This is a genomic window from Marinicella meishanensis (genome assembly GCF_019931145.1).
Lineage (GTDB): Bacteria > Pseudomonadota > Gammaproteobacteria > Xanthomonadales > Marinicellaceae > Marinicella > Marinicella meishanensis.
The window spans coordinates 460,586-515,341 of sequence record NZ_JAIOUV010000003.1 but is presented as its reverse complement, the minus strand read 5'-3'; the positions used below and the strand labels follow the sequence as shown (position 1 = coordinate 515,341).

The 54,756-nt window shown below is 52.5% G+C and carries 50 protein-coding genes and 1 other RNA gene (1 of these 51 running past the window's edge); 23 read left to right on the top strand and 28 right to left on the bottom strand.

Annotated elements, in window-relative coordinates; translation table 11 throughout:
* From K7G70_RS07170 to K7G70_RS07150, 5 genes are all read left to right on the top strand, one after another.
* The coding region (locus K7G70_RS07170; protein WP_431310018.1) for an HvfA family oxazolone/thioamide-modified RiPP metallophore at positions 1-212 on the top strand (212 nt) is incomplete at its 5' end.
* Positions 213-225: 13 nt separating this feature from the next.
* Positions 226-1,080 (top strand): HvfB family MNIO-type RiPP peptide maturase, encoded by an 855-nt coding sequence (locus tag K7G70_RS07165; protein WP_223787928.1) that lies wholly within the window; start codon positions 226-228, stop codon positions 1,078-1,080.
* Positions 1,058-1,813, top strand: coding sequence for an HvfC family RiPP maturation protein (locus K7G70_RS07160; protein WP_223787927.1), 756 nt, complete (start codon positions 1,058-1,060; stop codon positions 1,811-1,813). The genes K7G70_RS07165 and K7G70_RS07160 overlap by 23 nt, the downstream gene beginning before the upstream one ends.
* A 30-nt stretch (positions 1,814-1,843) precedes the next feature.
* Positions 1,844-2,509: an HvfX family Cu-binding RiPP maturation protein gene (locus tag K7G70_RS07155; protein ID WP_223787926.1), complete on the top strand. Its 666-nt coding sequence runs from the start codon at positions 1,844-1,846 to the stop codon at positions 2,507-2,509.
* A 153-nt stretch (positions 2,510-2,662) separates the two neighbouring features.
* Complete coding sequence (locus tag K7G70_RS07150) at positions 2,663-4,831, top strand: endonuclease I family protein (protein ID WP_223787925.1); 2,169 nt, start codon at positions 2,663-2,665, stop codon at positions 4,829-4,831.
* A gap of 67 nt (positions 4,832-4,898) precedes the next feature.
* Here K7G70_RS07150 and dgt read toward each other — a convergent pair whose 3' ends face one another.
* From dgt to K7G70_RS07125, 5 genes are all read right to left on the bottom strand, one after another.
* The gene (dgt, locus tag K7G70_RS07145; RefSeq protein WP_223787924.1) at positions 4,899-6,380 is read right to left on the bottom strand and encodes a dGTPase; all 1,482 of its coding nucleotides are present in this window, start codon (positions 6,378-6,380) and stop codon (positions 4,899-4,901) included.
* 9 nt (positions 6,381-6,389) lie between these two features.
* Positions 6,390-6,722: a TfoX/Sxy family DNA transformation protein gene (locus K7G70_RS07140; RefSeq protein WP_223787923.1), complete on the bottom strand. Its 333-nt coding sequence runs from the start codon at positions 6,720-6,722 to the stop codon at positions 6,390-6,392.
* Positions 6,723-6,733: 11 nt separating this feature from the next.
* Positions 6,734-7,165, bottom strand: a complete 432-nt coding sequence (locus tag K7G70_RS07135) for an HD domain-containing protein (RefSeq protein ID WP_223787922.1) — start codon at positions 7,163-7,165, stop codon at positions 6,734-6,736.
* A 142-nt stretch (positions 7,166-7,307) separates the two neighbouring features.
* On the bottom strand, positions 7,308-9,395 hold the full coding sequence (gene fusA / locus K7G70_RS07130; protein WP_255589910.1) for an elongation factor G: 2,088 nt from the start codon (positions 9,393-9,395) through the stop codon (positions 7,308-7,310).
* Positions 9,396-9,778: 383 nt separating this feature from the next.
* Entirely contained in the window at positions 9,779-10,420 is a 642-nt protein-coding gene (locus tag K7G70_RS07125; protein WP_223787921.1) for a urate hydroxylase PuuD, read from the bottom strand.
* Between the two features lie 529 nt (positions 10,421-10,949).
* On the opposite strand from K7G70_RS07125, the gene K7G70_RS07120 reads away from it, so the two are divergent.
* Positions 10,950-12,224: a S1 family peptidase gene (locus tag K7G70_RS07120; RefSeq protein WP_223787920.1), complete on the top strand. Its 1,275-nt coding sequence runs from the start codon at positions 10,950-10,952 to the stop codon at positions 12,222-12,224.
* Between the two features lie 110 nt (positions 12,225-12,334).
* On the opposite strand, the gene K7G70_RS07115 is transcribed toward K7G70_RS07120, so the two are convergent.
* The gene (locus tag K7G70_RS07115; RefSeq protein ID WP_223787919.1) at positions 12,335-12,610 is read right to left on the bottom strand and encodes a hypothetical protein; all 276 of its coding nucleotides are present in this window, start codon (positions 12,608-12,610) and stop codon (positions 12,335-12,337) included.
* A gap of 189 nt (positions 12,611-12,799) precedes the next feature.
* On the opposite strand from K7G70_RS07115, the gene K7G70_RS07110 reads away from it, so the two are divergent.
* Both K7G70_RS07110 and K7G70_RS07105 read left to right on the top strand, forming a co-directional pair.
* Positions 12,800-14,095: an acetyl-CoA C-acyltransferase gene (locus K7G70_RS07110; protein ID WP_223787918.1), complete on the top strand. Its 1,296-nt coding sequence runs from the start codon at positions 12,800-12,802 to the stop codon at positions 14,093-14,095.
* Positions 14,096-14,100: 5 nt separating this feature from the next.
* Positions 14,101-16,203 (top strand): 3-hydroxyacyl-CoA dehydrogenase NAD-binding domain-containing protein, encoded by a 2,103-nt coding sequence (locus K7G70_RS07105; RefSeq protein WP_223787917.1) that lies wholly within the window; start codon positions 14,101-14,103, stop codon positions 16,201-16,203.
* A 30-nt stretch (positions 16,204-16,233) separates the two neighbouring features.
* On the opposite strand, the gene K7G70_RS07100 is transcribed toward K7G70_RS07105, so the two are convergent.
* The 4 genes from K7G70_RS07100 to K7G70_RS07085 all read right to left on the bottom strand — a co-directional run bounded on the left by K7G70_RS07100 (position 16,234) and on the right by K7G70_RS07085 (position 18,938).
* Positions 16,234-17,214, bottom strand: a complete 981-nt coding sequence (locus K7G70_RS07100) for a GGDEF domain-containing protein (protein WP_223787916.1) — start codon at positions 17,212-17,214, stop codon at positions 16,234-16,236.
* A gap of 209 nt (positions 17,215-17,423) precedes the next feature.
* Positions 17,424-17,816 (bottom strand): 30S ribosomal protein S9, encoded by a 393-nt coding sequence (gene rpsI, locus K7G70_RS07095; RefSeq protein WP_223787915.1) that lies wholly within the window; start codon positions 17,814-17,816, stop codon positions 17,424-17,426.
* Between the two features lie 21 nt (positions 17,817-17,837).
* Entirely contained in the window at positions 17,838-18,266 is a 429-nt protein-coding gene (gene rplM, locus K7G70_RS07090) for a 50S ribosomal protein L13 (protein ID WP_223787914.1), read from the bottom strand.
* A 126-nt stretch (positions 18,267-18,392) separates the two neighbouring features.
* A complete protein-coding gene (locus K7G70_RS07085) occupies positions 18,393-18,938 on the bottom strand; it encodes a UPF0149 family protein (protein WP_223787913.1) in 546 nt (181 codons plus the stop codon).
* A 187-nt stretch (positions 18,939-19,125) separates the two neighbouring features.
* On the opposite strand from K7G70_RS07085, the gene K7G70_RS07080 reads away from it, so the two are divergent.
* The 5 genes from K7G70_RS07080 to rpiA all read left to right on the top strand — a co-directional run bounded on the left by K7G70_RS07080 (position 19,126) and on the right by rpiA (position 21,072).
* Positions 19,126-19,320, top strand: coding sequence for a TIGR02449 family protein (locus K7G70_RS07080; RefSeq protein WP_255589908.1), 195 nt, complete (start codon positions 19,126-19,128; stop codon positions 19,318-19,320).
* Positions 19,317-19,610 carry a cell division protein ZapA gene (locus K7G70_RS07075; RefSeq protein WP_223787911.1) on the top strand — a complete coding sequence of 98 codons (294 nt, stop codon included), beginning with the start codon at positions 19,317-19,319 and terminating at the stop codon, positions 19,608-19,610. The genes K7G70_RS07080 and K7G70_RS07075 overlap by 4 nt, the downstream gene beginning before the upstream one ends.
* A 14-nt stretch (positions 19,611-19,624) precedes the next feature.
* A non-coding RNA gene (ssrS, locus tag K7G70_RS07070) (6S RNA) lies at positions 19,625-19,811 on the top strand.
* A 69-nt stretch (positions 19,812-19,880) separates the two neighbouring features.
* A complete protein-coding gene (locus K7G70_RS07065) occupies positions 19,881-20,423 on the top strand; it encodes a 5-formyltetrahydrofolate cyclo-ligase (RefSeq protein WP_223787910.1) in 543 nt (180 codons plus the stop codon).
* Positions 20,413-21,072, top strand: coding sequence for a ribose-5-phosphate isomerase RpiA (gene rpiA, locus K7G70_RS07060; protein ID WP_223787909.1), 660 nt, complete (start codon positions 20,413-20,415; stop codon positions 21,070-21,072). Before K7G70_RS07065 ends, rpiA begins: the two co-directional genes overlap by 11 nt.
* Positions 21,073-21,888: 816 nt before the next feature.
* Here the strand turns inward: rpiA and K7G70_RS07055 are convergent.
* From K7G70_RS07055 to ndk, 11 genes are all read right to left on the bottom strand, one after another.
* A complete protein-coding gene (locus K7G70_RS07055; protein ID WP_223787908.1) occupies positions 21,889-22,278 on the bottom strand; it encodes a hypothetical protein in 390 nt (129 codons plus the stop codon).
* Positions 22,279-22,300: 22 nt separating this feature from the next.
* Positions 22,301-23,476: an FAD-dependent monooxygenase gene (locus tag K7G70_RS07050; protein ID WP_223787907.1), complete on the bottom strand. Its 1,176-nt coding sequence runs from the start codon at positions 23,474-23,476 to the stop codon at positions 22,301-22,303.
* A complete protein-coding gene (locus K7G70_RS07045; RefSeq protein ID WP_223787906.1) occupies positions 23,473-24,675 on the bottom strand; it encodes an FAD-dependent monooxygenase in 1,203 nt (400 codons plus the stop codon). The genes K7G70_RS07050 and K7G70_RS07045 overlap by 4 nt, the downstream gene beginning before the upstream one ends.
* Complete coding sequence (purF, locus tag K7G70_RS07040; protein WP_223787905.1) at positions 24,668-26,152, bottom strand: amidophosphoribosyltransferase; 1,485 nt, start codon at positions 26,150-26,152, stop codon at positions 24,668-24,670. Before purF ends, K7G70_RS07045 begins: the two co-directional genes overlap by 8 nt.
* On the bottom strand, positions 26,152-26,811 hold the full coding sequence (locus tag K7G70_RS07035) for a CvpA family protein (protein ID WP_223787904.1): 660 nt from the start codon (positions 26,809-26,811) through the stop codon (positions 26,152-26,154). Before K7G70_RS07035 ends, purF begins: the two co-directional genes overlap by 1 nt.
* Positions 26,811-27,875, bottom strand: a complete 1,065-nt coding sequence (locus K7G70_RS07030) for an SPOR domain-containing protein (RefSeq protein ID WP_223787903.1) — start codon at positions 27,873-27,875, stop codon at positions 26,811-26,813. Before K7G70_RS07030 ends, K7G70_RS07035 begins: the two co-directional genes overlap by 1 nt.
* Before the next feature lie 15 nt (positions 27,876-27,890).
* Positions 27,891-29,165, bottom strand: coding sequence for a histidine--tRNA ligase (hisS, locus tag K7G70_RS07025; RefSeq protein ID WP_223787902.1), 1,275 nt, complete (start codon positions 29,163-29,165; stop codon positions 27,891-27,893).
* 85 nt (positions 29,166-29,250) lie between these two features.
* Positions 29,251-30,201: a helix-turn-helix domain-containing protein gene (locus K7G70_RS07020; protein ID WP_223787901.1), complete on the bottom strand. Its 951-nt coding sequence runs from the start codon at positions 30,199-30,201 to the stop codon at positions 29,251-29,253.
* 6 nt (positions 30,202-30,207) lie between these two features.
* Positions 30,208-30,951 (bottom strand): type IV pilus biogenesis/stability protein PilW, encoded by a 744-nt coding sequence (pilW, locus tag K7G70_RS07015; RefSeq protein WP_223787900.1) that lies wholly within the window; start codon positions 30,949-30,951, stop codon positions 30,208-30,210.
* Positions 30,948-32,057 carry a dual-specificity RNA methyltransferase RlmN gene (gene rlmN, locus K7G70_RS07010; RefSeq protein WP_488801376.1) on the bottom strand — a complete coding sequence of 370 codons (1,110 nt, stop codon included), beginning with the start codon at positions 32,055-32,057 and terminating at the stop codon, positions 30,948-30,950. The genes pilW and rlmN overlap by 4 nt, the downstream gene beginning before the upstream one ends.
* On the bottom strand, positions 32,054-32,473 hold the full coding sequence (gene ndk / locus K7G70_RS07005) for a nucleoside-diphosphate kinase (protein WP_223787898.1): 420 nt from the start codon (positions 32,471-32,473) through the stop codon (positions 32,054-32,056). Before ndk ends, rlmN begins: the two co-directional genes overlap by 4 nt.
* A 357-nt stretch (positions 32,474-32,830) precedes the next feature.
* On the opposite strand from ndk, the gene K7G70_RS07000 reads away from it, so the two are divergent.
* The 5 genes from K7G70_RS07000 to K7G70_RS06980 all read left to right on the top strand — a co-directional run bounded on the left by K7G70_RS07000 (position 32,831) and on the right by K7G70_RS06980 (position 41,486).
* Positions 32,831-33,454, top strand: a complete 624-nt coding sequence (locus tag K7G70_RS07000) for a TetR/AcrR family transcriptional regulator (RefSeq protein WP_223787897.1) — start codon at positions 32,831-32,833, stop codon at positions 33,452-33,454.
* Between the two features lie 6 nt (positions 33,455-33,460).
* Complete coding sequence (locus tag K7G70_RS06995; RefSeq protein ID WP_223787896.1) at positions 33,461-35,794, top strand: acyl-CoA dehydrogenase domain-containing protein; 2,334 nt, start codon at positions 33,461-33,463, stop codon at positions 35,792-35,794.
* Positions 35,784-38,150: a 3-hydroxyacyl-CoA dehydrogenase/enoyl-CoA hydratase family protein gene (locus tag K7G70_RS06990; protein WP_223787895.1), complete on the top strand. Its 2,367-nt coding sequence runs from the start codon at positions 35,784-35,786 to the stop codon at positions 38,148-38,150. The genes K7G70_RS06995 and K7G70_RS06990 overlap by 11 nt, the downstream gene beginning before the upstream one ends.
* Before the next feature lie 14 nt (positions 38,151-38,164).
* Positions 38,165-39,352, top strand: coding sequence for an acetyl-CoA C-acyltransferase (locus tag K7G70_RS06985; protein ID WP_223787894.1), 1,188 nt, complete (start codon positions 38,165-38,167; stop codon positions 39,350-39,352).
* A 277-nt stretch (positions 39,353-39,629) separates the two neighbouring features.
* Positions 39,630-41,486 carry a C1 family peptidase gene (locus K7G70_RS06980; protein WP_223787893.1) on the top strand — a complete coding sequence of 619 codons (1,857 nt, stop codon included), beginning with the start codon at positions 39,630-39,632 and terminating at the stop codon, positions 41,484-41,486.
* A gap of 349 nt (positions 41,487-41,835) precedes the next feature.
* Here K7G70_RS06980 and K7G70_RS06975 read toward each other — a convergent pair whose 3' ends face one another.
* Positions 41,836-43,065 carry an ammonium transporter gene (locus tag K7G70_RS06975; RefSeq protein WP_223787892.1) on the bottom strand — a complete coding sequence of 410 codons (1,230 nt, stop codon included), beginning with the start codon at positions 43,063-43,065 and terminating at the stop codon, positions 41,836-41,838.
* Positions 43,066-43,271: 206 nt separating this feature from the next.
* Between K7G70_RS06975 and K7G70_RS06970 the strand changes: the two genes are divergently transcribed.
* Positions 43,272-43,985: an SDR family NAD(P)-dependent oxidoreductase gene (locus K7G70_RS06970; protein ID WP_223787891.1), complete on the top strand. Its 714-nt coding sequence runs from the start codon at positions 43,272-43,274 to the stop codon at positions 43,983-43,985.
* A gap of 233 nt (positions 43,986-44,218) precedes the next feature.
* On the opposite strand, the gene dapB is transcribed toward K7G70_RS06970, so the two are convergent.
* Positions 44,219-44,992: a 4-hydroxy-tetrahydrodipicolinate reductase gene (gene dapB / locus K7G70_RS06965; protein WP_223787890.1), complete on the bottom strand. Its 774-nt coding sequence runs from the start codon at positions 44,990-44,992 to the stop codon at positions 44,219-44,221.
* Positions 44,993-45,228: 236 nt separating this feature from the next.
* Between dapB and K7G70_RS06960 the strand changes: the two genes are divergently transcribed.
* Positions 45,229-45,561, top strand: a complete 333-nt coding sequence (locus K7G70_RS06960; protein WP_223787889.1) for a hypothetical protein — start codon at positions 45,229-45,231, stop codon at positions 45,559-45,561.
* An 8-nt stretch (positions 45,562-45,569) separates the two neighbouring features.
* Here K7G70_RS06960 and dnaJ read toward each other — a convergent pair whose 3' ends face one another.
* The 3 genes from dnaJ to grpE form a co-directional block, all read right to left on the bottom strand.
* Complete coding sequence (dnaJ, locus tag K7G70_RS06955; RefSeq protein ID WP_223787888.1) at positions 45,570-46,712, bottom strand: molecular chaperone DnaJ; 1,143 nt, start codon at positions 46,710-46,712, stop codon at positions 45,570-45,572.
* Between the two features lie 116 nt (positions 46,713-46,828).
* Positions 46,829-48,748 (bottom strand): molecular chaperone DnaK, encoded by a 1,920-nt coding sequence (dnaK, locus tag K7G70_RS06950; RefSeq protein ID WP_223787887.1) that lies wholly within the window; start codon positions 48,746-48,748, stop codon positions 46,829-46,831.
* A 68-nt stretch (positions 48,749-48,816) separates the two neighbouring features.
* On the bottom strand, positions 48,817-49,431 hold the full coding sequence (gene grpE / locus K7G70_RS06945) for a nucleotide exchange factor GrpE (RefSeq protein ID WP_223787886.1): 615 nt from the start codon (positions 49,429-49,431) through the stop codon (positions 48,817-48,819).
* A 122-nt stretch (positions 49,432-49,553) separates the two neighbouring features.
* Here grpE and recN point away from each other — a divergent pair, with 122 nt between their 5' ends.
* Together recN and K7G70_RS06935 are read left to right on the top strand one after the other, a co-directional pair.
* On the top strand, positions 49,554-51,215 hold the full coding sequence (recN, locus tag K7G70_RS06940; RefSeq protein ID WP_223787885.1) for a DNA repair protein RecN: 1,662 nt from the start codon (positions 49,554-49,556) through the stop codon (positions 51,213-51,215).
* A 40-nt stretch (positions 51,216-51,255) separates the two neighbouring features.
* The gene (locus tag K7G70_RS06935) at positions 51,256-52,437 is read left to right on the top strand and encodes a hypothetical protein (protein WP_223787884.1); all 1,182 of its coding nucleotides are present in this window, start codon (positions 51,256-51,258) and stop codon (positions 52,435-52,437) included.
* Here K7G70_RS06935 and K7G70_RS06930 read toward each other — a convergent pair.
* A complete protein-coding gene (locus K7G70_RS06930; protein WP_223787883.1) occupies positions 52,419-53,396 on the bottom strand; it encodes a LamG-like jellyroll fold domain-containing protein in 978 nt (325 codons plus the stop codon). The genes K7G70_RS06935 and K7G70_RS06930 overlap by 19 nt on opposite strands.
* A gap of 577 nt (positions 53,397-53,973) precedes the next feature.
* Between K7G70_RS06930 and K7G70_RS06925 the strand changes: the two genes are divergently transcribed.
* Positions 53,974-54,627: a class I SAM-dependent methyltransferase gene (locus tag K7G70_RS06925; RefSeq protein WP_223787882.1), complete on the top strand. Its 654-nt coding sequence runs from the start codon at positions 53,974-53,976 to the stop codon at positions 54,625-54,627.
* 78 nt (positions 54,628-54,705) lie between these two features.
* Here the strand turns inward: K7G70_RS06925 and K7G70_RS06920 are convergent, their stop codons facing one another.
* A protein-coding gene (locus K7G70_RS06920; RefSeq protein ID WP_223787881.1) for a hypothetical protein crosses the window boundary here: on the bottom strand, positions 54,706-54,756 show its 3' portion. 372 nt of this gene lie beyond the right edge of the window; only the last 51 of its 423 coding nucleotides appear in the window; its start codon lies beyond the right edge, outside the window; the stop codon is at positions 54,706-54,708.

The window sequence follows — 54,756 nt, the reverse complement described above, 5'->3', positions numbered from 1 at the left end:
AGTGCGGCGGCGACAAAAAAGCCGAAGGCAAATGCGGTGAAGGCAAGTGCGGCGGCGACAAAAAAGCCGAAGGCAAATGCGGTGAAGGCAAGTGCGGCGGCGACAAAAAAGCCGAAGGCAAATGCGGTGAAGGCAAATGCGGCGGTGACAAAAAGTCGGACGACAAAAAAGCCGAAGGTAAATGCGGCGAAGGAAAGTGCGGCGGCCAATGAAGGATGACCTGAAATGAAAAAACTCAACATTTCAGGTGCCGGAATCGGTTTGAGACGGGGACTGGTGTCCCCGTTTCAGTCTCATGGCGACCTCAACCCGGTGCAATTCATGGAAGTGGCTCCAGAAAACTGGATGACCGTGGGTGGCAAATCACACCATGATTTCATGGCGTTTGCTGAACGTTACCCGATGATTCTTCATGGTTTGTCGCTGTCGATCGGCGGCCCGGATGATTTGAACGTCGCGTTTGTCAAAGCGCTGAAGAAGTTCAAAGCGTCAATCAACTCGCCAATTTACTCTGAACACCTGTCGTACTGCACCGATGGCGGACAGCTGTATGACCTGATGCCCATTCCATTCACCGAAGAAGCCGCTGATTATGTGGCCGATCGGGTGCTGCAAGTGCAAGACATCCTGGGTGAACGCATGGCCCTGGAAAACGTCTCTTATTACCTGCGCCAACCCAATTCAGAATTGAGTGAAATCGAATTCATCAATCATGTGTTGAACAAAGCCGATTGTTACCTGCACCTGGATGTCAACAACATCCACGTCAACAGCGTCAATCATCACTACAACCCATATGAATTCCTCGATCAACTGCCCACCGAACGCATCGCTTACATCCACATTGCGGGGCATTACAACGAAGCCGAAGACCTGATTGTCGACACCCACGGCGCGGCCGTGATAGAACCCGTGTGGCGCATCCTTGAACACACCTACCAACACCATGGGGTTTACCCCACCCTGTTGGAACGGGACTTCAACTACCCGCCGGTGGCAGAACTGCTGGCCGAAGTGTCGCGCATCGATGCCTTGCAACAGCAATACCGTGATAGCCATGAGCAACAAGCCATCATTTAAGCAGGACCAGGTGGATTTTGCCGCCCACATCAGGGATCCGGAACACCACCCCATACCGGCCGATATCGAAGATCGGCGCATGGACATATACCGCAACTTGTTCATCAACAGCATCAGCGGTTTGCTCAGCGGTTCATTCCCGGTGATGCACAGTTTGTATGCCGATGCACAGTGGCAACAACTGGTGCGGCAATTTTTCAAAACTGAACACAACAAAACCCCCCATTTCCCAGAAATACCCCGGGAATTTGTCGACTTCCTCAAAACCCACTACAGTGACCCCCAACGCCCCTTTTTGTATGAGTTGGCACACTATGAGTGGCTGGAGCTGCATTTGGAAAAACACAGTCAAGAAGTCAGCAAAAATCCGCACAGCACAGCCGAGGCATTGCTGGATCGCCGACCGGTGGTATCCCCTTTGGCCAAAGTGCAAAGTTACCAATATCCGGTGCACCAAATCAAACGGGATTATCAACCCACCCAAGCCCTGAAACAGCCCTTATTCATGTTGATCTGGCGCGACACCCACTACCGGGTGCAGTTTGCCAGCCTCAACCCATTTTCGGCCTTGTTGCTGGAAACGATGATCAACAACCAGGAACTGACGGGTCGTGAATTATTGACCCAACTGGCACAAACCCACCAACACCCAGATCCCGAACAATTCGTGGCTTTTGGGCACCAGGCCATGGGCAAATGGCTTGAACAAGATGTCATCATAGACACCCAATAACCCCATTCAAAAACAACACAGGAGAACGCCATGTCATTACACGCTGCGCAAAATTTGTGGGTCAGCCTCACCAGCCGCTTGAACTCAGTCGGCCAATGGGTGCCACCCTTTTTGATTCGATTGATCTTATTTTGGGAATTTTATGAAGCCGGTACACAAAAAATCAATGGTGAAAATTGGTTTGCTGGCATCCAAAGCAACTTCCCCTTCCCTTTCAACCACATCCCCGCAGATGTTTCGTGGTTCATGGCCGCCTGGGGTGAATACCTGTTCGCCATCCTGTTGTTGTTGGGTTTGTTCACCCGCTTTGCCGCCGTTTCGTTGCTGGTGATCACTGCGGTGGCCACCGCTGCTGTGCACTGGCCTGCCAGTTATGACTCGCTGAGCCAGCTGTGGGAAGGCTATGCCATTTCCAACCAAGGCGCTGGTAACTACAAACTGCCCTTGTTGTTCATCATCTTGTTGTTGCCGCTGATTTTTTCCGGCGGCGGCAAATTCAGCCTGGATCACTTGCTGACCCGCTTAACCGGCGGTGACACCGGCCACCCCATCACCGCAGACTTTGTCTCCAAAGGCCTCGGCCTGGTGGTGCTGGGCTTGCCCTTGTTCTTCGTGTCGGATTATTTGGGCATCGGTTTGATGGTGCTGGGTGTGGTGCTGATGATTGCCGATCGTTTCATCACCCCGACTGATTAACCCTTAGCCCGAAAACACCCAAAAAGGCCGCCTCTGGGCGGCTTTTTTTTATGCTTCTGCTGACAACTTTGCCCGGGCTGTTAAATCGGTCACACAAAAGTCATCAAATCCAGGTACAATGCGGCGTTCGACTGAAAAAGATGAAGAGGAACGATGAAAAAATTACTGAGTTTGGTGCTGTTGGTTGGCACCGTTGGATCGGCCCAAGCCGACTTGGAAGACCTGTTGGTGTCGCAATTATCGGTACGACCTGCAACCGCAGAATTCATTGAAATTCACAACACCGGTGGGACCACCTTGGACCTGACCGATGTGTACCTGACCGATGCCACCTTTGCCAATGGCAGCGTGTATTACTACCAATTGGTTGACGGCGCCGGTGGCGGTGGCGGTTTTGCCGACTTCTATGCCCGCTTTCCTGCCGGTGCCAGCATCGCCCCGGGTGAAAAGCAATCCATCGGCTTGAATGGCTCGGATGACTTTTTTGCCGAATACGGCCTGGTGCCCACCTATGAGTTGTTTGAAGACGGCCCGGTGGCTGATGCCGTGCCCGACATGTTGGAAGCCACACCGGGCTCGATCAATGGCCAAGGTGGCTTGTCAGATGGTGGCGAAGTGGTGGTTTTGCTGCATTGGGATGGGGTGAGCGACCTGGTTGATGACCTGGACTACGTGTTGTGGGGCGACAAAGTGGAAGCCATCGACAAAACTGGTGTCACCAGTGGTGTCAGCACCTACGCCAACGACACCCCCATTGCTTCCCAGGATGTGGTCGACACCGGCGCCCATGCCGACGGTAATGCCTGGATTCGCATTGACGACAGCGAGGGCACCGAAACCCAGGCTGGCGGCAATGGCATCGCTGGCGATGATGAAACTTCAGAAAACACCGGCACCACATTCTCCGAAGGGCTGGCAGACCCAGCCGGTGACGTGTTTGTGCCGATCGATTATTTCTTGATCAACGAAATCGATGCCGTGTCCAGTGGTGCCGACTTCATTGAACTGCTGGGCGATCCCAACACCGGCACCGATGACTACACCCTGGTGTTGTATGACGGCGTGACCGACGTGTCCACCGCGGTGATCAGTCTTGATGGCATGAGCACCGACGCCAATGGTTATTTGGTCATCAACCAAACCCTGGAGGACGGCGCCGATGCGGTGGCTTTGTACAACGCCGCGGCCAGCAACTTCATGGTCGGTGATCCGATCACCACCACCGACCTCATGGACGCCATTGTTTATGATTCGGGCCAAGCCGATGACGCCGAATTGTTGGCTTTGTTGAACCCTGGCCAACCCCAAGTGAACGAGGACGCCAATGGCGATGCACTGAATGAGTCCTTGATCCGCTGTACCAACGGCTCGGGTGGCTTTTTGAACACCAGTTCATTCAAAGCCTTCACCCCATCACCGGGGGCGGAGAATGCCGATTGCGTGACCTTCGATGGTTACTATGACACCGCCGATCCGACCAATGCCCAAACCTTGCGTGATTCCTTGCATGAAATCATCGATGACCACTGTGTGTTCAATTACTCCGGGCCGGACGCCGGCACCTGCGGCGAACCTGGTGTTTCTGAAGACACTTGGAGCATTTTGTCCTTGGCCGATGAAGACCCGCAGCAGCCCGGCCAAGTGTGGATGGTTTACAAAAACAACAACTACCCATTCATGGGCGGCGGTCAACAGGCCTATAACCGCGAGCACACTTGGCCACAGTCCTACGGCTTCAGTTCTGGCACCCTGGGCAGCAACAACGCGGCGCGCACCGACGCCCACCACCTGATGATGTCTGATGTGGGTTACAACTCCGATCGCGGTAACCTGTATTTTGACGACTGCAACGCCGGCTGTAACGAACGAACCACTGATGTGCATAACAACCCCAACCCAGGTGGCGGCACCATTGGTGGTGGTTCAGGCACCTACCCAGGCAACTCCAATTGGTTCGATGCCAATTCATTTGAAGTGTGGAACTTTCGCAAAGGCGACATCGCCCGCGCCATGTTCTACATGGATGTGCGCTATGCCGGAGACACCGCCGGTGAGGTGGACTTGCAATTGGTGGAACGGGCCGATGTGGGCTTGATCCAATCTGGCAACCCCTACATGGGCATTCTGGAGGTGTTGTTGGCATGGCACGAAAGCGATCCGGTTGATGACATCGAACGGAACCGCAACAACATCATTTTCAACATCCAGAAAAACCGCAACCCCTTCATCGATCACCCCGAATGGGTTGAGTGCATCTTTGTCGATGGCGGCACCTGCCCAGTGGTGGACAATGACTTGATCTTTGCTGATGACTTTGAATAAAGCCAGATAATCAGCAACGCAAAAAGGCCGGTTCTTTGACCGGCCTTTTTTATGGGCAAATAATCGCTCAGTCAGCCACTGTTAAGAGCTTGTATTCATCAAAGGCACTGTGGTCGGTCATGGCACTGACGTGGTCCTGAATCATGCGACAGCGGTGGTACATTTCCCACAAGGCCGGTTCATCGGCATGCGCTTCGCTGCTTTGGTGGTAGGCTTTGATGATCTTGTTGTCGATGCGGTTCAACAACAAAGCCTCGTAGGACAGGCCTTTGATCTGACCACCCACCAGTTGTTGCATTTGCGCTTTGGGTAATTGCAGCAGGCGTTGATAGATGTCGAGCAAACCGGTGATGATGCGGTGACCTTGCAATTCCAGGTCTTGCACTTCCTGGTGGTTGAACACATGACGCAAGCCCACTTGTTTGAATGTTTGGGTGATTTGGTGCGCCACACTGCCATCTTCCATCAAGGCTTGGTTGAAGCGCCCATGGTAAATGTCTGACAAATGTTCTATGAAGCGCTCGCTGGCGTGATCAATCAAATGATGAATCAAGTTGACCCTGAGCTTCACGAAATAGGCGTGGTTGTGGTTGATGGTGTTGGCCTGACTGGCCTGCTCTGCCAGCGCCAGGATGTCAGCCATGGCATTGCGGCCACCAGTGAAGGACAAAATGTTGCGGGCCGCCAAATCCCCGCCCAACTCTTTGAATGTCTCGGACAACAAGCGGGTCAGTTCTGCCAAATTCAAAATACCCTTTTCCACCGCGTCTTCCAGATCAGCCAAACAATAGGCGATGTCATCGGCCGCTTCCATCACATAAGTAAAAGGATGGCGACAACCGGCTTGCAAGTCCAACGCCTGTTGCATGTCTTTGACAAAGGCCTCTTCCGATAAATAATAACCCGGCTTTTTTTGTAAATAACTCAAGGGCTCATCCGCACCGGGCTTGCTGGTGTAAGCCGCGCGGGTGTATTTCAAAATACTGGCCGATTGGGCATAGGTCAGGTTCATCTGTTGCAAGGAAAAGGTCAAACGAATGGCTTGTGCATTGCCCTCAAAATGGGCCAAATCAGCGCGCATCTGTGCCGCCAAAGCCCGATTCTCAGCCGCTGTGAACACCGCATTCTCAGCCAAATGGCTGGCGAACCAATCGGCCATGGCCACTTCACCAAAATGCCCAAACGGTGGGTTGCCGATGTCGTGCATCAAGCACGCCATTTCCACCAAAGATTCCACCGCCGACTGCAGCCCACCCAAGCCCAGTTCTGGCGCCCGTCCGCCCAACTTCTTGAACAGGGTTTTGACGATGTAACGACCGTTTTGCTGCACTTCCAACGAATGGGTCAAACGCGAGCGCACCGCGGCGTTGCGCTCCAGGGGAAACACCTGGGTTTTCTGCTGCAAACGCCGCACCGAGGCCGAATTGATGATGCGCCCCCGATCGCTCTCCAGCGCATACTCGATGCGCTTGGGGTCATCGATTGGTTTCGATTGACGGTCGTGGGGTCGGGCAACGTTGAATTTGGTCTTGAAATTGATCGGGGTCATGGGGATATTTTAATCCAGTGCATGGGGATTGTTTTTGTTGTTTGCCGACTTTTTGGCTTGTTGCAGGCGCTGCGCCAACGCCAAGTGATCGGCTTTGACTGAGGCCGGGATCTGTAACCAGTCACGATCCCGAATGGCGTCCCCCAGCGCATACAAATAGGCTGCATTGAAATCACCATAGGCGTCCCCATCCTGATACATCTTGCGGTACGCAGCTTGGGCGCCCATGGCCCGCAAAGCATCCGGCGTATCAATGCCCACATCCAGCATGCGCTGGGCCATTTTCGGACCCACATTGCGCAATTGCTTGGCCAACCGTTTGCCTTCACTTTGATTGGTCATGTCTAGTCACATCATTCTGCTGCAGCCTGCAGTAACAACTGCTTCACTTTGACATATTCTTTGAGGCGTTCAAAGTCTTTGTCTTGAGGGTCTGCGATGCGACTGAGGTCCATGTTATCGGTCACATCCGCCAACTTAACCACACGGGCAATGGGGTTGGCTGCGGCCCTGGCGGCGGCTGCCAAGCGACTTTCACCCGGGCGTTTGGTTAAGGCATCTATGGCCGCAATGACTTGCTGATCAAACCCTTCGGCTTGCAGATCTTCCAAAGTGACCGCTGTGTCTTCGACCACATCATGCAGCACTGCTGCCATCTTTGCTAACGGCGAATCCACGGCAAACATCAGCCGCAAAGGATGGAATAAATAGGGGTGTCCGGCTTTATCCACATCGCCGGCATGGGATTTGGCCGCAATTTCAACGGCTTTTTCAATGGTACTCATGGTGTTTCCTTGGGGATAAGTCAGTGGTCATGAAACAACCACCGATGGTTCCATTTGATTTTATCCGTTTTAGGCCCAGAACACAAAAAAGGGCCGCCCAGCATGTCAGCTGAGCAGCCCTTGATTGAGTTTGAAAAGTTGCTTACTTGGCTTCTTTTCTGGCTTTGGCCGCGGCAATCACTTCTTCAGAGATGTTGGCCGGACAAGCGTTGTAGTGCGAGAACTCCATGGAGAACTGACCACGGCCTGAAGTCATGGTGCGCAATGAACCAATGTAACCAAACATTTCAGACAGCGGTACATCGGCTTTGATGCGCACAGCAGTGGCGGTTGGGTCTTGCGACTTGATCATGCCACGACGGCGGTTCAAGTCACCAATCACATCACCCACGTGATCGTCTGGCGTGAACACGTCAACTTTCATGATGGGCTCCATGATTTGTGGCGAACATTTCTTCACCGATTGACGGTAAGCGCCTTTGGCCGCCGCTTCAAACGCCATGGTCGAAGAGTCCACCGCGTGGTATTGACCGTCTTGCAAGGTGAATTTCAGGTCTTGCAAGGGGTAACCAGCCAAAGGACCTTCTTCCATCATGGATTGGAACCCTTTTTCAATCGCTGACCAATACTCTTTGGGCACGTTACCACCGGTCACGGTGGATTCAAACTCGTAACCTGAACCAACTTCGCCTGGCTCAATGGTGTAATCAATCTTACCAAATTGACCCGAACCACCCGATTGTTTCTTGTGGGTGTAAGAATCGGTAACCGGCGCGGTGATGGACTCGCGGTAGGCCACTTGAGGCGCACCCACGATCAATTCAACACCAAAAGTACGCAGCAAAATGTCCACTTTGATGTCCAAATGCAGCTCACCCATGCCTTTCAAAATGGTTTCACCTGAATCCTCATCGGTCTCAACCTGGAATGAAGGGTCTTCGGCCACCATTTTGCCCAAGGCATTACCCAGTTTTTCAGAACCGCCTTTGTCTTTCGGGGCCACCGCAATCGAAATCACGGGATCCGGGAAGATCATGGGTTCCAAAGTACAAGGGTGCTTGGGATCACACAAGGTATGACCGGTTTGTACGTTTTTCATACCGACTACAGCCAGAATGTCACCGGCTTGGGCAGAATCCAACTCGTTGCGGTCATCGGCGTGCATTTCCACCATACGGCCGATGCGTTCGGTCTTTCCGGTGGCTGAATTCAATACCGTGTCACCTTTGGCGATTTTACCGGAATAAATGCGGATAAAAGTCAAGGCACCGAAACGGTCGTCCATGATTTTGAAGGCCAAAGCACGGAACGGCTCATCGACAGAAACGGTGGCCACTTCACCGGTGGGCTCTCCAGTCTCTTCATCGGTCAAGTCTTGTGGATCCACTTCCACAGGGCTGGGCAGGTAATCCACCACCGCATCCAGGATCAGTTGCATGCCTTTGTTTTTGAAGGCCGAGCCACAGTATGTGGGGAAGAAAGCCAGGTCACGGGTGCCTTTGCGGATGCACTTCTTGATGTCTTCCATGGAAACTTCTTCACCTTCCATGTAAGCCATCATCAAGTCATCGTCTTGCTCAACAGCGGTCTCGATCAATTGTTCGTGGTATTTTTCCACTTTTTCTACCATGTCGGCTGGCACATCAGTGATTTCGTAGTTTTCTGGTTGGCCACTTTCGTCCCAGATCCAGGCTTTCTTGGTCAACACGTCAACCACACCAACAAAATCATCTTCGATACCGATGGGCAGAGTCATGACCAATGGGCTGGCGCCCAGCACGTCCTCGACTTGCTTCACGACTCGGTAAAAATCTGCACCCAAGCGGTCCAGCTTGTTGACGAAAATCAAACGGGCCACTTCAGACTCATTGGCATAGCGCCAGTTGGTTTCAGATTGTGGCTCCACACCACCTGAACCACAGAACACACCCACACCACCATCCAACACTTTCAGGGAACGATAAACTTCAACGGTGAAGTCAACGTGGCCTGGGGTGTCGATGATGTTGAAACGGTGGTCTTTCCAGAAACATGTGGTGGCAGCCGATTGAATGGTGATGCCACGCTCGGCTTCTTGATCCATGAAGTCCATGGTGGATTCACCGTCGTGAACCTCACCCAACTTGTGGATTTTACCGGTTAACTTAAGAATCCGCTCAGTGGTGGTGGTTTTACCCGCGTCCACGTGAGCAAAGATGCCAATATTTCTGTATTTTGATAAATCTGTCATGATGATCTTCTGGCTGTTTTATCACTGGGGATAAAGTTAAAAAACTGGTCTGTAATACGTTAAAGAGACCTTTGGCTAAGTTGCTGAAAAAATTCAAAAAACACCTTCAAATCTTTTCAACTCTTTAGACAAAAGTCTCTCGATAACTTCATGAAACCATAAAGTGCGCGCATCATACTATAAAAGTGCGCTCAGGTTAAGGAAATTCTGCGTTAATCCTTGAATTTCTGGCCCTGCTTTCGGACCCAACAGAGCCAGCAGCCTGGCCGCTAGATGTGGGGTGAGCCAGATATGGGGTCGCACAGGGGCTTTTCAAGACAATCCAGCCTGCCTGAACCGAGGTTCATTCACAGGCTGGATCAGCTCTGGTTTATTGGTAAAGATCAGAGGTAAGCGACCAGTCCCACCATCACGGCAGTCAACGCCAGCGACAAATGAATCACGCCGACCACACTGGCCATGGGGCCCATTTTGCCGAACAAGGCATTCAGTTCCAGCAGCACCGCCAAACCCAGGGCCGCCATCAAGCCGGTGCCGATACCTGTACTGATCGGGGCCATGCCGGCGGCCACCGCTGCACCGTGCTTGGAAGCAAACATACAGAACAACATCGGGGCTGAGAACAAGGTGTTGGTGCGAGAAGCCAAAGCCGCTTTGGCCGCAGCACGGGGCACATCTCCCGACTGCATACCCAACACCACTTTCTGGTTGGGCCAGATGACCAACCAGACATTGAGCATCATGAAGGTGCCCAGCAAGGCGCCCAAAGTGATCCAGCCATTGAGGGTGGCACCCAGCACACCGAGCAACAACACCCCGGTGAGGAAGGTCATCATCGCCCCCCAACGGAACCACCACAAGGCCCGGGGGGCCAGTTTGGCTTTGACATCGGGCAAGGCATCTTGTGAAGCCTCCTTGAAATACTCACCCTGCACAAAATTAAAGTAATACAGCAACCCAATCCAGGTGATGCCAAACAAGCCGTGAAACCAACGGGCCAAAATGTCTACCCAAACGTTATCCATAGATCCTCCTCATTTAATCGTTGATGGATTAGTGCCTGTTAACACCAACTGAATGACCACTGTTCAGGCAGCAAAGGTCACAATCAAGGCGCGAATCGCGTGGATTGGTCGTTCCAATCGAGCGATGAGCTACGCAGGGTGTGGCCTTTGCAGTCTGAAGCCATGGGGCTGGGTCGTATTTTCCACCCCTCAGCGTTATGCACTCGTTCATGTGGAGTGACCACACATCACGACTGATGCCTTGATGGCTGAAAAATGCGATCCAGCAGTTGCCTTTCAGTTGGTGTTAACAGGCCCCAATTCATTGTAGAGGATGGTGTTTTGGCCCGTCAATCGATCGTTGCGGCGATTACCACCCACACCAGCACACCCATCCTGTTGATCCTGCGATCAGAAATTCTCGATGATCACCCCGTTGTTTTCATACATGGGCGTCAGAATCTGCCCATTCAGTGGCACCCAGGCCCTGTATACAATGTTCCTCACAGTACATTTTTACTGTTTTATTTTACAGAAAGGGAGAAAAACCATGAAACACTTAAATACCAATTCAACACTGAAAAGCTGGGGCCAACAACTGGTCTTGGGCACCCGCCGCAGTTTGCTGATCAGCTTGCCGCTGCTGTCTTTTGCGGCTTGGGCCGGCGAAGACCATGCCCATGAGCAGGCCCGCCCTGCCTTGCAAGCGGCGGCGGCCTTGGCCGCTGACACCACCCTGCTGGCGGCTGAACGCGGGGTCAAAGTTGAAGCCATCAGCGAGGCCCTGGCCTTCCAGAAGTCGTTCAGCACCTGGCTTGAACAAACCATTGAAAGACACCCCAACCAAGTGGCCCGCATGTGGGTGTCACCAGCCCCCAAACAAGCCGCCCACATTCAGTTTGTGGGTCGGGCCCCGGCCATCCGCGCGCCCAAACATGTGCATGTATCAGATGGCGCTGAGTTCAGCTTTCAAGAACAAGATGAACGCGCGGTGCAATTGTCGCGCCTGCTGCGCGCCCAAGGCCAAAGCAACTTCATGACCTATTTTGATCACCAAACCGGCTTGATCAAACTGGAAATGAAAACCGCCGATCGCGCCAAAGCCCTGACGCTGGATGACTTGGAACTTTTGCTGTCTACAGCACCCAAGCAATTGGACCAAGACGATCAAAGCGCGGCCCATGGCCTGCGGATCAGCGACCTCGATTACGAAGTGGTGATCGGCGCCGGCGAGATCTATGACTTCGACATCGCCCGTGGTGGTGAATGGGCCACCGATGATGGGGTTCAAGAATGCACCACCGGCTGGGCTGTGTCTGGACCCAATGGCAACGGCATCATCACCGCCGCCCATTGCACTGGTTTGAATGGCATCGACCACCACTACACCACTTCCGATCCAAGCATGACCTTCCGCTCTCAAGAGCGTGGCAATGGTGACGTGGAATACCACACCACCAGCCACACCGAAGTGGCTGAATATTTTGCCCGGGAGGATGAGGATCGAGAAGTCAACAGCATCAAATGGACGTTTCTGATGTTCCCCGGTCAGTCGGTGTGTGAATACGGTCGCTCGGACAACGTGCGCTCCTGCAACCACGACGTCATCGCCAACAACGTCACCGCCACCTTCACCGACGGGGTGACGGTGAACAACTTGGTGCGGGTCACCGGCGATGACTCCATCGGCGGCGACAGTGGCGGCCCTTGGTCCTGGGCCAATGAAGCGTGGGGTGTACACAGCGGATCCAATGGCAGCACCTCATTGTTCACCCCAGTGCAACGGGCACAGAGTGAATTGAATGTGACCATTCTGACGCAGTGATTTTCACCGCACTTGGGCCTCAAGATTGCCCAAAAAAAAGGCCTGCACTGATGCAGGCCTTTTGGGTTGTTTGAGTGGTTCAAACCGGGCTGACTGATCAGCTGCCGCGTTTAATCCGTTTTTCCAATCGTTTTTCTTTCAATGATTTGACAGGTTGTTTTTTCACCTGTTTTTTTGCATCGTGACTTTTCGACATGTTTGCCTCCTAAAGACGTGTTGATACAATGAAAACCTGTGGAATTACCAGCCCACGTGATTGATTGTTGTTCCTGTGAAGCGGTCACATTCGGCAGGTTTTCATCAATGAATATATCGCAGTTTTGCCAAAAAACAAGTGTTTTTATCACCGCCAAGCAACTATTTATTTGCCCCAATTGTCTGACCATAAATAACCCCAGGGAAAACCCGATTCAGCATCCTTGCGATCCCAAAGAAACCCTTCGATCATGTCCAAACTGAAAGCAGCCATTGAATTCATTCAGATTGCCTATAGATCCCTTGATAACGAGACTTTCACTTGACAATACGCATGCGTATGGTGAAAATAATTGCTTCCTCTTTTATCTAGACAACTTATGTTATTCAAAGACTCCAAAGTGGCCGTGATTGATGGGCTGAGAACGCCTTTCATGAAAGCACCCACCGGCAAAGCGCAGGACCTGAAAGCCTACGATTTGGCCCGCGAAGCCATCAACAACCTCAAACACCGCCACCCTTATTTGCAAGATGACTGCGATTTGGTGACCCTGGGCAGCGTGATTCAAAATGCCTCGACCTCCAACATCGCCAGAGAAGCGATGATCGGTGCCGGCTTGAACCTCAACACCCCAGCCAACTCCGTGACCATGGCGTGTATTTCCGCCAACCTGGCGATCACCAACACCGCCAATGCGATTCAATTGGGCGCGGTCAAAGTGGCCATCGCGGGTGGCGTGGAGTCTTCATCCGATGCGCCGGTGCGCATCACCCACAAACTCAAGAAAACCTTGCTGCAAGCCCAAAAAGCCAAAGGCATGAAGGGCATGTGGCAGGTGTTCAAGGATTTCAAATTCAATTCATTGGCCCCAGAAGCCCCTGCCATTGCTGAGTTTTCCACCGGCTTGACCATGGGTGCCGATGCCGACCAATTGGCGGCCAAATTTGGGGTGACCCGCGAACAACAAGATGAATTCGCACTGCGTTCTCACAACAACGCGGCGGCGGCCTGGGAAGCCGGCGCCTTCGCCGATGAAGTGTGCCCATTGTCCATCCCACCGAAGTTTGACGTGGTGACCCAAGACGACACCTTTTACGCCAATTCATCGATGGAAAAACTGAGCCAATTGAAGCCGGCCTTTGTGCGACCGCACGGCACCATCACCGCCGGCAACGCCTCGCCAATCACCGATGGGGCGGCGGTCAGCTTGTTGATGGATCTGAATGAAGCCAAAAAGCGCAAGCTCAAACCCCAAGTGGTGATCGAAGGCTATGTGTATTCAGGCCAGAACCCACACGGCGAATTGTTGTTGGGCCCAGCTTACACCATGCCCAAAATGCTCAACGAAGCCGGTTTGTCGATCGATGACATCGATGTCTATGAGATCCATGAAGCCTTTGCTGGACAGGTGCTGGCCAACCTGGCGGCCTTGCAAGATGCGGACTTTTGTCAAAACAGTTTGGGCCTGAAAGGCGCCTTCGGCGAAATCCCCATGGACAAGGTCAACACCCAGGGCGGTTCTTTGTCTTTGGGTCATCCATTTGGCGCCACCGGTTCCCGTTTGCTGACTTCAGCCACCCGCCGCTTGATTGAAAGCAAAGGCACCTATGCCCTGATCAGCGCCTGTGCCGCAGGCGGATTGGGTTCTTCCATCTTACTGAAACGAATAGGATAATCACCATGGCCAACTACCAACTCACCAAAGACCATGACATCGCCACCATTTGGATGGATCAACCCGGCTCAGAGGTCAACACCCTGTCGGTCAAGATGCTTGACGAATTCAGCAACCTGCTGGATCAAATCGAACAAAACAACGACATCAAAGCCGCGGTGTTGATTTCCAAGAAAGACCATTGTTTCATTGCCGGCGCCGACATCAAAGACCTGATGGCCATCGAAGACTCCAAAGCAGTGGAAAATCTGTCACGCGAAGGCAACAAAATCCTCATGCGTTTGCAAAACCTCAAGAAACCAGTGATCGCAGCGATCAATGGAGCCTGTTTGGGCGGTGGCCTGGAAGTGGCCATGGCCTGTCATTACCGCCTGGCCACCACCGACAAGAAAACCGTGTTTGGCTTGCCCGAAATCAAGCTGGGCTTGTTGCCCGGCGGCGGTGGCACCCAACGCCTGATCAAATTAACCAACCTGCGCTTTGGTTTGGATGCCTTGCTCACCGGCAAGAACATCTACCCACACAGCGCCAAGAAAGCCGGTTTGGTCGATTCCTTGGTGCACAAAGAAGGCTTGTACCAAGCGGCCTTGAAAATTGCCGCCAACCCGATCAAACGCAAGCCCAAGAAATCCAGCCTGGTGGACAAAGCCTTGAACACCTCAATGGGCCGCAACTACGTGTTGAAAAAAGCCCGCGAAACCGTGCAACGCAAAACCCGCGGCAACTACCCAGCTCCACTGCGCATCTTGGATTGTGTGGAGACTGGCCTGGAACATGGCATGACCGCCGGTTTGGAAGCCGAAGCCATGGGTTTTGGGGCCTTGCACGCCACCCCCGCTTCGAAAAACCTGATCGGCTTGTTTTTGGCCATGCAGGAAAACAAAAAGCTGAAGAACAACAACAAAACCGAGAATGTCGAGGCCTTGTCGATGATCGGCGCGGGCTTCATGGGCGCAGGCATCACCGAAGTGTCTATCAAAAACGGCTATGACGTGGTGCTCAAAGACATCTCCAATGAGGGTTTGGCCAGTGCCATGCAAACCATTTGGTCTGATTTCACCCAAATGGTCAAGAAAAAAGCCATGGGCGCGGTGGAACGGGATCGCTTGATGTCGAAAGTCAAAACCACCACCCAAGATGACGACCTCAACGGTTCTGACTTGGTGATTGAGGCGGTGTTTGAAGACATTGACTTGAAACAAAGAATTTTGGCTGATGTGGAATCCCGCTGTAAGAAATCCACGGTATTTGCCACCAACACCTCGTCTCTGCCGCTGGCCAATATTGCCGCCAAAGCCGCCCACCCACAAAACGTGGTGGGCATGCATTATTTCTCGCCGGTACCGAAAATGCCGCTGTTGGAATTGATCGTGACCGACAAAACCTCCAAAAAAGCCCGGCAAATGGCCACCAATGTGGGCATCAAGCAAGGCAAAACCGTGGTGGTGGTGAAAGATGGCCCAGGATTTTACACCACACGGGTGCTGTCGGCCCTGACCCATGAGGCGATCAAAGTGCTGCACGATGGGGCCAAAATCGAAGCAGTGGATGCCGCCATGAAAGACTGGGGCTTCCCGGTGGGACCTTTGGCCTTGATGGACGAAGTGGGCATTGACGTCGGTGCACACATTGCCCGAGGCGCTTTGGGCGAGATGTTCGTCAATCGCGGCATCGAGCAAGACGACACCGTACAAAAATTAGCCGAAGCCAAACTGTTTGGCCGCAAAGCCGGCAAAGGTTTCTACACCTACCCGAAGAAAGGCCGCAAGTCGGTCAACACCGACATCTACCGGTACTTTGGTGGTGAAGAACGCAAAGACATGAGCAATACCGACATCCAAAACCGCATCGGCTTGATTTTCGTCAACGAATGTGTGCATTGCTTGGAAGAAGGCATCTTATTCAGCGCCAAAGACGGCGATTTGGCCGCCATCCTGGGCTTGGGCTTCCCACCCTTTACCGGTGGCCCATTTAGCCACATTGACGCCACTGGGGCCGATCAGGTGCTGGCCACGCTACAGGCATTGGAACAACAACACGGCAGCCGCTTTGCCCCAGCACCCTTGCTGGTCAAACACGCGGAGAACAACCAACCGTTTGTCAAATAAGCCGTGATCGGCAGCGAATGACTCGAAAGATCAGGCCCGTTTGGACTGTTCTTTCGAGGTCTCAGGATCGGGGTTGCTGTGACTGATGTCGGTGAAATCGGCCACCACCGCGGCGTTCTTGCCGCTTTGCTTGGCTTTGTACAAGGCTTTGTCGGCCCGAATCAGGGTTTCCTTGCTGATTGATTCACCAGCGATCCATTGCGAAACGCCGATGCTCACGGTCAACCGCAACTCCACCAAGTCTTTGATATTGAAAGTGGTGTCGGCCAAGGTTTTAACCAACTTGTTGGCCACTTGGTGGGCTTCGAAAATCCCGGTGACGGGTAACAGCACCACGAATTCTTCGCCACCCCAACGGTACACACTGTCTGAGCGGCGTACATGCCTTTGCACGGTTTGGCTGACTTGGATCAACACCTCATCACCCACTGCGTGACCGTACTGGTCATTGATCAATTTGAAATCATCGATGTCGATGATCAACACCGACAAATCGCTGTTGGAGTTCATGCAAAACTCCCGTTCCTTGATGGCATTGCTGGCAAAAGCCCGGCGGTTAAACAATTGGGTCAATTCATCGGTAATCAACTCATGCTGCAGGGTGGCTTTGGAGCGCCGGTGGTGTCTGGACCATTTGTTGATGCCATAGGTGCCAAACAAATAACTGGCCACCATCAACAAACCGGCCGCGTACCAACTCAGCTGGGCCGGGGTGGCGAACACAAATGACATGACCAACACCGTCAAGGCCAAATGGCCCGCCAGAAAGCCCAAGGCCATGGCCCGGCCCTTCAATTTGGTGGCGTGGATGTCGTTGACCACAAACACGTAAAAGGAAAACAAAGACAGCAAGGCATAGATTGTGACCAACACCCAGTCTATGCTGGGTTTCAAGCCATAAAACTCAAAACAAAACAAGCCAATGGAGTAATTCAACACCACAAACACCGTGGCGTAAGTCACTCCCCGCAACCATGGATTGGTTTGATTGGATGTTTTGGACTCGTTCAAATCAGCACACAACGACTTCGATATTGCGCTGCATTGTAGCAATACCGCGCCCCGCATACTGTGAAACACTTCTCATCTGGCGTGAAACCATGTTCCAGCCGCACATTGACGGGCCAGGCGCCAAGGGGTTGTTAAGTCTCTACCCTGTTTTGCACAAAAAAAGGCCGGTACAAGACCGGCCTTTCGAATTTCGCAAGAATGACTCTGTATCAACGTTTCGAGAACTGTACAGAGCGACGGGCTTTGCGCAGACCGACTTTCTTTCTTTCCACTTTACGGGCATCACGGGTCAGGAAAGAATGCTCTTTCAACTGGGCTCGCAAAGTTTCATCGGACTCCAACAAAGCACGTGACAAACCCAAACGGATGGCACCGGCTTGGCCAGTGGTACCGCCGCCGATCACCGTGGCTTTGATGTCGAATTGATCCAACATGCCCAATTTTTCCAAAGGCTGTTTGACCACCATACGGGCCGTTTCACGGCTGAAGTATTCGCTGATGTCTTTGTCGTTGACAATGATTTGACCGGAACCAGGGGTCAAGAATACGCGTGCTGAAGATGATTTTCTTCGGCCTGTTCCATAATATTGTTGAGTTGCCATAATATTCTCTTACCTCGTTTCTTAAATCTCTAGGGCTTTGGGCTCTTGGGCTTCATGGGGATGCGATGGACCGGCATACACTTTCAGTTTGCGGTACATCTGACGACCCAATGAATTCTTCGGCAACATGCCTTTGACTGCTTTTTCAATGACACGCTCAGGGTGTTTTTGCAACAAGTCTTTCAGGTTGATTGACTTCAAGTTACCCACGTATCCAGTGTGGTGGTGGTACATTTTGTCATTCAATTTGTTGCCAGTCACCACCAATTTCTCGGCATTGACCACCACGATGTAATCACCTGTGTCCACATGAGGTGTGAATTCTGGCTTGTGCTTACCACGGAGCCTCAGGGCAATTTCAGAGGCCATGCGACCCAAAGTTTTACCTTCGGCATCAATCAAAAACCACTCGCGATTGATTTCTTCTGCTTTTGCACTAAATGTTTTCATATTATCCTGCGATTCTGTTTAATTATGGGCTTGATTCAGCACATTGAAATGCACGCTTTGACCAGGCCTTTTACAAAGAGCGGGAATAGTACTGAAAACCGTGCTTAGTTGCAAGTATTTTGTTGATTAATTTATGCTGTTGGAGGGAACCGGCACGGCATTGATTTCGGCAAACAACACCATCACCCCGGTGCGCACATATTCAATGATTTCCATGAAGTCCAATTCCTCACCGCTGACCTCTTCCACATCTTGGTCAATGCGGGCGATTTGGGTCATGTCTTGCAGGAACTCCTGACCGGCATTCGACAAGCTGGCCTCAATCATTCCGGCCGTACCCAACCCAGCCAAAAAAGTCGACACCCACTCTGCCAGCACCGCCACCCGATCAGCCAATGCGGTGTTGTCTTGAGGCAACAACAATTGGTACGAAAAATTGTCTTTTTGCAATTGTTCCTTGGCATACTCAAAAACCGCTGACATGATCTGGTTGAATTGGTCGTCTTCGGGATGCTCCACACAATACTCCTGCAGCATTTGTTCTCGCCAGGATTCATACGGGGTGTCCTGATTGACACACAAGGCAGCCGAGGCCTGGGCATGCAGTTCTGAGGGCGAAGCCAACACACCAATCGACTGTAAATGGTCTGCAAAGGGCTGATAGGGGATCATTTTTCCGCTTTTGTCTCTGAATTGTGAGGTATTTTATGATATTTTTCAGAAACTTGTGATATTTTTCTCAGATGTTTGTTGACCTTTACCCGTGAACAAACTATATTTATTCGGTGCCCACAGCTTCAGCCGCAGTGGCCACTGGCAATACTTTGACAACCCCAACCTGGTCTGAACGATGGAAGACATGAGAGATTTAGAACGCAAAGCCGATCAACTGATTGATTTGCTGGCCAAGATCAAAGCTGAAAACAAAGCCTTGCGCAGCAAACTCGATGAGTTGACCAACGAAAAATCCTTGTTGATGCAAAAGAACGACCAAGCCAAAACCCGCCTGGAGTCGATGATCTCCCGCCTCAAGACCTTGGAGCAAACGGCATGAGCCAAAGTAAAATTTCGGTGCGCATCCTCAACCGCGACTATCAGTTTGCTTGTCAGGAAGAAGAACGCGCTTCGCTGTTGTCGGCTGCCGACCATTTGAACAAGACCATGCATGAGATCAAAGACAACAACAGCACCATGTCCAGTGACAAGATTGCCTTGATGGCGGCCATGAACATCGCCCATGAATACATCAAAGCCCAATCCTTGAATCAGCACTTCGACACCGAAGTGTTGTCCTCAGTCAAAAAACTCAACGAGAAACTTGAACAAGCCCTGACCAGCGAATAAAATTGTCTCAATGGTGTTGACTGCCGTGTTCGAGGTATATAAGCATATGCCTTGGCCCTAATTAACTTTTACAGGATCTTTTGTCAGCCAGTCAGTGTGCATGCTCACCTTGCAGTGAGAAGCCTTAGATGGCCACGGAATTTCCGCCTTGTACCTTTGGTACCAAGGACGCCAGTATGCCACGGCACATGTGGTCAACATCTCCACTTTTGGACGCCTGCCCTGGGCCCAATTCATTGATCACGCGCCCTTCATCATGCCAAAGCTATTATGAACAAACAGGACATACGCGCCCCTTTGCGACAGCAGCGGGCCCGGCTCTCGACCGCTCAAATCCAAAGCAATTCGGCGCAGGTGGTGCAGCACATCATCGAATCAAGCTTGTGGCAACAAGCCCTTAAGGTGGCGATTTATTGGCCCTGCCAGGGCGAAATTGATTTGACGGCCCTGTTGACCGGCAGCGACAAAGCGATTTACCTGCCTGCCATCCAGGGCCAAAACATGCAATTCCAGCGCCACCATGAGAATTTGATTCTGCACCCACACCGTTATGGCATGCGCCAACCGGCATTCATTGAGGGCCTGACACCAGCCCCGCTGGACCTGTGTTTGATGCCCTTGTTGGGTTTCGATGAGCAAGGCAACCGCCTGGGCTTGGGTGGTGGTTTTTATGACCGTTACTTCGCCGACCAGCCACCCACCACCTTGGCCGGCGTGGCCCATGCTTTTCAGCAAGTGGCACAATTGCCCACCGATGCCTGGGATGTTAAACTGCAGCACATCTTCACCGAACAAGGACACCATGAATTCTGAGCAACTGAAACAACAAGTGGCCCAAGCCGCCCTTGAATACATCAACGATTATGACATGGTCATTGGCATCGGCACCGGCTCCACCGTCAACCACTTGATCGACCTGTTGCCCCAAGTGAAAAACCGCATCGAAGCGGTGGTGTCCAGCTCCGAAGCCTCCACCGAGAAGCTGACTGCCCTTGGCTTCAACGTCAAAGAATTGAACCAAACCGGCGATTTGTCCCTGTACATCGATGGCGCCGATGAGTGCGACGCCCACAACCGCTTGATCAAAGGCGGTGGTGGCGCCCTGACCCGCGAGAAAATCATCGCCGCGGCCAGCCAAAAGTTCGTCTGCATCGTCGATGAAAGCAAGTGCGTCGATCTGCTGGGTACCTTCCCGCTGCCGATCGAAGTGCTGCCCATGGCCCGCTCCTTCGTCGCCCGCCAAATGGTCAAAATCGGCGGCCAACCGATCTACCGCGAAGGCTTCGTCACCGACAACGGCAACCAAATCATCGACATCCACAACCTCAAAATCCTCGATCCGGTCGAACTGGAACTGAAAATCAACCAAATCCCCGGCGTGGTCACCAACGGCCTGTTCGCCGGCCGCAAAGCCGACGTGACGCTGATCGCGCAAGCCGACGGCCGTATCCGCAAGCAGTGATCCCAATAACAAGCTGGCTGATCACTGCGTCTGGATCAGCATGACACCGGTCGAAGCCACATCACCACTTCGACCAGCTCAGTGGGCTTGAATTAAACTCAGCTTCTGGACCGCCGCCAGCCCGCCGGCATTCGATCCTCACCACCCAATTCAAGCTGGCTGAGCCCGTCAAAGCCATCTCCACCACTGCGACTAGCCCAAACAACAACGCAGCAAAGCAGCGTTGGCTGCCGCCAACGGTCATCGACTGAAGTCGATGCTCCAAGTAAAGAGTTACAAGAATTCATCCTTTGAAATATATGACTTCCTCAATTAAGCCATGAAGATGGGTGATTCCATATAACTAAACCATCATGAATTTTTGGAGCGTCGACTTCAGTCGACGACACGACGCCAGTCGTCGGTGTGTTGGTATCCAGTCCAGTGTTTCACTGGCCTGAAACAATGCACCCTGATGGCACACTTCTACCAGCTCAGTGGGCTTGAATTAAACTCAGCTTCTAGACCGCCGGCGGCCCGCCGGCATTCAATACCCAAAACCCAATTCAAGCTGGCTGAGCCCGTCGAAGCCCTCTCCACCACTGCGACAAGCCCAAACAACAACGCAGCAAAGCAGCGTTGGCTGCCGCCAAAGGTCTTCGACTGAAGTCGATGCTCCAGATGTGTGGCTCAGGGCTTCGTCAAGTTCAGCATGACATATGCTGAGGCCCTCCTCGCCACTTCGACAGGCACAGTGAACCCCAACAGTGTCTGCGTTGGCTGCCGCCAAAGGTCATCGACTGAAGTCGATGCTCCAGAGCTTATGTTGATTTATGGTTAAGTCAACCAACTGAGGATCGCCACCGCCACGATGACCCCAATGATGACCCACAGATAAGTCTGATAACTGGGGTTGGACTCAGGGTTGGATCGTGTCACGGTGTGGATCTGAAAACTTTGGCTTTCGATGTAAGCCAAGGCCATCCACAGCAAGCCGGTGAGGACCACCACCAACAACACCCCCAACCACTCGGCGACACCAAAAGCCAGGAACATGAGCAAAATGATCAAGCCAGACCCCAGCAAGCCATGGGTTAAAACACCTGACAGGTGTCGGCGCACATAAAACTCGGTGCGGCACTGGTGACAGATGGCTGGGTAATCTTTGGTGGCACCCAACAGGGTTTTGAAGCGGGTGACTGGGTGCTCACATTGAGGGCATTTCATGCAGGCAGCACCTACATCAACATCAACTACCGGCCTGGTGCAGCAGCCACGATTTGAGGGGATTGAGTCGATTGAGGCTGTTCATGCCGAGGGCACGCAGGGCTTTGACCGGTGGTGATTGGTTGTTGAACAGGTGGTGCAAGGCGCTCATCAATTCTGAGGTTTTGAACACCTCGGCCTGGCGGGCGCGCTGGTATTGGCGCAAGGCGCGGGTCAAGGCCTCAGAATCACGCAGGGCCACACCCGTCAGTTTTTCTGCCAACACCACGGCGTCGCCAAAGCCAAGGTTGACCCCCTGCCCGGCCAGCGGGTGGATGGTGTGAGCGGCATCACCGACCAGCACCACCCGGTCCTGGTGGTAACGGTCGGCGTAGGACTGGATCAGAGGAAACGCTTGCCGTTCACTATGCAATTGAATGCGGCCAAAGTCGCGGTTGATGTGCACCTGCAGGGCGTTGATGAAGCGTTCATCTGTGGCCGACAACCACTGTTCAACCTGCGCCTCTGGCAGACTCCACACCATCGAGAACAAGCTGCCATTCATTGGCAACAAGCCCACCGGACCGCCGGGGTTGAAGGCTTGTAACGCGGTGTGCGGTGGTGCTTTTTCCAGTGACAGGTAACACACCAGGCCGTGTTGTTGATAGGATTTTTGTTTGAATTCAATGCCTGCCGCCTGTCTGATGCTGGAACGGGCACCATCAGCACCAACCAGCACAGCGGCATTGATTGACTCACCATCGGCCAACTGCACACGCACTTTGCGCTCGGTACCAGTGAATGAATCGATGGCAGCCTGATAGCGCACAGTGATGCGTGGGTGGTTGACCATTTGTTGTTGTGCGGCGGCGATGATGTGGTGGTTTTCGACCATGGCCCCCAATCCGGCCTCGCCCTCGCCTTCGAAGCTCAATTCACCGGTGGATTGGTTGTCCCACACCCGCATGTGGTGATAACGACCCAGACGCTCGGGGTCCATGTGAGACAACACACCCAGCCGATCAAACAGTTGCAGATTTTGTTGCGCAATGGCCGACACCCGCAACTGGCGTGGCCCACTGGGGTCAAACTGGGTCGCGGCTTGGGATTCAATCACCAGCACCTGTCGCCCTTCACCATCGATCGGGCCAGCCAATAACAAAGCAGTGATGGCGCCCACCATGCCGCCGCCATTGATGATCACATCACAATCACTCATGCGCGCAAGCCTCCAGCAGTTTCAAAAAGTTTTCTTTTCAAGGGTAAGCTGGCATTGATGGCCACCAAACCCATGGAGCGTATGGTATTGACCAAGGGCTCATCAATTTGAAACCAGGTCATCAGATCGTCGGTGTAATTCAGGGTGCGTTGTTGGTCACGTTCAGAGGCCTGCTGGTAGGCCTGCAGCGCCGCTTCGGCCCCCAAATCATTACCTTGCTGGTGGTGTTCAGCCAACACCGCTGCCAACCGTTTGATGCCGCGCACCGCCAGGTTCAAGCCTTGGGCTGAGACGGGGCTGACGGCGTGGGCGGCGTTGCCCATCAGCACCACCCGCTGAGCATGTTGCTTGGGCACTTTGATGCGGTACAAAGGATAGCGACTGCGGCGTCCAATGGTTTGGAACTGACCGGCGCGGTAGCCGAAACCCTGTTGGGCTTGGGCCATGAAGGTGGCGTCATCAGCCGCCATCATGGCATCGGCTTGGTCGTTGTTCATGGACCAGACAAAGCCAAAACGGTTGTTGAATGGCAACAAGGCCATGGGCCCTTCCCGGGTCAACCGTTCAAAGGCCCGGTGTTGATGGCCTTGATCGGTTTGCACATTGCAAATGATGGCGGTGCGTTCATAAGATTTGATGTCGGTGGCCAATTGCAGTTGTTGCCTGATGGCTGACTGCACGCCATCGGCGGCCACCAGCAACTGGGCCTGCAGGGTATGGCCTTGACCATTGGCATCAAATTGCAATTCGACGCCGTCATTCTGCACCTGAAAATCCGTCAGTTGGGCCGGTTGTCGGCAATCGATCAGGGGCTGTTGCTGGACCTGTTGCCACAACTCATGGGCCAGTGTTTTGGCCGCCACCACATGGCCCAATTGCGGCACTTGCAGTTCATCATGATTGAAGTGCACCACCCCAAACTGACCTTGGTTGGACACATGGACGTGGTGAATCGGCGTGGCCTGTGAATCGAGCAAAGACCAAATGCCCAATTCTTGCCAGAATTGCCAGGCGGCGGGGTTCACCACCAAGGTGCGGTCATCAAAGTGTTCACTGGGGTCGGCATCGACGGCCGCAGCTTCCAACAACAGCGAAGCGATGCCACGCTGGGCCAAGGACAGGGCCAAGGCCATGCCCACCAAACCGCCACCCACGATGGCCACAGGTGTGGTGGTCATGGATTCGGCGGGGTCAGCCATTGTGCTGTTTGGCCATGTCACTCCTTTGGATGCCGATTTTTTCGAAATAGTCATCACCGACGTCGGTAACGTATTCATTGGAGAAACACGAAGAGTCAAAGCGGTCGATTTTGGGGTTGCCTTCCAGGCAAGCCGCTTCCAGGTCTTCTAAAGTTTGATAGATCAAACCATCGGCACCCAAGATTTCACAAATCTCTGCTTCGGTGCGGTTGTGTGCCACCAACTCTTCGGCCACCGGCATGTCGATGCCGTACACGTTGGGGTACCGCACTGGCGGTGCGGCCGAGGCAAAGAAGACCTTTTTGGCACCGGCTTCGCGGGCCATTTGGATGATTTGTTTGGAGGTGGTGCCACGCACAATGGAATCATCGATCAACAACACATTCTTGTTGCGAAACTCCAATTCCACTGCATTCAGCTTGCGGCGCACCGATTTCACCCGTTGTTCTTGTCCGGGCATGATGAAGGTGCGGCCAATGTAGCGGTTTTTCACAAAACCCTCGCGAAACTTCACCCCCAACTCATGGGCCATGGGAATGGCCGAGGTGCGGGATGACTCGGGGATTGGGATCACCACATCGATGTCTTCGTTGGCCCAACGCTCTTTGATGCGCTCGGCCAGTTTTTCGCCCATGCGCAACCGCGCTTTGTACACCGAGACGTCGTCGATCATCGAATCGGGGCGCGCAAAATACACGAATTCAAACACACAGGGTGACAACTGGGTGTGTTCGGCGCATTGTTTTTTGTACAACTGGCGGTCGTTGGTCATGATGATGGCTTCGCCGGGAGCCACGTCATCCAACAACTCAAAATGGTGCAAGTCCAGCGCGATGCTCTCAGAGGCCACCATGTATTCATCCTTCGCCCCAGGCGTGTTGGGATCGGCTTTGCGCACCCCATAAACCAAGGGGCGGATGCCATTGGGATCACGAAAGGCCACGATGCCATAACCCGGGATGATCAACACATTGGCATAAGCCCCTTGACAGCGCTTGTGCACCCGCGACACTGCATGAAAGATGGCTTCTGGGGTGATCACCAAGCCCGAGGCATTTTGTAACTCGTGGGCAAACACATTCAACAACACCTCCGAATCCGATTGTGTGTTGATGTGGCGGCGGTCCTCGGCGAACAGTTCTTTTTGCAATTGCTCGGCGTTGTGCAAGTTGCCGTTGTGGGCCAAAGCAATGCCAAACGGCGAATTCACATAAAACGGTTGGGCTTCTTCAAAATTACTGGAGCCAGCAGTGGGGTAACGCACATGCCCAATGCCAGACAGGCCTTTGAGTTTTTGCGCGCTTTCAGAGCGAAACACGTCACTGACCAGGCCATTGTTCTTCACCAGCTCCAATTTGCCATCTTCACAGGTGGCGATGCCGGCGGCATCTTGGCCGCGGTGTTGCAAGATGGTTAAACACTCATATATTGTTGACGCCACATCGTGGTTGCCAATCATTCCGACGATTCCGCACATTACAGTCCAGGGTCCCCTTCAGGTTGTTGATCTGCCTCAGAGTTGGCAGGTGGTTCTTGTGATTCCGACGCCCCATCATTGGGGGTGTCGCTCGTTTCATCTTGCCCGGTCTGGCCACTCAGTGCGCCTGACAAGGCCGGGTTCAGTGTTTCTTGTAATTTTTCCGGGTTGATGAAGGAAAAATATTCAGCCAGATCTTCCGGCATTTGTGCTTTCACCCAATCGGCCAGCTTGGCAAAATGTGGGGTCATTTTTGAGTCTTTCCACCAGGGGTCCTGCGACAAGGGGGTGGCTTGGAGGAACAAGACCAACAAAGTCACTGCCAACACCCCACGGGCCAAGCCAAAAAACATACCAAAAAAACGATCTGTGGGGCCCAATCCGGTTTTGGTGATCACTTTGCCAACCAAATAATTGATCAAACCACCGACGATCAAGGCCGCCAAAAACAACGCAATGAAAGACAACAGGTGCCGCGCCGATGGCAAGTCAATGAACGGTTGTAACCACGCCGCCCCTTGGTCAACAAAGGTCCATGCCAGCCAAAAGGCACCGATCCAAATGACCAATGACAGCACCTCTCGAATCAAACCACGAAACAGGCTGACAATGACCGACAGGGTCAGGATGCCAATGATGGTGAGGTCAAACCAGTTCATCAGTTGACGATTTGAGTCAGCTCGTGGTTTTTCACCAACCCGTCCAGTTTCAGTTTTTGTTTGATTTGGCGCTGGGTTTGTTCGGCATCGACACGTTCCATCAAAGGTCCGATGCGCAAGCGATACAATTGTTTGCCACTGGCGTTGGTGATCACATCCACATAGCCATCAAAACCCGCGGCTTTGACTTTGTTGCGCAATTCGATGGCGTTGTTTTTGGCCGAAAAACTGCCCAGCTGCACCACCCAGCCCATTTGACCTTGTGCGGCCATCTGTGCCACTTCATTGGCGTTCAGGGTGATCACTTTGGGCGTGCCGATGTTGAGGTTCATGCGCTCCACCGCTTGCACATAGCTGTTGGCTCTGGCTGCGTCCTGGTACAGGTCTTGGGACCACACCCGATACAGTTTCAGTTCGGGGTTGTATTCCACAATGGCCTGGATGTTGTTTTGTAACAAGCTGCTTTTCACCCGCTCGGCATTGCCTTGTTGGGAGAAGCTGCCCAGCTTCACCCGCAGCACTTGGCTGGCAGCGGCCACCGGCGTGCTGCTTGGGGTCACTGTGGGTCGACTGGTGGTTTGGTTGCTGGGCGGTTGTGCGGGCCGCTGTTCGGGTCTTTGCTCGGGCCGCTGCGTCGGCTGTTGTACCGGTGGCTCAGGTTGGGTCGCTGGTTCGGTATTGCCGGCTTGCGCCAACGGTTGGGTGGCCACCGGTTGCGGTTGTTCAGCCGGTGGCTGGTTGTTGTAGGTGGCATCGCCGCTGTCGGTGTTGGCCGGTGGCACCGTGATGGGGTTGGCTTGGTCTTTGTCGACCAACAGTGGTTGTTCATTGTCCACCATCAATTCGGTGTCACCCGGTGGCAAATTCTTGGTTTCAACCACCGGTTTGTCCAGCTCAAACTTTTTCACTTCCAGGTTGTTTTTACCGGGCTCAGGGATGTTGATGCTGATGTTCTGGTTGTTTTTTTGTTCCATTTCACCGTCAAACAGCATCGGCACAAAAATGATGGCCAAAGCAATGATGACCGAAGCCCCGATTAACCGTTGTTTTAATTCTTGATCCATGGACTCACCATTGTGTTATGTCAGATGTTGTTGCAGGAAACTCACCAATGCAGGGTAAGACAGCTGCTGCTGGGCCATGTTCCTGTCATGCAACGCTTTGACGGAGAACATCTGCTGTTCATGTTCTTCCAGGCCAATTATTATAGCGAATTCAGCCCCTGACTTATCGGCTTTTTTGAATTGAGATTTGAAGGAAGCCTGACCCATGGAGACTGTCATGCGCAAACCGGGTATGGCTTGACGCAGTTGTTCAGTCAAGGCCAACACCGCCGGTACTGGCACCGCTTTGTCGCGCACCAGATACACATCGGCGGTCGCTTCGGCTTGCCACAATTGGTGTTCCAGAATCAGCTCAACCAAACGGTCCAGACCCATGGCAAATCCCGTGGCTGGCGTCGGCTTGCCGCCTTGCATTTCCACCAATCGATCATAGCGACCACCGGCACAAATGGTGCCCTGCGCCCCCAAATCATCGGTGATCCACTCAAACACATTGTGCGAATAATAATCCAAGCCCCGCACCAATTTGCGGTTGATCTGATAATCCAAGCCACAGGCATCCAGGATGTCACACAAACCTTGAAAATGGGTTTCGGCTTCGGCATTGAGGTGATCACTGATCACCGGCGCCGATTCAATCACCGGTCGCATCGCTGGGTTTTTAGAATCCAGGATTCGCAGCGGGTTGCTGTGCAAACGTTTTTTGGCTTCTTCATCGAGCACATCCAGGTGCTGTTCAAAATGAGCAATCAACACCTGCCGGTAGTTTTCTCGACAAGCAGGCGTGCCCAGGGTATTCAGTTCCAAACGCACGTTCTTTAAGCCCAATTGTTGCCACATTTGGCAGGTCATCAACAACAGTTCGGCATCCACATCCGGGCCCTCAAAGCCAAACACTTCGGCGCCCACTTGGGAAAATTGCCGATTGCGTCCGCGCTGGGGTTTTTCATGGCGAAACATGGGACCGTTGTAATAGAGTTTTTGTGGGTCATTGAAGATCAGGCCATTTTGCAGCACCATGCGCACGGTGGATGCCGTGCCTTCTGGTCGCATGCTGATGGACTCGCCTTTGCGGCTGTCAAAAGTGAACATCTCTTTTTCCACCACATCGGTGACTTCACCAATGGCCGAATGAAACAAGGCGGTTTTTTCTAAGATGGGAAAGCGGATTTCCTGATAGCCGTATTGCTGCAGGATTTGGGTGACGGTGGTTTCTAGCTTTTGCCAGACCCAGGCTTGGTCTGGTGTGACATCATACATCCCGCGCAGGCGTTCAACTGTTTTGCTCAAAATTCAGCTCAAAAGAAAAGGGCCTATTTTATACGAGCCGGGCCCGGAGATACAGCCCGCTGATGCGCTCCGCAGCAATGGGTTCTCAGCTGGGATTCAAAGGCCATTCAAAATCAGCCACATCGCGCTTGATGACTTCGCCCAACTCCACCGGACGATCATTGATCAACAGCTGCAATTTGGTGGCATTGCCAATGCGAAAATGCATGGGCTCATTGGATTGGTATTCACGCAAACCAGGTCCAATCAAGTCTGATACGATGGATTCACCGTCCAAGGTTTTGATGGAAACCCAAGCCTGTTCTTGCAATTCCATGCGAATGGCATAAACCGGCTCTGAGATCAGTTCATCAGACAGCGATTCCTGCGCCATCACCATCGGTGATTGGGGCACGTCATTGGGCTCGGTGTCATCGCCCATTTCTTCATCGGCATTGACCGTGGTGGCATCGGCGTCCGGGGTTTCATCGGCGTCTTCTGCATCGGTGGCGGCTTCCGTGCTGGCTGAATTTTGTTGCGGCCCGGCGACTTGTGGCAACAGCGATGAATAGGTGATGGTTTTGTCTTTTTTGCCTGAGTCATTGGCCGCCAGATCGGCCGCTGGATCAGTCAGGCTTCGCTCTGGCATGGACCACTTGTCCCAGATGAAATAGAAACTCAAGGCCAACATGCCCAATAAGGCGGTGCCCACGGCATAGCGACCCAAATGATTGGATTGACGCCGCACCCTGGCCAAGGGGCTGGCACCCATGGCTTCGGCCGTTTGCAGTTCTTGGTGTTTCAAAAACTGAGCCGGAACCAAGGACAACACCTCACTCGGATCCAGACCCAGCACTTTGCTGTAGTTGGTGATGTGACCCCGCAAAAAAGTCGGCGCCCCCAACTTTTCAAACAACCCCTCTTCAATGTAGCGCACGAAATCTTTGCTGACTTTCATGCCTTCGGCGACCTGCGCCACAGACAGTTGTTTGTTTTCACGTATTTTTATTAAGGATGACAATTCGTTAACTTCGGGATTTTCGGTTGAATTATTCATTTTGATTTATGATTTTTTTAATTTTCTTAATTGCGCCAAGTAACTCTGTGCGGCGCGCTCATTCCCCATCTTTTTTTCCACCTGGTAAGCCACTTTCAAGACCCTCTCATCCAGTACAGTTAACCCTTCAAGCCTTTGGATGAAAGCGCGTGCTTTCATACCCTCACCTTTTCCTGCACTGACGATCACCATGTTATATAACGATATGGTGGAATTTGGATTCAAGGCCAACGCTTGTCTGAAATGGTCTTCAGCCTGCACGTAATCATCCGCTTTCATCAAACACACACCGATGTTTTCATGCACGGTTTCTGGTGTTTTGTAAAACGGATTGGCCAATGTTTGTTGGTAGTATTTGATGGCTTCCAGCGGCTTGCCCTGTTGACACAAAAACGTTCCGTAGTTATTCAGAATCGTTGGGTCATTGGGGGCATAGCGTACCGAGAGCTCGTAATGTCTTTCGGCATCAATTTGGGCATTCATGGAGGCATAAACCGTGGCGATGGCCGAATGGGCAATGGCCAATTTGGGATTGTGCTCCAAGGCCCGTTTGAGTTTTTCCAGCGCGGTGTCGTAATCATTGCGCTCGAAATAAGCCACACCCATTTTCACATTGAGCATGGCGGGGCTGTTTTCTGGCTCACTTTGCGAGTCAGAGTCTTTAAATTGTTTGGTGCGGTTGCCGGTGGAGCCACAAGCCACCAACAGCAGACACCAGCACATCATCAACCACGTTCTGCATGGCTTCATGCCACCACCTCCAATTGCATTTTTTTGATTTGGGCCGAACGTCGCGTGCGGTCCATGAACTCGCCAGCCAATTGCCCACAGGCAGCCGCGATGTCATCACCGCGGGTTTTGCGCACGGTGGTGATGAATCCATTTTTCATGCAAACCCCCTTGAAGGCTTCAATGGCTTCAGGCTGGCTTTGTTTGAAGGCCGTGCCTGGAAATGGATTGAATGGAATCAGGTTGATCTTGCTGGGGATGTTGGCCAACAATTTACACAAGGCCCGGGCATGCTCAGGCCGGTCATTCATCCCATCAATCAAAGTGTATTCAATGGTGATGCGGGCTTTGCGTTTGTTTTGGATAAAATTCTTACAAGATGCCAACAAAGTTTTGATGTTGTATTTCTTGTTCAAAGGCACCAATTGATTGCGCAACTCATCATGCGGCGCGTGCAATGAAATGGCCAAAGAGACATCGGCATCGGCATTCAAGCGATCGATGTATGGCACCAAACCAGCGGTGCTGACGGTGACCCGACGGTTGGCCAAACCAAATCCAAAATCATCCCGCATGATGTTCAAGGCGGGCAGCACCTGGCTGTAATTGGCCAACGGCTCGCCCATGCCCATCATCACCACATTGGTGATTTTTCGATCCAGGCCGTGGTGTCCCAATTGCTTGGCTGCCACCCAAACCTGGGCAATGATTTCAGCGGTGGTCAGGTGTCGGTTGAAGCCTTGGGCGCCGGTGGCACAGAAAGTACAGTTCAGGGTACATCCCACTTGTGATGATACACACAAGGTGCCGCGGTTTTTTTCTGGAATGAACACCGTCTCCACAGCATTCACCTCATCGACTTTCAGCAACCATTTGATGGTGCCGTCTTTGGAGACTTGTTCACTGAGTAAAGTCGGTACCGCCACTTGGTAATCATCCTTGAGTCGAGCCCGGAGCACTTTGCTGAAATTGCTCCAGGCATCGAAATCCAGATTTTGCTCCCCATAAATCCACTTCATCGCTTGCTGTGCCCGGAACTTTTGCTCGCCCATGTCGAGGAACAAAGTTTCCAAACCAGCGCGGTCGTGATTCAGCAGGTTGATGGGTGCGTTTTTCAAAATAATCAGTTCAGTTCAATGGCTGAAAAAAAGTAAGCGATTTCCACCGCCGCAGTTTCGGCGGCATCCGAACCATGAACGGCATTGGCGTCAATGCTTTCGGCAAAATCAGCGCGGATGGTTCCGGCCGCTGCTTCTTGCGGATTGGTCGCGCCCATGATGTCACGGTTTCGTTTGATGGCGTCATCACCTTCCAGAACTTGAATCATCACCGGACCCGATGTCATGAATTCAATCAAGTCACCAAAAAACGGTCTTTCTCTGTGCACAGCATAAAAGCCTTCCGCTTCGGCTTGGCTCAAATGTTTCATCTTCGCGGCCACAATTTTCAGGCCAGCATCTTCGAATCTTTGGTAAATCTGACCAATGACGTTTTTCGCCACTGCATCAGGCTTGATGATAGATAAAGTTCTTTGTTTAGACATTTTTTACTCCAAATCGGCACACAAATCAAGATTTTCTTTTAAAATCTGTAATTTACGCCTTAATTTAAAAAATTTAGTTAACTCGTTCACAGTTGCTCAAATATTCGTGGCTTGCTCAGCCCTTGGCAACCTGCAAAAAAACCTGCGCATTGTAACAACTTTGGGTGTCAGATTAAACCGTTATGACCCCAGGAATGGCGCTTTTTACCGGCAATTTGCCTGGCTTGCCGTCGAACGCTGTCGTTGGCCCCACCCAAGCCAATAACATCACTTTCAAACGATTAAAACGGTCGTTTGAATTGATAACCCAATACACTTCCATTAAAATGCCCACACCTCATAAAATTCAAGCATGGTATGACGACCCTCTCAACCAAGGAAAGAATCCTCAACAGCACGGAAAAACTGATCGCTGAGCACGGTTTCGCGGAACTTTCCATCCGCAAAATCAGTTTACAAGCACACACCAATTTGGCGGCCATCAACTACCATTTTGGCAACAAACAACAGCTGATCAATCAGGTCTTGGAACGGCGTTTGAACAACTTGTTTGAAGTGCGCATGAAAATGTTGCATGACCTGAATCAAGGTGACCGCAAAATAACATGCAACCTGGAACAGATCTTGCATGCCTTCATCGCCCCGGCCTTGTACATGATCAATGACGAACACCAGGGCGGCAAAGTGTTCATGAAGGTGTTGGCCCGGGCTTATGCCGAACAAAGCGATTCTTTGCACGATTTGTTGGCCAAGCGCTACACCCCCATCATCAAGGAGTTTGCCGAGGCCATTCAGCTGGCTTGTCCAGACCTGCCGCGCGAAACCATTTTTTGGCGCTTCCATTTCATCATCGGGGCCTTGACTTATGCGATGGGTGATTTTGGCGCATCCAGCATGGCCAAACAAATGCCCGAAGCCGAATATTTCAATAAATCTGTGCAGGAATTGATCCAGTTTGCCGTGGCCGCATTGACCACTTGAGTTGGCATGTCGCTGTACCTCCTGACATTATTTTTACTGACCTTAACCCACCTGTATTACCGGCTGCCGTTTTGGTTGTTGTCGGTGTTTTGGTTTTTCACCCCATTTGTATTTTATAAACTGCAGTTCATCACCAACACCCAGGGCATCATCACCCTGTTTTTGTTGTTGAATGTGATGATCATTGGTAACTTGCGTTACATCCGGCGGTTGTTCTTCACCATGCCCTTGTTGCGCATCTTCAACAGCAAGGACCGCATCAACTGGCAACACTTCGAACAAATCGACGATGGCTGGCTGGTCACCCCATTCGAAAAGTCTTTGTACAACGGCCAACCCGATTTTCGCTTTGCCGACATCCCCCTCCAACCGGTTTCTGAACGGGCCCAACAGTTTGCCAGCCAACTGTTGCAGCACAAAAACCGCGACATGATGCAGTTTCGCCAGGCCATCCAGTCCAATCAGTATGCTGGCATGGCGGTGGAACAAAAGTACGGTGGTCAGGCCTTCAACCGCCATGAGTTGGCCCATGTCATCAGCCAAGTCTCACAATTGGATCCCTTGCTGGCGGCTTTGATTGGCATCGTCAACACCGAGTCGGTCGTTAGTTTGATCCAGAGCCATGGCACGCTGGAACAAAAGAAACAGTATTTGCCGCAATTCACCAGCGGCGAGAAGCAACCATTCTTGAACCCCACATACTTGTATGAGTTGTTGGAAAACGGCAAATCTTCGATTGAAGGTCGAATCGACATCGAAACCCACCAAGGCGAATCGGTGCATGGCATCCGCCTCAGCTTCACCGGCATCATCATGCTCGGCACGCCCGATTCTTCGGTGTTTTATTTGGCCGTCAACTTGTCTGATTTTGCCAATGAATTGAGTGATCGCACCAAGTTGGGTACGGCCATGTGCATCATCGACACCGCCGCCAACCCGATCCAAATCCGCCAAGGCAACGAAGCCTACAAAGGCCTGTTTCGGTATTACAGCTGTTCGGCTCAAGACATTTTCATCCCTTTGAACCAAATCGTTGGCGGCTTCAAAAACGTCAACCAGGGGATCAAACAAATGTACCTCAAACAAGCCGCAGCGGCCAGCATCTGGCCAGCCGCCGTGTCGGTGCCGATCCATGACAGCACCACCTACATTTCCTGGTATTTTGCCCACATCAAAAAACAAAACTCCCGCGCTTTGTTGAATTACCGCCTGGTGCAAAAACAGTTGAACCGACAGTTCTCGCATCGCCAGCGGCTGCTCAACATCCAGCAAATGGCACTGATCAACTCGTCGGACATGTTGATGAGTTATTCCAACATCCTGTTCAAGAACTCCATTTTTGACATCAGCTTGCACCAATTGACCTGGCTGCGTACGGTGCTGGGTTCACACGCCCACCACATCAAAAGTGAGAACAATTTGAACCAGTACTTCCGGGTCAAACACTTGAGCATGGAACTGGATGGCAACAGCCATGAAATCAATCAACTGCCGCTGATGAAAAAAGTGGCCTTGTCTGCCCACCCCTGGTATTCCAAAGAAGTCGAGGTGCTGAACAAAGCCCATGTCGACAGCAAACAACTGGACTACCTGTTATTCAAACATTTGGCCTTCATCCTGCACAACCTGGCCAAGATCTGGGTGCATGCGGTGCGGACTTCGTGGTTGGGTCGGTTCATTTGGCGCCAATCCAAACACGCCAATTTGATCCGCCGCATGAGTTCCAGTTATGCCTTCATTGCCGATTTGGCGCTGATCAAATGGTCGTTGAAAAAAGAAAACAACACCGAATTCACCGGCTTTTTGGCGCAATGCAATCAGCAGCTGATCATCCAAATGGCGGTGCTGCGGCAATACCAAAAAAACCAGAATGATGACAACACCAAATTCATCCTCAAACAGTCCCTGCGGGACAGTTTCTTCATCAGCCAACAAACCATCAACAAGAGCATCAACAGTGCCTTCAGCCGTTTCACCGCCTTGTTATTGAAAATCATGATCTTTCCCTTGGGCAAACCCTTTCACCAAGCCAGTTTTGCGGCACCGACCAAATTGGATTTGATCGAAAGCACCACCATCATGAACCTGGCTGAACACAACAGCGTGTTGGCTCAAATCGCCGAAGCGTCGGCCCGTTTGAGTTTGGTGCAGAACACCGAAAACGCCGTCACCAATGCCACTGGACTGGCACTGACCACCAAGAATTATCAGGTCCTGATTGACCGCACCTTGGCCGCTGGCATCATCAGCGTCGAACAAGCCGAACAGATCAGAACCGCTTACGATTCCATCCATGAACTTGAATTAATCAACCATTTCGGAAACCACAATGAAAACTAAACCAATCAAAAAAGTGGCCATTCTGGGCGCTGGGGTGATGGGGGCACAAATCGCCGCCCATTTCGCCAATGCCGGAATACCCGCCATCCTGTTTGACCTGGCAGCCAAAGAAGGCCCCAAAAATGGCATTGTCGATAAGGCTTTGGCCACCCTGAAAAAACTGAAACCAGCCCCCTTGGGCGACAGCCAGGTGTTGTCCCTGATCGAGCCAGCCAACTATGAAGATGACCTGGACAAATTGCAACAGGCCGATCTGATCATTGAAGCGGTGGCCGAGCGCATGGACATCAAGAAGTCCGTGTATGACATGGTTGAAGACCACATCCGTGAAGACGCCATTTTCACCACCAACACCTCTGGCCTGAGCATCAATGAACTGGCCACCGTGTTGCCGGCTTCTTTGCAGTCCAAGTTCTGCGGGGTGCACTTTTTCAACCCACCGCGGTACATGCACCTGGTGGAAATCATCCCCACCGGCAACACCGATCCACAAGTGGTCAGTGATTTGGAAGCCGTGTTGACCACCGTGGTTGGCAAAGGTGTGATCATTGCCAAAGACACGCCCAACTTCATCGCCAACCGCATCGGGGTGTTTTCGATTGTTTCCACCATGCACCATGGGGCGCAATTTGGGCTGCCCTTTGAAACCATTGATGCACTGACTGGGGTGTTGATAGGTCGGCCCAAATCAGCCACCTTCCGCACCGCCGATGTGGTCGGACTGGACACCCTGGCCCACACCATCAACACCATGAAAAACGGTTTGCCGGACGATCCATGGCACGCCCATTTCGAGCAACCAGCCTGGATGCAGTCCTTGATCGAGAAAGGGGCTTTGGGTCAGAAAACTGGCGCCGGTGTCTACATGAAAAAAGGCCGTGACATCCTGGTGTTGGACACCGAACAAGGTGAATACCGCGCGCAAAATGTGGCAATTGATCCGCGCGTGTTAGAGATCATGAAACAAGGCAAGCCACAAGACCGTTTGCGCGACTTGCAGGCCTTGACCGAATCTCCACAAGCCCAATTCTTGTGGTCCATTTTCCGCGACTTGTTCCATTACTGTGCCACCCAATTGGAGCACATTGCCGACACCGCCCGGGACATTGATTTGGCCATTCGCTGGGGCTTTGGCTATGCTCAGGGACCTTTCGAAACTTGGCAAGCCTCTGGTTGGAATCACATCGTGTCCTTGATCGTGGATGACATTGATGCCGGTAAAACCATGGCCTCATCGCCGTTGCCCGCTTGGGTCATGAAGGTCGATGGAGCCCACGGCCCAGAGGGTTCTTACTCGGCCGCCGAAGCCAGTTTCAAACCCCGCTCCACTGCGCCGGTTTACCAACGACAGTTGTTCCCCGATCGCTTGATCTCGGAACAAGCCAATTATGGCGAGACCCTGTTCGAGGACGATGACATCCGCATTTGGCACCAAGGGGATGAAATCGCTATCGCCAGTTTCAAAACCAAAAAACACATCATCGCCGAAGGCGTGCTCAAAGGCCTGCGCCAAGCGGTGGCCATCGCTGAAAAAGATTTCAAAGGTTTGATCGTGTGGCAAACCGAAGAGCCGTTCACCCTGGGCGCCAACCTGGCCCCAGCGGCCATGGCCATTGCCGATGGCCAGGTGGCAGCGGTCGAACAAAATGTCGACTTCTTCCAACAAACCTCACAAACCCTGCGCTTCAGCCGGGTACCGACCGTGTTGGCCACCCGTGGCATGGCCCTGGGTGGGGGTTGTGAATTCTCCATGAGCTGCACCTCGGTGGTGGCGGCGTTTGAAACCTACATTGGCTTGGTTGAAGCCGGGGTCGGCTTGTTACCAGCCGGCGGTGGCTTGAAAGAGATTGCCCGCCGTTGTGCCCAAGAATCCTTTGGTCCAGACTTGTATCCCATGTTGGAGCATTACTTCAAGAAAGTGGCCATGGCTGCGGTGGCTGGCAGCGCTTTGGAAGCGAAAGAAATCGGTTTCCTCAGGGCCGACACCGAAGTGGTGTTCAACCCGCATGAAATCTTGTATGTGGCCAAAGCCAAAGTCAATTACTTGCATGACCGGGGCTACGTGCCACCGGCCAATGAACAACACATCCGCGTCGCTGGTGAACCCGGCATCGCCAACATGGAGATGATCCTGGCCAACATGCTGGAAGGCAACATGGTCTCCGAACACGATTGTGAAATCGCCCGCCGCATCGCCATCGTCATGTGTGGTGGTTATGTGGACGCCGGATCGTTGGTCAATGAACAGTACTTGCTGGATCTGGAGCGCAAATACTTCATGGAGCTGATCCAAATGCCCAAAACTTTGGCCCGCATCGAACACACCCTGAAAACCGGTAAGCCTCTGCGCAACTGATAGGAGAATTGATTATGAAACCCGTATATATTGTAGAAGCGGTCAGAACCCCCATTGGTAAGGCACCAAGAGGCATGTTCAACAAAACCCGTCCCGATGACCTGCTGGCCCGTTGTTTGTCAGAAATCATCGCCCGCAACCCGTCGTTTGATCCACATACCATCGGTGATGTGGTGATTGGCTGTGCCATGCCCGAAGCAGAACAAGGCATGAATGTGGCACGCATCGCCGCCCTGCTCGCCGGTTTGCCCGAAAGTGTGCCAGCCATGACCATCAACCGCTTTTGTTCATCGGGCATCCAGGCCGTGGCCATCGCCGCCCAGCAAATTGCCACCGGCCAAATGGACGCCGCCATTGCCGGCGGCACCGAAAGCATGAGCATGGTGCCAATGATGGGCCACAAAGTGGCCATGAACCCCAAGGTGTTCAGTGACAACCAGGATGTGGCCATCGCCTACGGCATGGGCATCACCGCCGAAAAAGTGGCCGAACAGTGGCAAGTATCCCGTGAAGACCAGGACCGTTTTGCGGTGGAGTCGCACAACCGCGCCATCAACGCCATTCAGCAGGGTTTTTTCAAAGATGAAATCATTCCTTATGAAATCACCCGCAAACAACCGGATCTGGCCACCGCTGAAAGCATCGTCTCAAGCCGCATGGTGGACACCGATGAGGGTCCAAGACCCGGCTCGTCGGAAGCCGTGCTGAACCAACTGCGCCCGGTGTTCCGCATGGGTGGCTCGGTGACCGCCGGCAATTCATCACAAATGTCCGATGGCGCCGGGGCGTTGTTGCTGGTCAATGAAGACGTGCTCAAACGCGACAACCTGACCCCCATCGCCCAGTTCCATGGCTTTTCAGTGGCCGGTGTGCCGCCTGAAATCATGGGCATCGGGCCGATCAAAGCCATCCCCAAAGTGCTGGCATTGACCGGCATCAAACAGGATGACCTGGACTGGATTGAGCTGAATGAAGCCTTTGCCGCGCAGTCGCTGGCAGTGATCGGCGAATTGGGCCTGAACCCAGCAATAGTCAACCCCAATGGCGGCGCCATTGCTTTGGGTCACCCCTTGGGTGCCACCGGCGCCTGCCGCGCCGCCACCGCCATCCACGGTTTGCGCCGCACTGGCGGCAAATACGGCATGGTGACCATGTGTATAGGTACGGGCATGGGCGCCGCTGGCATCATTGAAGCACTGTAATTGAATATCTTGGAAATGGCCATCCTGGCCATTTTCAAGGACGGTAAAAAACACTTGAACGCAAAAGTGTCATTTTGCTGGTGTTTTTTACCTCACTTGAGCCATTAGGCTCAAGGTGACACTTCCCTGTGTCACAGCTTCTTTACCATGAAGGCCGCTTGATGCGGCCTTTTTTTGTGGCTTGGTGAGTCACAAGCTTTGATTTTTCATTTTTCTTTTGCACTTTTATTCACAATCCGATAAAACAATTGGTGAGAACCAACGTCGGAGGGAAATCATGACAGCAGCCAGCAACGATCAGCAAATCAACAACCACATCACCAATGTGGCCCCTGACTTACCGGACATCCGTGATTGGTTGTACCAACCGGCCTTGGTCAACTTGGACAGTCGGCGGGATCCACCGCGGAATCTGCACATCCTCGACCAAAAAAGCGAAGGGGCTTGCACCGGCTTTGCCTTGGCCGCGGTGATCAACTACTTGAACCAACAACGCGGCGATGACGAGAAACGGGTGTCCTCACGGATGTTGTATGAAATGGCCAAAAGGCATGATGAATGGGAAGGTGAAAACTACTCAGGCTCTTCTTGTCGCGGCGCCATCAAAGGCTGGTACAACATGGGCGTGGCCGAAGATGCCCTGTGGCCTTACCAAGCGAACCGACCGGGTCAATTCAGCCTGGATGCCGCCAAAGACGCGCGCAAGAACACGGTGGGTGCCTATTACCGCTTGAACCACCGAGTGTCGGATTTTCACGCCGCCATCAACGAGGCCGGGGTGATCTATTGTTCGGCCCGCGTGCACCAGGGCTGGGCCACCGAAGCCGTTGAAGACGGCTTGATCAGCCAACACGATGAACACGCCGGCAGCCATGCTTTCGCCATTGTGGGCTACAACAAAAAAGGCTTTTGGGTGCAAAATTCCTGGGGCAAACAATGGGGCAAGGATGGTTTGGCCATCTGGACCTATGAAGACTGGCAGCAGAACATCCAGGACGCCTGGGTTTTGCGACTGGCTTTGGAAACCCCACAGATTTGGCATTTGGATCCCAAGAACCAGGCTTCTTTTGCCGCCAAAGCCATGGGCAGCCGCAAACCCAACCGGGCTGAAATAGCCGGACATTTTGTGCACATTGATGACGGCCGCTTTGATGATGCCGGCAAATATTGGTCAACCTTGGATGACGTCAAAATCACCACCGACCTATTGTCCACCTCAACCGATTACCAACACGTCGTGTTCTACGCCCATGGCGGCTTGAACAGCCCCGATGCCTCGGCCAAACGCATCAATGGCATGAAAGAGGTGTTCAAAGAAAATGGCATCTACCCCTACCATTTCATGTATGACACCGGGCTGAAAGAAGAATTGAAAGACCTGATTTTTCGCAAAAAAGACCCGGTCGAAGACCGTGCCGGCGGCATCACCGATGCCACCGACTGGCTGATTGAAAAACTCACCCGGGTCCCTGGCCGGGCGTTTTGGCGGGAGATGAAAGCCGGTGCCCGCCTGCCCTTCAATAAACCCGGGGCCGGCACCCAGGTGTTACAGCTGTTCCTGCAGGCGATCCAACAGAACAACCAACAACGGACCGAAGGGAAAACCATCAAGCTGCACCTCATCGGTCACAGCACCGGTGCCATCTTGCTCGGCTGGTTGCTCAACCGCATGAGTCAACTGCCCAGCCAAAACCGCATGCGCATCAGCACCGCGGCCTTGTTGGCGCCTGCGGCCAGCTTGGATTTCTTTGACGACCATTACCTACCGGCCTTGAACAGCCAGGCCAAAACCCACGGTGTTGACCAATTAAGCCTATACAACCTGAGTAAACAGCTGGAAAAAGACGACAGCGTCGGCCCATACCGCAAGTCGCTGCTGTTTTTGGTTTCCAGGGCTTTTGAAGAGAAAAAGAAAACGCCGATACTGGGTATGGAAAAACATGCGGCAAATTTGCCCCCACATCAACGCTTGGAACGGATCATATCGCAAGGCAAAAATGGCGGCGAAGACCGCAGTTGGAGTGAGACCCATGGCGGCTTTGACAACGACGTTAAAACCATGAATCACTTGTTGACACAAATATTGGGCCAAGCACCAAAACGTTTGTTCACCAAAGTTGACCTGACATATTAGGGTCTGCAGTCAAAAAAAGAGGAGAACGAAAAGCAAGGGGCCTTTCGTAAGGCCCCAGTTCTCCCCAACACAAGAAGTAGTTGGGCCTGTTAACACCCACTGAAAGGCGACTGCTGGATCGTATTTTTCAGCCATCAAGGCATCAGTCGTGACCTGTGGTCACTCCACATGAACGAGTGAATAACGCCGATGGGTGGAAAATCCGATCCAGCCCCATGGGTTCAGCCTACAAAGGCCACACCCTGCGTTGCTCATCGCTCGATTGGAATAACCAAACCACGCTTTTCGCGCCTTGATTGTGACCTTTGTAACCTGAACAGTGGTCATTCAATGGGTGTTAAAAGGCCCTTCAGCTGTTGGTGAATTCAGGGTAGGCTTCCATGCCACACTCGGACACGTCGATGCCCTCATATTCTTCTTCAGCAGAGACCCGGATGCCAATGGTTTGCTTGAGCAACCACCACACCAGAGAACTGCTGACAAACACCCAGGTGAATATGGTCAGGGCGCCGATGATTTGACCGCTGAGTTTGACCTCGCCATTGGTCAATGGCACCAGCAACAAGCCCAAAAAACCCACCACGCCGTGCACCGAAATGGCACCGACCGGATCATCCAGTTTCAGCTTGTCGAACAGGATCACTGAAAACACCACCAACACGCCACCGGCGGCACCGAACACGGTGGCCAAGGCTGGCGTCGGCGTCGAGGGTTCGGCGGTGATGGCGACCAGCCCCGCCAAGGCGCCATTGAGGGTCATGGTCAAATCGGCTTTGCCAAACAACAGCTTGGCGGTGACCAAAGCCGCGATCAAGCCACCGGCAGCGGCCGCATTGGTGTTCATGAACACCACCGCCACGGCATTGGCATTTTCCACCGAAGCGGTGGCCAACACCGAGCCGCCATTGAAGCCGAACCAGCCCATCCACAAAATGAAGGTGCCCAAAGTGGCCAAGGGCAAATTGGCTCCGGGGATTGCTTTGACCCGACCTTGGGCGTCATATTTTCCTGCCCTCGGGCCCAACCACATGACCCCGCTGAGGGCCGCTGCCGCACCGGCCAGGTGAACGATGCCCGAGCCGGCAAAGTCAGAGAAACCCAGGACCTTCAATGAATACCAGCCAAACACCTCGCCTTCACCCCAGGTCCAATGACCTTCCAGGGGGTAGATGAAGCCGGTCATCACCACCGCGAACAACAGAAAAGCCACCAATTTCATGCGCTCAGCCACGGCACCAGAAACGATTGACATGGCGGTGGCCACAAACACCACTTGAAAGAAAAAGTCCGCTGATGGGGCATAGGTTTTATCGGCTGCCACCCCGTCTTCAGTGATGCCGTCCAACAGGGCCACACCCAATTCTGGGTACATCATGGCGTAGCCAATGAGCATGTACAAGGTACAAGATATGGCATACAAAGCGACGTTTTTGGTGAGGATTTCAGTGGTGTTTTTGCTGCGCACCAAGCCGGCCTCCAACATGGAAAAGCCAGCAGCCATCCACATCACCAATGCCCCGCAAACCAGGAAATAAAAGGTGTCTAATGCATATTGAAGTTCAAACAGTTGATTGTCCATGGGCCTCTCTTTTTTTCACCATTGTAAAAAGCGAAGCCCAGGGGTGTACATCCGTTGAATTGCGTATGTCGAACCAGCCATCTTCTCTTGGTCTGGCCATGGCTGTGGCCTGTAAGCCTGACATATTGACTGAAGTCGCATAACACAAGATTGATTCTGTGCCCCACAATCCTTATCATGGACCCCTTTTATACGCAGGATCACTGATGACCGAATTGACTTTTGTGGCAGGCGGCTCAAAAGGCCTGGGTGTCGAGCTGGTGAACCAGTTCACTGAGCAAGGACACCAAGTGCTTGAGTTTTCCCGTTCAGGACAAGGGCAGCAACACATTGCTTGCGATTTTGCCGATCCCAACAGCTGCCAAGCCACCTTTGCCCACACTTTTGCCCAACACCGTGCTGATGATGGCATCCATTTGCTGATCAACACCGCCACCTTGGCCCCGTTTGGCCCCTTGTCACAAGCTGATCCAGCGGTCATCACCCAACACCTGGCCATCAACGTGACCAGCACTTTGCTGTTGATCCGCGCTTTTTTGGCGGCTTACCAGGACACCGACTGTGCCAAGACCATCGCCTACATCTCGTCCGGTGCTGCCCGCCGTGCCATCCCTGGTTTGGCAGTGTATTCAGCCAGCAAGGCGTTTTTTGAGCGGTACATCGACACCCTGGCCACCGAACAACAAGACCAAACCCACCCAGTTCGTTGCCTGGTCATCAACCCTGGGGTGATGAACACCGACATGCAAGCCGAGATCCGCGCCCAAGACAAAACTGATTTCCCCATGGTCGACATGTGGCAAGAATTCCACGCAACCGGCCAACTGGCAGCCCCCCAGGACATCGCCGCCGTGTGTCTGCGCCTGCTGCAAGGCGAAGGTGAGAATGGTGGGTATTACACGGCGCAGGAATGGCTTTGATAATCTTTGAAGTAAACAATGACAACGCCATTTATTTCCTCTATTAATACCCAGTAGATGTGTGGGTGTTGCAAAAGGATCAATATCAGCAATTCATTACAGCAACTTACGACTCACCGGCGAAGAGCCTGCCCCCAGTGAATACTGGGGCCGGTGAGTCGGTTATTTTGGCACTTGATTTGAGACTGGATCGGAGTCCGGGATGACGCTTTAATAAGGGTATTGGGCATACCTCAGCCCATCAAAACCGCGTTCAGGTCGTATAAGCCAATGGGTTGCTGAGCCAACCACAAGGCGGCATCCAGGGCCCCTTGGGCGAAGATGGCGGGATCGTGGGCTTCGTGTTTGAAGGTGAAGGTTTCGGCTTCCAGTTGCACACTGACTTCATGGGTGCCGGGCACCTCGCCTTCTCGCACCGAGTGGATGGCCACCGTTCCCAGCTGGAAATCGGCATCCCCGGTTTTGGTCATGTTGCTCTGTGGATCGATGGCTTGGGCCAACGATATGGCGGTACCAGAAGGCATGTCTTTTTTGTGTACATGGTGGGTTTCGGTGATGCTGAATTGACCCCTGGGGTTGATTTGTTTGACCACCTGCAACAGGTTTTTCAACACCTGAATGTTCAATGAAAAATTCGAAGTCCACATCACCGGAATGTATTTGGCGGCTTGGCCAATGCGATCAAAACTGTCTTGATTCAAGCCAGTGGTGCCACTGACCAAGGCCGTTTGGCCCAACACGCAGTAGTCCACCAGTTCTTCAAAGCCGGCAGGCTGGGCAAAATCGATCACCACATCAGCCTCAATGCCAGCCAAAGACTCCACCGCCTGAATGCCCACCGGCTCACGCTCCGCCAGCTCAGCCAAATCTCGGCCCAAATGGCGGCTGCCGGGTGACACCAAACCGGCCACCAACTCACAATCAGGATGATCCAGAACCAAGTGCAACAAACGCCGCCCAATGCGACCTGAAACGCCGGAAATGATGATCTTGGTTGGCAGACTCATGCTGGACTGATTCCTGTGGTGGTGAATGACTTGCATTGTAATCCAAGCCAGCATTGAATGCGATCCCCTCAGCCTGCTTCTGGTGAGCCATCCCGCCACACCAAGCATCACCAAGCATCATCAGGCAATCATCAGCCCGCCATCAGGACCGGGGCTGGATCAGTTGCATAACATGGATACAAACGGTCCACCGGTGTCGGCTTGACGCCAAGTGGACCCACCACCGGAGAAATGACATGAAAACCACCTTCATCGGCTCATTGCTGACCTTGATGACAACCGCCACACTGATGACAGCCTCGCAGGGTGCAGAACCCAGCGCCAACGAAGATCAAGACTTGCGCCACATATGGCAACAAATGCCCATTGCTTTGCAGGTCGAAACCACCATGCAGAAAGTGAAAAAGTTCACCGGACAAGCCCCGGCATTGTCTGATGTGGCTGAATTCATGTCCGCCTTGGATCAATCGCAGATGTTCCAGTCATTGATCTTGGTGAGAAACCAGTTGATTGATGGTGATTATCACTTTGAAATCAAAGCCACTGTGATCTCGAACAGTGACGATTGATCAGGCAATCATCCGGTCATTTTGTCCAAAAAAGATTTGACGTTGTCGAACCAACCCTTGCGTCGTGGGTTGTTTTTGTCACCCGCGGCTTTGATGGTTTGATTCAGTTTTTCCAGCAGCTCTTTTTGTTCGCTGGACAAGTTCACCGGGGTTTCGACATTGACCCGACAGAACAGATCACCGGTGCTGTGTGAACGCACCGATTTGACACCTTTGCCGCGCAAGCGGAACTGCTTGCCTGACTGGGTTTCGGCCGGTACTTTCAATATCACCTCACCGGACAAAGTGGGGATTTTGATCTCACCACCCAAACAGGCGGTGACAAAGTCAATCGGCATCTCGCAATACAGCGAATCGCCATCACGTTGAAAAATTTTGTGAGGCAACACATGAATGTCCACATACAAATCACCGGCGGGGCCACCCATTGGTCCGGCTTCGCCTTTGCCCGACAAGCGGATGCGATCGCCTTGATCGACGCCAGCCGGGATTTTGACATTGAGCTTGCGTTTCTCTTGTTTGCGGCCTTGACCACCGCATGAACCACAAGGGTTACTGATGACTTGGCCTTGGCCACGACAATCCGGACAGGTTTGTTGCACCGAGAACATGCCTTGTTGCATGCGCACTTGGCCCATGCCATTACAGGTTTGACAGGTTTTCTTCTCGCCGTCTTTGGAGCCGGTGCCATTACAAGGATCACAACTGACCATGGTGGGGATGTTGATTTCTTTGTTGACGCCGTTGATGGCCTCTTCCAACTCTACCGTCATTTCGATCTGGACATCGCGTCCGCGCTGGGGTCCGGCAGACCGGCCACCGCGGCGACCACCGCCAAAAATGTCACTGAAGATGTCGCCAAAGATGTCACCCACATCGCCTTGGAAACCACCACCAAAGCCACCGGGACCCCTGGCACCTTGGCCGCTGACGGCATCAAAACCGTATTGATCATAGGCCTGGCGTTTGCTTTCATCTTTCAAGATTTCATAAGCCATTTGCGCTTCTTTGAATTTGTCTTGCGCTGACGGGTCTTCCGCGTTGCGATCGGGATGGTATTTCATGGCCGTGCGTTTGAACGCTTTCTTGATTTCGGCCTGGGTGGCCGATTTTTGAATGCCCAATATTTCGTACAGATCTTTTTGTGCCATAACGGTTTTTTTAATTCACTTCAATGTCAAATACCGCCACAGAAGGGTTCCGCGGCGGTATTCGTTGGCGGTTAACCTGTGACCGGACCAGTGGTTGGGGTCCGATCATCACAAGTTCACTTCTTGTCGTCTTCGTTGACTTCTTCGAACTCAGCATCAACCACATCGTCGTTGCCGTCGGCTGCCTCGGCAGTGGGTTCGGCTTGTTGTTGTGCTTGTGCGGCTTGTTGTACTTTCATCATCACCGGCTGCATGGCCGCTTGTAAGGCCTCATTGGCGCTGTCGATGGCGGCTTTGTCGTCCTCTTTGGCGGCTTTTTCCACCGCTTCGATGGCTTTCTCGATGGCCGCTTTTTCGCCTTCGTCAATGATTTCTTTGTGCTCTTCCAGCATTTGCTTGGCCGAATGCGCCATGGCATCGGCGGCGTTTCTGGATTGTGACAACTCTTTGAACGCTTTGTCTTTATCGGCATTCAATTCGGCGTCTTTGATCATCGCTTCGATTTCATCATCCGACAAACCAGAACCGGCTTTGATCTCAATGCGTTGTTCTTTACCGGTGGCTTTGTCTTTGGCCGAGACGTGGATGATGCCGTTGGCGTCGATGTCGAAAGTTACTTCGATCTGTGGCATGCCTCGGGGGGCCGCCGCAATGCCTTCCAGATTGAATTGACCCAAAGACTTGTTGGCATGGGCCACTTCACGCTCACCTTGCAACACATGTACAGTCACGGCTGATTGGTTGTCTTCAGCGGTGGAGAACACCTGTGATGCTTTGGTCGGAATGGTGGTGTTTTTCTCGATCAACTTGGTCATCACACCGCCCATGGTTTCGATGCCCAGAGACAAAGGTGTCACGTCCAACAGCAACACGTCTTTCACATCACCGGACAACACGCCACCTTGGACCGCGGCACCCATGGCCACGGCTTCGTCTGGGTTGACGTCTTTGCGTGGCTTTTTACCAAAGGTTTGTTCCACAATGGCTTGCACGGCTGGCATGCGGGTTTGGCCACCGACCAAAATCACGTCCGAGATCTCACCCAAGGAGATGCCGGCATCTTTGATCGCGGTCTCACACGGCGCGACGGTGCGTTTCACCAAGTCCTCAACCAATGATTCCAACTTGGAACGGGTGATTTTCACGTTCATGTGCTTGGGACCGGAGGCATCGGCGGTGATGTATGGCAAGTTCACTTCGGTTTGATCCAACGTGGACAATTCAATTTTGGCTTTCTCAGCCGCTTCTTTCAAACGCTGCAGGGCCAATGGATCATTCTTCAGATCAACGCCCTGGTCTTTTTTGAATTCTTCGACCAGATAGTCCATCACACGGTTGTCGAAATCTTCTCCACCCAGGAAGGTGTCACCGTTGGTGGCCAACACTTCAAATTGTTGTTCACCGTCAATGTCGGCAATTTCTATGATGGAGATATCGAAGGTACCACCACCCAAGTCGTAAACCGCGATGGTGCGGTCGCCGCCTTTTTTGTCCATGCCATAAGCCAAAGCCGCAGCGGTGGGCTCATTGATGATGCGCTTCACTTCCAAGCCGGCGATTTTACCGGCGTCTTTGGTGGCTTGTCGTTGCGAATCGTTGAAATAAGCCGGTACGGTGATGACTGCTTGGGTCACATCATGACCCAGGTAATCTTCAGCGGTGGCTTTCATTTTTTCCAGGATGCGGGCTGAAATCTCTTGTGGCGCCATTTTTTTGCCGCGCACTTCAACCCAGGCATCACCGTTGTCGGCGCCAATGATTTTGTATGGCACGATGTCCTGGTCTTTCTTCACCACGTCTTCATTGAATTTGCGTCCAATCAAGCGTTTGATGGCAAACAAGGTGTTTTCCGGATTGGTCACGGCCTGTCTTTTGGCGGCTTGTCCGACGATGGTTTTACCCTCATCGGTGAAGGCCACAATAGACGGTGTGGTGCGATCCCCTTCGGAATTTTCAATCACCTTGATGTCTTTGCCTTCCATGATGGCGACGCAGGAATTGGTGGTTCCTAAATCTATACCTATTACTTTTGACATTTTTTAACCTCTAAAAATATTTTGTTCTGAACTGACCACTATTTTGGGCCGGTTTTTTAATTTTCAACTCACTGAGCCACAACCACCATGGCCGCTCGAACCACCCGACCATGCAACAAATAGCCCTTTTGGAACACATTGACGATGGTGTTTTTTTCGTGTTCTTCAGACGGCACCATGCTCATCGCTTCATGCACCTCTGGATCAAATTTTTCGCCCACTGGATTGACAATTTCAATGCCGTGGTCTTGCAACACTTTGGCGAAGATCTTGTGGGTGTTTTGGGTCCCTTCGATCATTGCTTCGGTGGTCACTTCACAAGCTTCGTCATCAATCACTTCCAACGCTTTGTCAAAGCTGTCCATCACCGGAATCATGGCTTTGATGATTTTGTCGTTGGCAAACTTGCGGGTGTTGTCCAAGTCTCGTTGTAACCGCTTTTGCAAGTTCATGCCTTCGGCCACCACCCGCAACACCTCTTCATCTTTCTCTGCCAGCTTGGCTTTGGTTTCATCCAATTCAGCTTGCAGGGCTTCAATTTTGGCTTGCATTTGTTCCAAAGCAGACAGCTCTTCGTCGTCCAACTCAGCAATCACCACTTCTTCGGTGTCACTGGCCTCATCCTGATTGGCATCAGCGGCTTCCAGTTGTTCCTCGTTGGCTGGCTCTTCAACTTGATTCACGTTTTCCTCGGTCATAATCTACAGTGCATTTTAATAATGGCAGCTATATGGTGTTAACGGATGACAATTCAAGGCAGTCTGGTTAAAATTAAGGATCATTTTTGGATCAGTTTCACCACCACATGCTGCACACTTTATTCATTGAGAATTTTGTTTTGATTGACCGCCTGGAAGTGGACTTTCACCCCCGCATGACGGTTTTCACCGGTGAAACCGGGGCCGGCAAGTCCATCATCATTGGCGCCTTGTCTTTGGCGTTGGGACAGCGGGCCGACAGCCAAAGCATTGGGCCCTTTGGCGAACAAACGGAAATCATTGCTGAGTTCAATATTGAACACAACCAAGCCGCCCGCCGTTGGTTACAAGACCAAGACCTGGCCGATGGCGATGTCTTGATCATCCGCCGCACCATCAACCAACAAGGCCGCAGCAAACAATGGGTCAATGGCCGCCCCACCCCATCAGGCCTGGTCAAGGAATTGAGCCAGCATCTGGTACAGATCCATGGTCAGCACGACCAAATCAAACTGCTCAACAGCCACAACCAACGGCAGATCCTGGATCAATCGGGCGACCATGCCTTATTATTGAAACAGGTGCAGGAAGCGGTCAAACAAATCCAGCACATCGAACAAGAGATGGCCCAACTCACCGCTGCCGGTTCCCTGTCTGCTGAACAACTGCAACTGTTGCAATATCAATACGATGAATTGGAACAACTGGCATTGAGCGAAGGGGAATATGAAGCGCAGCACCAAGCCTTGACCACCGCCGCCCATGCCCAGGATTTACAACAGGTGATGGATGCCTCAATCCACACCCTCAGCCAGGCTGAGCAAAGCGTATCGGCCCAACTGGGACAGGTCTTACAGCGGTTGCAACACGCCAAAGGCCAGGATTTCAGTGCCATCGGGCAAATGTTGGATGAAGCATTGATCAACGTCCAAGAAGCCGAACAACAACTTCTGGTCCAGTTGGAACAGATTGACAACGACCCGGCCCATTTACAAGACATCGAACAACGCCTGGAACAAATCACGCACATCGCCCGCAAACAAGGGGTGATGCCGGAACTGTTGCACGATCACCACCAAACTTTGGGACAAACCCTGCAACAACATCATGACTTGGCCCACAACCAAGACCAGTTGCAACAGCAATTGGAACAAGCGCTGACTGATTACCGCCAAATGGCGTTGAAGTTGTCGACACAAAGAACCCATGCTGGCCAACAGTTGAGCCAGCAGATCACCGCCATGGTGCACGATTTGGGCTTGCCCGAAGCCCGTTTCAGTGTGGCGGTTGAACACCGTCCCGATGAGCCGGCCAAAACCCATGGCAATGACCACATTGAATTCATGATCGCCGCCAACAAAGGGCAAAAAGCCCAACCGCTGAGCAAAACCGCTTCGGGTGGTGAGTTGTCGCGGATTTCGTTGGCCATTGAAGTCAGTACCCAACAACAAAACCAGTACCAGGTGTTTGTGTTTGATGAAGTGGACACCGGCATCGGTGGCGCCACCGCCGAAAAAGTGGGGCAAATCATGCAACAACTCAGCCAACACAATCAGGTGTTTGCCGTGACCCACTTGCCACAAGTGGCCGGCTGTGCTCATGACCATTTGTTGGTCAGCAAATCCAGCCATGGCCAGCACACCACATCGGCTGTGGCTCACCTCGATCAGCCACAGCGCATCGAGGAACTGGCGCGCATGTCTGGCGGTCAAAAAATCACCGAAGCCACCTTGGCTCAAGCCAAAGAATTTTTACAAACCGGGTCATGAATACCATGACCATGCCCGCCCACATCAGGAGCCCACTGTCATGAAAACCACCCCAATCACTGTGGCTTGGAGGCTGGCCTGCTGGCTGATCACGGCCACCACAGCGGCTGCCAGCCAAGCCGAACGCATGACCGCCGACCAAATGGCCATGGCTGAACTCGAATACGCGCAATGGTTCAATCAACTCAATGAACACCTGTTGCAATCCGACGACAGCCATGAAATGGCCTTGGGTTTGGCCGCCATGCTCAACAGCAGCTTACAAGCCGTCAATCGCCATACAGACCAGGCCGCCAATCAGGATGCGTCCGATGCGGCCCGGCAACAAGCCCAACAGAACCTGGCGTTACAAATCAATTTGCTGAACCAAATGATCCAACGCAATGACTTGTCTAAGGCCACCATGGAGTTGCTGCGCAACTGGTGTTTCAAAGACGCCATCGCAAAAGCCTGTAACCACGGTGCTTTATTGGACCAACAGCTGACCGAGGACACCAAGAACCTGCAGGTCTATTGGCAGCCATTGACCTTGTCATTGAATCAACAAAACGAGGCCTTGACCGAACGCATCATGCAATTGATGGCGGCCAGCCAATTCAATCACGCCACTTTATTCATCAGCGAATCGTTCAATGACAAGTTGGATCAATATTTGGCCGCCAACCCCATCCCCGACAGTGCCATCGATGCCTTCATGGATGACCAGGCCTTGTTGTCAGACCTCCAAGCCAGCAGTGCTGCAGATTTGCGCACCCAGGTGGCGGCTTATTTTCCCGCCTCCATCAAATTGTCCTATGTGCATTTGTTTGACACCCCCAATCCGGAACCCCTGTATCAATTGTGCAAAACCCAGCCCAAGCACTTCAAAGCGTGTTTGAACATCACCCAAATCCTGATCAATCAAAGCAACACCATTCGCCACAAAGGATTGGGCTATGCCATGCTGATGGCCATGCATGAAGCCCAAGGCAACCAAGAACTGCTGCAAACGGTGCAGCAAACCCACAACCGCTTCAAAGAGCAAGTGGCCTGTCTGAACGCAGCCAGCCGCTCTGAATCATTGATCGGTGACTTTTTGGACCCCAAGTTCCAAGAAATCAATTTGTTGCCGATCGATGAAATCAAAAAACTGGAATTGCTGGCCAAGTACATGCACGAAAAACACAAGCTGACGGACCGCGACCACCGCGATCCACAGACTTGTTACTTGGAAAAACCATGAGCAAAAATCAGGTCGCCGATCGGTGCGGTGTTATTGGGATCGTCTGTGCGGCTGACCCATTGACCATTGCCGGCGGTGCCGGCCACCAAAGTCCCCACCGGTGAAGACGTCGCGGAACTGTCAGACACCGTCACACCCTGCCCCTCCTCAAAGCGATAATACCCAACCAAGCCTGGGGTGGCATTGGACACCACCCGCATGCGATCGGCCGCCACTTCAGCCACTGTTCTGGCCACATTCCACACCCGCAGCTCATCCAAGAAGCCGTTGTATGACGGATAAGCCGACCCGGCATCGTGTTTTTCTGCCGCCAACACCAGGTACCAACCATACGGTGTGAGTTGACCGGTGTTGCAGTCTCCAGTGACCGGAATGCCGGCATCAGGGTATGACAAGTCGACTTGGGACACACCTGCGGAACTGGCAAAATCCAACACCCCGTCCACCACAATGGACAATTGACCGGCTTGTGCATTGCGGATGGCCGCGATGTGGTGCCACTGACCATCGAGCACATCGGCGTTGCCTTCAATGGTCCAGGCTGACGAACCACCGGCATCGCCCTCACCGACACCAAAACGGACCTTGCCGCCCATTAGGCTCAAACCAAAGTTGCGTTCGGTACCACACCACACATCGCGGTCAATGACGATGTTGCCTTCGATCCAGTTGTAGTCATTGAATTCAATGCCACCGCCAGCGTGTTGCGTGGCGTTGTCGGCCAATTGGCCTTTCAGCCAAAACTCAAAGGTGAAATCGCCACCCACATCCAACGGCGTTGAATTGGCCCCGGCTTGGTTGTCATCCACTGGAATCAGGATGCGGTCCTGCTGACCGGGCGGCCCCACACCCGTTCCATAAAAACGGATCGCGTGGTCCGATTGGGCCTGGACTGTTTGATGCACCATTTGACCATACATACCCAACCAAACTAGGAACCACCAAATACCTGATTTCATTTCAATACCATCACATACCATACTGAGAATACCCATCCTGCCACAAATACCCTCTTTGACTCAATTCATCACCGATTACTTGTGACCGGTGTCACACCCAAGCAGCCAGCGGCACCACCAATGCGGTGCCACTGGCCTGATGGTGACGGTGGAGGTCAGAGAATTCACCAAAATAGCCAATAATAACAACCAGTCGATTTTTCTCAACCGAAAAATCACATCGAATCACCCCAATTCAGAGCCCTGAACAACATCATGGCAGAAAATTTCAAACTGTTTGAGTTCCAATCCGAAATGTACGCCATGATCTCCCAAGAAACAAACAACCTCATCAATCAACGCAAAGTCGACTTGGCATAAAGGCCATCCAGCCAACCCTCGACAGCATAAGAGGATCCGCCCGCGTTGATTCGATACACAACCACATTTTCATGCAAAACTTGTGGCGTGCCATAGGTCAGATAGAATTGGTATATAATGAATCAGGTATTCAAAGAAGGATTGATCATGCTTCAATCCCACGTGGCGATTCAATTTTTTTGGTGGCTTGTTGCGATAACAATGAAACGAGCAAGCCATGTCAACTTTACGCATCAAGTATCAAACCATAGAATTCAGTCAACAGGACATCCACATCAAAACCCTGCGCGACCGCCAACAATTCTCCGATCCTGGTGGAATGGCTGCAGCATTGGGCATCTCCTCATCACAATGGCCTTTGTTTGGCGTGGTCTGGGATTCCAGCCAAATATTGGCCCATTTGATGGACACCATGGACACCACCGGACTCAGGATATTAGAAGTGGGTTGTGGCATTGCGCTTTCCAGTTTACTGCTGAATGCCAGAAGCGATGACATCACTGCAACGGATTACCACCCCAAAGCCGGTGAATTCTTGCTCAACAACGCGGCCCTGAATGATGACCAAGACATCCCCTTTTTATGCACCGGCTGGGACAATCAAAACACCGGTTTGGGCCAATTCGACCTGATCATTGGCAGTGACCTGCTCTATGAAACCCAACAAATTCAACTGCTGTCACAATTTATCAACCAGCACGCAAAACCCGTCTGTGAAGTCATCATTGTCGACCCCGGTCGTGGGTACCATGCCAAATTCAGCAAAGCCATGACCGCATTGGGTTTCACCCACACCCAAACCAACGCCCCCGATCACGACCAATTAACCCAACCTTTCAAAGGCAAAATCAATCGGTATTTTTCTGGATGATGCGGATAAAGATCATGATCCATTGACTCACCTCATGTGTTTAAACAGCCATTCTCAACATAATAACATCTACAGTTCTCAAGGCTTAGCTTGATGCAAGCTTTGGCATTTTGTAGTTTGCCACACAAA

Bases quoted from the DNA above. Each gene is read 5' to 3' on its own strand.
- rpiA (WP_223787909.1), top strand. From the start codon at position 20,413: ATGAATTCTGAGCAACTGAAACAACAAGTGGCCCAAGCCGCCCTTGAA.
- K7G70_RS07000 (WP_223787897.1), top strand. From the start codon at position 32,831: ATGACGACCCTCTCAACCAAGGAAAGAATCCTCAACAGCACGGAAAAA.
- K7G70_RS07020 (WP_223787901.1), bottom strand. From the start codon at position 30,201: ATGAATAATTCAACCGAAAATCCCGAAGTTAACGAATTGTCATCCTTA.
- fusA (WP_255589910.1), bottom strand. From the start codon at position 9,395: ATGACAGATTTATCAAAATACAGAAATATTGGCATCTTTGCTCACGTG.
- dgt (WP_223787924.1), bottom strand. From the start codon at position 6,380: ATGACCCCGATCAATTTCAAGACCAAATTCAACGTTGCCCGACCCCAC.
- K7G70_RS07055 (WP_223787908.1), bottom strand. From the start codon at position 22,278: ATGAAATGCCCTCAATGTGAGCACCCAGTCACCCGCTTCAAAACCCTG.
- K7G70_RS07165 (WP_223787928.1), top strand. From the start codon at position 226: ATGAAAAAACTCAACATTTCAGGTGCCGGAATCGGTTTGAGACGGGGA.
- K7G70_RS07115 (WP_223787919.1), bottom strand. From the start codon at position 12,610: ATGGTCAGACAATTGGGGCAAATAAATAGTTGCTTGGCGGTGATAAAA.
- K7G70_RS07120 (WP_223787920.1), top strand. From the start codon at position 10,950: ATGAAACACTTAAATACCAATTCAACACTGAAAAGCTGGGGCCAACAA.
- rplM (WP_223787914.1), bottom strand. From the start codon at position 18,266: ATGAAAACATTTAGTGCAAAAGCAGAAGAAATCAATCGCGAGTGGTTT.
- K7G70_RS07125 (WP_223787921.1), bottom strand. From the start codon at position 10,420: ATGGATAACGTTTGGGTAGACATTTTGGCCCGTTGGTTTCACGGCTTG.
- K7G70_RS06985 (WP_223787894.1), top strand. From the start codon at position 38,165: ATGAAACCCGTATATATTGTAGAAGCGGTCAGAACCCCCATTGGTAAG.
- K7G70_RS06960 (WP_223787889.1), top strand. From the start codon at position 45,229: ATGAAAACCACCTTCATCGGCTCATTGCTGACCTTGATGACAACCGCC.
- K7G70_RS07075 (WP_223787911.1), top strand. From the start codon at position 19,317: ATGAGCCAAAGTAAAATTTCGGTGCGCATCCTCAACCGCGACTATCAG.
- K7G70_RS07150 (WP_223787925.1), top strand. From the start codon at position 2,663: ATGAAAAAATTACTGAGTTTGGTGCTGTTGGTTGGCACCGTTGGATCG.
- K7G70_RS07065 (WP_223787910.1), top strand. From the start codon at position 19,881: ATGAACAAACAGGACATACGCGCCCCTTTGCGACAGCAGCGGGCCCGG.
- K7G70_RS07080 (WP_255589908.1), top strand. From the start codon at position 19,126: ATGAGAGATTTAGAACGCAAAGCCGATCAACTGATTGATTTGCTGGCC.
- recN (WP_223787885.1), top strand. From the start codon at position 49,554: ATGCTGCACACTTTATTCATTGAGAATTTTGTTTTGATTGACCGCCTG.
- ndk (WP_223787898.1), bottom strand. From the start codon at position 32,473: ATGTCTAAACAAAGAACTTTATCTATCATCAAGCCTGATGCAGTGGCG.
- K7G70_RS06980 (WP_223787893.1), top strand. From the start codon at position 39,630: ATGACAGCAGCCAGCAACGATCAGCAAATCAACAACCACATCACCAAT.
- K7G70_RS06975 (WP_223787892.1), bottom strand. From the start codon at position 43,065: ATGGACAATCAACTGTTTGAACTTCAATATGCATTAGACACCTTTTAT.
- K7G70_RS06935 (WP_223787884.1), top strand. From the start codon at position 51,256: ATGAAAACCACCCCAATCACTGTGGCTTGGAGGCTGGCCTGCTGGCTG.
- K7G70_RS07045 (WP_223787906.1), bottom strand. From the start codon at position 24,675: ATGGCTGACCCCGCCGAATCCATGACCACCACACCTGTGGCCATCGTG.
- dapB (WP_223787890.1), bottom strand. From the start codon at position 44,992: ATGAGTCTGCCAACCAAGATCATCATTTCCGGCGTTTCAGGTCGCATT.
- K7G70_RS07160 (WP_223787927.1), top strand. From the start codon at position 1,058: ATGAGCAACAAGCCATCATTTAAGCAGGACCAGGTGGATTTTGCCGCC.
- K7G70_RS07030 (WP_223787903.1), bottom strand. From the start codon at position 27,875: ATGGATCAAGAATTAAAACAACGGTTAATCGGGGCTTCGGTCATCATT.
- K7G70_RS07035 (WP_223787904.1), bottom strand. From the start codon at position 26,811: ATGAACTGGTTTGACCTCACCATCATTGGCATCCTGACCCTGTCGGTC.
- K7G70_RS07050 (WP_223787907.1), bottom strand. From the start codon at position 23,476: ATGAGTGATTGTGATGTGATCATCAATGGCGGCGGCATGGTGGGCGCC.
- K7G70_RS06995 (WP_223787896.1), top strand. From the start codon at position 33,461: ATGTCGCTGTACCTCCTGACATTATTTTTACTGACCTTAACCCACCTG.
- dnaJ (WP_223787888.1), bottom strand. From the start codon at position 46,712: ATGGCACAAAAAGATCTGTACGAAATATTGGGCATTCAAAAATCGGCC.
- dnaK (WP_223787887.1), bottom strand. From the start codon at position 48,748: ATGTCAAAAGTAATAGGTATAGATTTAGGAACCACCAATTCCTGCGTC.
- rpsI (WP_223787915.1), bottom strand. From the start codon at position 17,816: ATGGCAACTCAACAATATTATGGAACAGGCCGAAGAAAATCATCTTCA.
- K7G70_RS06925 (WP_223787882.1), top strand. From the start codon at position 53,974: ATGTCAACTTTACGCATCAAGTATCAAACCATAGAATTCAGTCAACAG.
- K7G70_RS07110 (WP_223787918.1), top strand. From the start codon at position 12,800: ATGTTATTCAAAGACTCCAAAGTGGCCGTGATTGATGGGCTGAGAACG.
- pilW (WP_223787900.1), bottom strand. From the start codon at position 30,951: ATGAAGCCATGCAGAACGTGGTTGATGATGTGCTGGTGTCTGCTGTTG.
- K7G70_RS07105 (WP_223787917.1), top strand. From the start codon at position 14,101: ATGGCCAACTACCAACTCACCAAAGACCATGACATCGCCACCATTTGG.
- K7G70_RS06970 (WP_223787891.1), top strand. From the start codon at position 43,272: ATGACCGAATTGACTTTTGTGGCAGGCGGCTCAAAAGGCCTGGGTGTC.
- K7G70_RS06990 (WP_223787895.1), top strand. From the start codon at position 35,784: ATGAAAACTAAACCAATCAAAAAAGTGGCCATTCTGGGCGCTGGGGTG.
- K7G70_RS07135 (WP_223787922.1), bottom strand. From the start codon at position 7,165: ATGAGTACCATTGAAAAAGCCGTTGAAATTGCGGCCAAATCCCATGCC.
- K7G70_RS07155 (WP_223787926.1), top strand. From the start codon at position 1,844: ATGTCATTACACGCTGCGCAAAATTTGTGGGTCAGCCTCACCAGCCGC.
- K7G70_RS07140 (WP_223787923.1), bottom strand. From the start codon at position 6,722: ATGACCAATCAAAGTGAAGGCAAACGGTTGGCCAAGCAATTGCGCAAT.
- K7G70_RS06930 (WP_223787883.1), bottom strand. From the start codon at position 53,396: ATGAAATCAGGTATTTGGTGGTTCCTAGTTTGGTTGGGTATGTATGGT.
- K7G70_RS07085 (WP_223787913.1), bottom strand. From the start codon at position 18,938: ATGATCCCCTATCAGCCCTTTGCAGACCATTTACAGTCGATTGGTGTG.
- purF (WP_223787905.1), bottom strand. From the start codon at position 26,152: ATGTGCGGAATCGTCGGAATGATTGGCAACCACGATGTGGCGTCAACA.